The organism is Flavobacterium sp. LS1P28 (genome assembly GCF_003970335.1).
Taxonomy (GTDB): domain Bacteria; phylum Bacteroidota; class Bacteroidia; order Flavobacteriales; family Flavobacteriaceae; genus Flavobacterium.
This window is the reverse complement of the sequence record NZ_RYDI01000017.1, coordinates 1-57,671: the sequence shown is the minus strand read 5'-3', so window position 1 is coordinate 57,671 and position 57,671 is coordinate 1. Positions and strand designations below refer to the sequence as shown.

Sequence of the window (57,671 nt, the reverse complement as noted above, 5' to 3'; positions counted from 1 at the left end):
TGCCTTTCTTGTTTGAAGGGAAAGTGCGTCAGGAACAAGCCTTAATTGGTATCGAAAAATTACGCAAACAAGTCGATTCTTTAATTGTTATCAATAATAATAAATTAAGAGAAGTATATGGAAATCTTGGTTTCAAAGCAGGGTTTTCAAAAGCAGATGAAGTTTTGGCGACAGCCTCAAGAGGTATTGCCGAAGTAATTACGCATCACTACACCCAGAATATCGATTTAAGAGATGCGAAAACAGTATTGTTTAATAGCGGAACGGCTATTATGGGATCTTCTGTTTCTTCAGGTGAAAACAGAGCTAAGGAAGCGATTATCGCCGCTTTAGATTCTCCTTTGTTGAATGACAATAAAATTACAGGTGCCAAAAACGTATTGTTGCTTATCGTTTCTGGAACTAATGAAATTACCATTGACGAAATAGGAGAGATTAATGATCACATACAAGTGGAAGCAGGCCATAACGCTAACATTATCATGGGAGTTGGTGAAGATGAATCTCTGGGAGACGCTATTGCTGTGACCATTATTGCCACAGGATTTGATATCGAACAACAAAACGAAATTGTAAATACAGAACCAAAAAAAATAATACATACACTAGGGGACGAACAGCGAAGTGTTCATAATCTAACCAACAAGACAGTTGCTGCATTTGATTTGAATATGGAATCACCATCGACTAATTCAAATGAGAGAGTTATTTTTGATTTATTAGAAGATACAGTAGCTGCTCCTGAGCCAGTGGTAACGGTGCCAGTCATTAATAACGAAGAACTAATCGTTATGTCTGAATTTATCAAAAATTTAGATGTGACTTTTGAAATTGTTTCTCCAATAACAGATATTGATTTTACAATCACATCACCTGTGGCCGAGGTTAAAGAGCTAAAGACTATTCAGCCAAAAGCAGTAGAAAGACAGGAACAAACTACATTCTCCTTTGATCTGCCACTTTTTAAAACAGCGCCTGTAGTTCCGGTAGAGGCCAGTAAAATTTTATTTGAATTGACTCCAGAAACGAGTGATATAAGAGTAAATGAAGCCGTTCAATTTGTTCCGGTAACGGAATTGACAGATAACGGAATCATTAAATATTCTCTTGAAGAATATATGGAGCCAGAAAATGATTTCATGGCAAAACCAGTAGCGAAAACTCCAGAGGTTGTAATTCCGGAGGAATTAAATATTACCATGAAACAAGTTGACAGCGCAGCGCTGGTTCCAGTTGACTTTCAAGCAATTTCGCCTACTGAAATGACTATCGAAGAATCATTGCGAATGAGAGCGGATGAAAGAAGGAAAAAATTAAAAGAATTCAATTATAAGTTTCATAACAATGTCTCTAAAATTGAAGAATATGAAAAAGAACCGGCCTACAAAAGATTAGGAATAGACATTTCAAACCATCAAGCTAATAATACGAATTCTAGAATTTCTGTAGGAACGGATAGTAATAATGATTTGCAGCTGCGTTCAAATAATTCATACTTACACGATAACGTGGATTAATGAACTCAAAATAAACTAAGTAACCCGAAAATTTAATTTGATTTTCGGGTTACTTTTTTTGTGTAATCTGAACAAGGCAATTTGTTGTTAATTCCAGTAAATTTTTTTAAATTTGTCGGGCATTAAAAAAGCGGTTGTTTCAAGTCCCGCAAAAAAAAGCAGGAGCCTTTACTACCCTTTTGAACATTCAGAAAAGTAGTGGTTTTATAATGAGCATTTCAATAATCGATTTGATAAATAATCGATTAATAAATAAACACTAAATATTATGAGTTTATCAATACACATCATGGACGAAATTAAAACCGCCATGAGAGCCAAAGACACAGTTGCTCTAGAAGCCTTAAGAGCTATTAAATCTGAAATTTTACTAGCGCAAACCGCTACAGGATCAAAAGAAGAAATCTCAGAGGATGATGAAATAAAATTGCTTCAAAAATTAGTAAAAACCCGTAAGGATAGCGCTAAAATTTTTACAGAACAAAATCGTTTGGATTTGGCTGAACCAGAATTAGCACAAATAGCAGTAATAGAAAAATTCTTGCCAGCACAATTAAGCGAAGCAGAAGTAGAAGCTGTAGTAGCAAAAATCATTGCCGAAACTGGTGCCGCAGGCATTGCAGCAATGGGAAAAGTAATGGGATTGGCCGCAGCACAATTAGGTGGAACTGCTGAGGGGAAAACGATCTCTACTATAGTTAAAAAATTATTGACATAGATTTATGATTTAAGAGCAACAGTTTTATATATAGGATATAAAACTGTTGCTGAATAATCTGAAATAATATTGACTGCGTAGTTCAACTGGATAGAATATCAGATTTCGACTCTGAGGGTTGCAGGTTCGAACCCTGCCGTGGTCACTTTAATACCCTGTTTATAAGGCTTAGCAAAGGTTTTACTTAACATTTACTTAACCATTTTCAAAACACTCATTTTTTGGGTGTTTTTTAAGTTTATATAAGTAACTGAAATAAATTAAAATTCCCCTCTAATATTAAAAAAAATCTGATTAATCAACTATTAATAGAATTTAATTAAATAATGTTTACACGCACGTAACAGATAATGCAATATTCAATATAATTCAATTGATTGATTTTATACACGCGTAACAGATAGGTGCAAACCTTTATTTTTACGCTTGTTTAATTTGAATTTAATTAGGTAATGCAAAAAAATCGCTCATCTCTGAACGGTTGTTTTTACATCATAAGTAAATTTTCAATTATGCCCAACGGGTAACGATATCAAATAATTTCATTTTGTCCGATTTAAGTATTTGAAAGTTCGAATGAAATTAATGAAAATTGGAACAAATCAAGGCGAATATTTCTTTGTATATTTGCAACCTCAAAAATAATTTAAATAATGATCGAAGATAAAAACCCACAACGCACAAGTATTGCTCAGTTAGGCGAATTTGGATTGATTGCCCATTTGACAAAAAACTTCAAAATCAATCAGCCTTCAACTTTAAAAGGAATTGGCGATGACGCCGCTGTTTTGGATTTCAAAGATAAAAGAGTAGTAGTTTCGACGGATTTATTGATAGAAGGTGTGCATTTTGATTTGGCATACATGCCCTTAAAACATTTGGGCTACAAAGCGGTAGTGGTCAATGTTTCTGATATTTGCGCCATGAATGCTAAACCCACGCAAATCACGGTTTCAGTAGCAGTCTCTAATCGTTTTCCTTTAGAAGCTTTGGATGAATTGTTTGCAGGAATTACGCATGCTGCAAATGAATACAATGTAGATGTTATCGGTGGGGATACGACTTCCTCCCAGAAAGGGTTAATCATCAGTATAACTGCCATTGGCGAAGCAGATGAAAATGAAATCGTGTATAGAAATGGTGCCAAACAAACAGATTTATTAGTCGTAACTGGCGATATTGGGGCTGCTTATATGGGGTTGCAAGTTTTGGAACGCGAAAAGCAAGTGTTTCAGGTGAATCCAAATTCACAACCGGATTTAGATGCGTACACATATTTAATTGAACGACAATTGAAACCGGAAGCACGCAAAGATGTTCGTACTCTATTGCACGCTTTAGAAATAAGACCAACTTCAATGATTGATATTTCAGATGGATTATCGTCTGAGATTATGCATTTGTGCAAACAATCTAAGGTAGGGTGTAATTTATACGAAGACAAACTACCAATTGATCCAACATTTATTAATGTTTGTGAAGAATTCGATATCGACAGTACCACTGTTGCCATAAACGGAGGCGAAGATTATGAATTGCTTTTCACTATTGCCATGGACGATTTTGAAAAAATCAAAGGGAATCCAAACTTTACAATCATTGGGCACATGACACAAGAAAGCGAAGGCATTCATTTAGTGACTCGTGCCAACACGAAAATAGCATTGAAAGCTCGTGGTTGGGATGCTTTGAGTGAATAGAAATCTCTTTAAAACAAATAAAAAACGACACCTATTAAGTGTCGTTTTTTATTTGATAAAATTAAAATAGCAATCCTTTGTTTTTAGCTTCCTGGACTAAATCAATATCGCTTCCATGTTCTATTTTTAATAATTCTTTTAAATTCAGTTTGCGTTGCTCAATTGCGCCAAGTGAAATTGGAATATATTGTGGAATGTCATTCAGCTTGGTTCCTTTTGATATATGAAACAAAATATCTTTATCAAATTGATCAATTTCTATTGTATTTTCCTCTGCCTGATTCAACATTTTTAAAACGGACTGGCTGTAATATTTTTCGTTTTTTATAACTTTATCGAAAGCAAAAATTAATTCATCAAAAGTTAAATCGTTTTTTATAACCAGTCCACTTGGATTTATTGTTTTGATAATGGTTTTTATCTTCAACAATTCGGTATACATGGTTAGTAATATAATTTTGCAGTTTGGCATGTATTCTAATATTAATTTTGCCAAATCCTCGCCGGAATAAATATTTTTTTCTTCATAAGGCGGCATACTAATATCTAAAAAAGCAATGTCAAATGGCACAACAGCTGGATTGGTAATAATATGGTAGGCTGATTCGCAATCTTTTGCTTTAGTTATAAAAAACTCGAATTCCTCCGGATTATACCTCGTAATTGCATTTTTATATCCTTCTATTATAAAAGGATGGTCGTCAACTATTAATATTTCATTCTTTGTTTTTACTGTATCAACGGAATCATTAGCCATTTTGTATAAGTTGTAAGATTGTTTTTATTCTATTGGGGTGGTAACCGTTATAATTGTTCCTCCTTTTTTTGAGGATTGTATGTCAAAGATACCATCGCATTCTTTGGTCCGAAAAAGTATGTTTTGCAGACCAATGCCTTTTTTAGCTGTTTTTATATTAAAACCAACACCATTGTCACTAATTTTTAAAATCAAATGATCTTCTTCTTTTCTTAGTTCTATTTTAATGGTATTAGCATTAGCATATTTATTACTGTTTTGGAGTGCTTCCTGCAGAATACGGTATAAATTGATTTTTAGCGAGTTACTTACTAGTTCCCATTTTATAGCTGGATCAATACTTGAAATTAATTTTGATTTATGAGTCTTTTTTTGGTCTTCAAATAAATTATCAACTATGGCGACGAAGTTATTAATTAATTCTGATTTTTCTCTATTCAAGTCATGTGAAATTTCTCGAATATCCTGCTCAATATTTTTTAATTCTATTAAATAATTATTTCTCTTCTCCACAGCAGTCCCGTCAACAATCTTATTCAAGCTGTCCAAGTTAATTCGCACTCCAAATAGTCTGCCTAAAACGCCGTCGTGTAATTCGCGTGCTACTCTTTTCTTTTCCTTAATTCTATTTATTTCAATCGTGTTTTGTTGTGTGATCATTAAATTATAGATCTCTTCATTGGCCATTTGCTGTTGTTGCTTGAATAACAATTCTCTGTTTTTTGCTTTTTGGGTTCTTATGACAAAGGAAAATAAACCAAGCATTGCTAAACCACTAAAAATATAAACTAAATTCCTGTTTTGTTGTACTAAGTCCTTATTCTCGTTTTTTATTTCCTCTGTTTCGTATTCGATACGGGTAAATTTATTACCCATTTTACGTTCTGATTTTTGTAATTTCTCGCTGACTTGAATGTATTCGTTTCCATAAACTGCAGCGTTTTGTGGCTCTATAATTGATAATTGCTTCAGCGAATTTAAAACATTACGATAATTGTTTGTTTTTTTGGATAATTCAAGGGCTTGTTTGGCAAACTGACTTGCTCGTAAAGTTTCATTCTTTGAAATGAAATATTCGGATAAATTTATTTTACTGGCTATGACACCCGTAGTAAGTTGTAAACTATCTCTGGTTTTTAATGACCGAAAGAATAAATCTGGCAACCCTTCCTTTTCATTAAGCTTGAATTTAGAATACGCTAAATTATTCAATAACATGGCGTGCAATGAGGGTTTATCTTTAAACACATTTTTTTGATCTAGTCCTTTTTGAAAATATCTTTTCGCCTGCTTGTAGTCTTGTTTCTTAAGGTGGAGGTAACCAATGTTATTGTAGGAAGTCGCTTGTGGCTGATAAAAAGAGGCCATTAACTCGTCATCAATACTGGCTAAAGCTTTATTGTGATACCGCATTGCAGTATTATAATCTTCCAGTTCATTATAAATCAATCCTAACAAATTATAAGCGTCATATAATACATCGCTTTTATTACTATTCTTTATAATTTTTAAAACTTTAGAGGTAGCTTTTTCAGCACCTAACAAGTCACTCTGATTGAATTGCAGGTTTGCTTTTTTTATAATAGTTTTTGCTAGATTATAGTTATCATTTAACTCAAAATAGATTTTTTCTGCTTTGTCATAGTACAAAAAAGAACTATCCGGGATGCCCTGAGAATCATAATAATCTCCTAAATAATTGTTCCCTTTTGCCATACTAAAAGCATCCTGCTGCATTGCAGATTTTTCAAGTACCAATCGTACCGTTCTTTTATACTCCTTCCAATTTTCTAAGTTATAATAGCGATTAGCAATTTTGAACAGGTTTACGCGATATAAAGAATCATTTTCTTGGGGAGTTATGACTTGAAGTGCTTTTTTCACGTATTTTTCTCGTTGCTCAGACGGTAAATCAAAATCGTTGGACAATAAAAAATATGTAGAAAGGCTGTCTTTAGAATCTAAAGTAATTTTATTTGGAGTATTTTTTTGAGTACATCCACAAAATAAAAAAATAAAAAAAAGTGTTGTATATATAGGATGTTTCAATAGTAAAAAGTTTTACCATCAAAAATAAGAAAATAAACGTATTAGCATAAAAAAAGCTGTCAAAAATTTGACAGCTTTCTTAAATCAATATATATTTACTAATATTTTGTTAGTCCATTTTCTTATTCCCCTGACTTGTTGATCCATTTCCAACAAGATTTAGTTGTACGTTTTCAATTTTGAAAACTTCTGCTTTGTTATCATTTTTTGTTGTTGAAGTAATTTCTTCATTTGAAGTAAATGAAGTTAATACCATTACTAAAGAAAATAATCCGATTGTTAAAATTGCTTTTTTCATAATTTGGGAATTTTATATTGTTGTTTGATTTTACTTTTCTAGAACCACATTAGCGTGGAATTCTTTTGTAAATCTACACAGACAACTTAATTTTTTCCTACAAAAAAAAGGGTATATGGTAGAACCTGCCCGAATGATAGTGAATGGGTATTAAATCTGGGTGAACGGACAATTTTAGATTTCTAAATAATTTCCGTTAGCAAATTCAGAGATAATAAGGTCGATGTTTGTTTTGTAAGACTTAGAAAAAGGAAGTTTTACGGTACTGTTTTTTATGTAACACACAGAATTTCCGCTGTGAATTCTGGAAATATAGTTCCTATTTACAATATAACTGTTGTGAATCCTAATAAAGGGATATGACAATACCCCTTCAAAATGTTTCAATGTTTTAAAAGCCGTAATCATTTCCCCGTTATTTAAATGAATGTCCGTTGAATTATTATCGGCTCTAAGGTAACAGATGTCTTTTGCATCAATATAGCGATAATCCCCATATGATTTAATGCACAAAGTGAGTGACTGGCCCTGATGTACTGTTTCTGGTTGTGGCAGGAACGTTGGCTTTTCTTCAAGGATGATCGATTCATTTAAAGCAACCTCGCTTTCTACTTCCGATTTATTTAATTTTAAAATCAATTTTATTACATCGATTGGTACCAGTGGCTTTAATAAATAATCCATCACTTCATATTGTATTGCTTCAAAAGCCAACTCTTTTTTACGGGTGGTAATAATAATTTTAGGGATTATTTTTAGGTAACGGTGCAATTCATTGATCAATGCCAAAGACAAATTGCTAGTTGTATCAACAGGATCGATTTCAAGAAAAACTAATTGTGGCGTATGTTCTAAAATTAGATGTAGTCCATCAGTATAATTATTTGCGGAGGCCACAAAAGTTAGTTCTGAAAAACCATCAGCAATGCCTTTTGTTTTCAAAACACTTTCTTGATTGTCGTCAATAATAATGTACGAATAATTCATCAATTGCTTTTCCTGGGATTGTTAAGCATTACATCCGATTTCCAAAGCAAAATATACTTTGGTTTATTAAATTAGGTGGGGTGTTTTAGCAATTTAATGAAACAATAACATCAAAAAATGACTAAAATACTTGTGTTTAACATTCTAAAAATAAGCATTTAACTATTTTTTTATAGGTCTTGTTAATATGTTTTTAACAAATGTTGATACATTAAGATGAAATGCAGATTTATCCGATTAAGAACATGATTACTGTTTTAATAGACGTTTGAATTTAAATTCATTTCGTAAACACCTCTAGTTGTCAGCATAAAAACTTTCCTAAAGTGAAGCTGTTACTTGTTGTGCTGATGATTCAAAGAGTATGAATGTCGATTGATAATAACTTTGTCCGAATTAACCACCAAAAAGTAACTGTTAAAAATATTTTTTTTAAAAATTTATCTTACTTTTATTCCAAAAAACAAAAACTATGAAAAAATTATTTGTCTTAATTTGCTTAACTTCTTCTTTATTTGGTTTTAGCCAAGAAAAAGAAACAATTGATTTTCGAAGAAATGAATTAAAAGGGAATGCGCTATTTTTAGTTCTAGGAGCGGTAGAATTAACTTATGAACGACTAATTAATGAGGATACTGGATTAGGAATTTCACTCTTTTTTGTGGCTGAAGATGAATTTGACACTAACTTTAGTCTTACTCCATACTACCGCGCTTATTTTGGAAAAAAACCAGCTGCTGGATTTTTTGTAGAAGGTTTTGCAATGTTAAATTCATATATAGATCACGGCTACACAACATACTATTACGATAATGGAACGACAATAACTAATTTTGTAGCAGATGAAGTAGGAGCTGATTTCGCACTTGGTTTTGGTCTAGGATCCAAATGGATTCATAGAAAAGGATTCGTCTTTGAATTTAATGCTGGAATAGGACGCAATTTATTTAGTGATAATAGTCCAGAGATAGTAGGACGTGGCGGAATAACGTTAGGATACCGATTTTAAACAAAAAAGCTTCTCAATCGAGAAGCTTTTTTTGAATATAGACTATAAATAATTATATTTTCATCAGCCAGTTTTTCATTGAAACTTCATTTTCAATAATTGATTTCAAATCTGCAATAGCCACACGGTCTTGTTTCATCGTGTCTCTGTGACGAATAGTAACCGTTTGATCTTCGATAGTTTGATGATCTACTGTGATACAAAACGGCGTTCCAAGCGCATCTTGTCTTCTGTAGCGTCTTCCTACGGCATCTTTTTCATCATACGTCACATTAAAATCCCAACGCAAATCGTCAATGATTTTATGTGCGATTTCTGGCAATCCGTCTTTTTTTACCAATGGCAAAATTGCTGCTTTAGTTGGAGCCAGAACCGAAGGTAATTTCAAAACAGTTCTTGTGGAGCCATCTTCTAATGTTTCTTCTTTTAATGAAGTGGCAAAAACAGCCAAAAACATTCTGTCTAATCCAACTGAAGTTTCCACTACATAAGGAACGTAATTCTGATTTAATTCAGCATCAAAATATTGTAATTTTCTGCCGGAAAACTGCTCGTGTGCTTTCAAATCAAAATCAGTTCTGGAGTGAATTCCTTCTAACTCTTTGAATCCAAACGGGAAATTAAATTCAATATCAGCCGCTGCATTGGCATAATGGGCTAATTTTTCATGATCGTGAAAACGATAATTTTCTCTTCCTAAACCAAGTGATAAATGCCATTTCAAGCGGGCTTCTTTCCAGAATTCATAATGCTTCATTTCATCGCCTGGACGCACAAAAAATTGCATTTCCATTTGTTCAAACTCCCGCATACGAAAAATAAACTGTCGGGCTACGATTTCATTTCTAAACGCTTTTCCAGTTTGTGCAATCCCAAAAGGAATTTTCATTCGTCCTGATTTTTGAACATTTAGGAAATTGACAAAAATACCTTGTGCCGTTTCCGGACGCAAATATAAATCCATTGCTGTATCTGCGGATGCGCCTAATTTGGTGCCAAACATTAAGTTAAACTGACGCACTTCGGTCCAGTTTCTGGAACCCGTTTCCGGACAAGCAATCTCCAGTTCTTCGATTAATGCTTTTACATCTTCCAAATCTTCATTTCCTAAAGAACGTCCCAATCGTTCCAGAATTTCTCTCTCTTTGGATTTATACTCTATAACGCGAGGATTTGTAGTCACAAATTCCTGTTCATTGAAGGTGTCACCAAAACGCACTCTTGCCTTTTCGATTTCCTTGATTGCTTTTATGTTGAGTTTTTCAGCATAATCTTCAATCAAAACATCGGCTCTATATCTTTTTTTTGAATCTTTGTTGTCTATCAATGGATCGTTGAACGCGTCTACGTGACCCGATGCTTTCCAGGTAGTTGGGTGCATCAATATAGAGGCATCAAGACCTACAATGTTATCGTTCATTTGAACCATGGCGCGCCACCAATATTCGCGTATGTTCTTTTTTAATTCTACTCCGTTTTGTGCATAATCATAGACTGCACTTAAACCATCGTAAATTTCGCTTGACGGAAAAATAAATCCGTATTCTTTTGCATGCGAAATTACATTCTTAAATAAATCTTCTTGTTTTGCCATAATACTGCAAAAATATAAAAAGTGAACTTAAAAAAAAGGAAATTGTTAAAGATTGAAGCATTGTTTTGTCTATTTTTATAAATAAATCCCTGATTACATGTTTGAAAGCATTATTAATCTTTTTTTTCCAAAGGTCTGTTCCGGTTGCAACGCCTTTTTAATTGCGAACGAAAATGTGATTTGTACGGTTTGCAGACACGATATTCCGTTGACCAATCATCATTTGAATCCAGAGAATGATGCTTTCAAAAAATTTTACGGACGAATTCCTGTCGTGCATACTTCTGCTTTGTTTTATTTTCATAAAAAGGGAATTGTCCAAGTGCTTATTCATAATTTGAAATACAAAGGACACGAAGAAATAGGAACAATTCTTGGGGAATGGTACGCTGAGGATTTGAAAAACATTGAATTATTAACAACTGTAAATGAAATTATTCCAGTTCCATTGCATCGAAGGAAACTAAAAGAAAGGGGATACAACCAAGTTACTGCTTTTGGAAAAGCACTTTCCACTCGTTTAAATGTAGCTTACAATGACTCACTTTTGATTCGGAATGTGTATTCAAAAACGCAATCCAAGAAAAATTTACTAGGCAGAACGGAAGGAATCGAATCTATTTTTGATGTTTCCTTTACTGAAAAAAATCACAACAAACATTTCCTTTTAATTGATGATGTTATTACAACCGGAGCCACCTTAGAAGCTTGTTCCCGGGCTATACTTAAAATACCGGGTGCAAAAATCAGTATTGTTTGTATGGCGATGGCGCAGTCGTAATTTGGATATTTCGGTTCCAAAACATGTATTTAAAACAGAATGATACCTTAAAGCACAGTCGTTTTTTAGCCCTGATTACTTCACCTAACTTTTACTCTTATAGGAGTTCGGTGAACTTTGTTTGAAGTAAAAATCCTTTTTATGCGCCTTTTCGGTGGATAAAAGATTGGAACAGACGAAGTAAATAGCTATTGAAAACAAGTATGTTACAACTCTAAAGAGCGCACTATTAATTAATTTAATGAAATTATAACGAAATAGAATTTCTATTTCCAAAGTTAAATGATTAAATTTGGATAAAATATTTATAAATCATTAAACAATCATATTATGGCTTTTGAATTACCACAATTACCTTATGCGTATGACGCATTAGAACCTTATATTGATGCCCGCACGATGGAAATTCATCACTCGAAACATCACAATGCGTATACTACCAATCTTAATGCTGCTATCGCAGGAACGGATATGGAAGGAAAGACGATCGAAAATATTTTGATTAATCTTGACATGAAAAACATGCCTGCTCGTAATAACGGTGGTGGTTTTTACAATCATAATTTGTTTTGGACGGTAATGACGCCAAATGGTGGCGGACTTCCAACTGGAGATTTATTGGCTGCAATTGAAGCTGCTTTTGGAACTTTTGAAGAATTTAAAGCATCGTTCAGCAAAGCTGGAGCAACTCAATTTGGTTCTGGATGGGCGTGGCTTTGTGTTCATAAAGGAGGTAAAGTTGAGGTTTGCGGAACTCCTAACCAAGACAATCCATTAATGCCAGGCATAGGTTGTGGCGGAACTCCAATTTTAGGAATGGATGTTTGGGAACATGCTTATTATTTGCATTATCAAAACAGAAGACCAGATTATATCGAAGCCTTTTTCAATGTAATTAACTGGACGGAAGTGGCGAGAAGATTTGCTTTAGAGAAATAAGCTCCCTAACACCCGAAGGGGGGAATTAACAAAAGAGGCTAGAAAAAAATTTTTTTTCTAGCCTCTTTTGTTTCCTGCGAAAATATTTTTTATCTCTGCTTTGATTTCCCCTTAGGGGTTAGAGGCTTTGACTTCATTCCAATAAAAAAGGTGGAATCTCTTCCACCTTTTTTGCCCCAAATTTACCATAACCTTAACCTACTAATGTTATGGTGATTCAAATTTATACTAGTTGTTACTACCCTTACAAATAAATTAGATGAATAACATGGAAAACCGATTAAAACCTTATCAGCACCAATTATTAGTATGCTCTAGCATCTTTCCCCTCATAAAAATTCATAAAAGCCCTATTAACGACTCTATTTCCTCCTGGCGTTGGATAATCACCCGTAAAATACCAATCCCCTAAATTTTTAGGACAGGCAATATGCAAATCTTCTACCGTTTGGAAAATGATTTTTACCTCGGCCTTTATCTCCGGTGAGCTTAACATTTGTGCAATTTTATCCGAAACCTCTTGCGGTTGAAAAGGCGCATATATTGCTGTTACATAATTGATAACTTCGGTGTCATTGAAGTTTTCCTGTGCTTTACATTTCACATATACCTCATCAACAATATGATACATGTTTCTTTCTTTTAGCAATTCTAAAGCGGCTTTAAAAGCTACTAATCCTTCTAGTTTTGCCATATCAATACCGTAACAATCCGGATACCGTATTTGCGGTGCAGAGGATACGATTACAATTCTTTTTGGATTCAAACGATCCATCATTTTGATGATACTCATTTTCAGGGTTGTACCTCGAACAATACTATCATCGATTATTACTAAATTATCCGTTGGTTTGATAACTCCATATGTAACATCATATACATGGGCAACCAAATCATCACGGCTGCTGTCCTCTGTAATAAACGTTCTAAGTTTTGCATCTTTAATCGCTACTTTCTCCGTACGAATTTTGACAGAAAGGAGTTTTTGTAATGATTCCTTAGTTAAGGTATTTCTATTTTGAAGAATATAATTGTTCTTTCTTTGATTTAGAAAATCTTGAGCTGCTTCCACCAATCCGTAGAAAGACGTCTCGGCAGTATTTGGAATATAAGAGAAAACCGTATTGTCTGTGTCCTGATCAATTGATTTTAACACCGCCGGAAGTATCAGTCTTCCTAATGTTTTTCTTTCCTGATATATTTCAGCATCACTTCCTCTTGAGAAATAAATTCGTTCAAAAGAACAGGCTTTTTTTACTGTTGGAGGAAGAATCTCTTCCATGGAAACCGTACCGTTTTTCTTAATTATTAATGCAGTTCCAGGTTCTATTTCTTGAACTTTTTCGAAAGGCACATTGAAAACGGTTTGTATAACCGGTCTTTCAGAAGCAACAACAACTACTTCGTCATCTTGATAAAAATAAGCTGGACGTATCCCGGCAGGATCTCTAAAGACAAATGAATCACCGTGACCTAAAAGTCCAGCCATAGCATATCCTCCATCTAAATTTTTAGAAGAACGTCTCAAAATTTTAGCAATATCCAAGCGTTCGGCAATTACAGGAGAAGCTTCTCTTTTAGACAAACCTTCTTCTTTACAATCCTGATACAACTGCATCACTTCTTTGTCCAGAAAATGTCCGATTTTTTCCATAACCGTAACCGTATCTGCCATTTCTTTTGGATGCTGACCCAATTCTACCAAATTTTGAAAAAGTTCTTTCACATTGGTCATATTGAAATTCCCGGCCAATATCAGATTTCGATGCATCCAATTGCTTTGACGCAGAAATGGATGAACGCTTTCGATACTATTTTTCCCAAAAGTTCCATAACGCACATGACCCAAAAACAATTCGCCTAGGTAAGGAATATTCTCTTTTTGAAGCGCTACATCATCCGCATATTCAGGATGAGCTGCCATCTCTTCATTTATTCTTTCATTTATTTGTTTAAATACATCTTGAATAGGCTGCGAATGGTTTGATCGCACGCGACTTATGTATCGCTCACCAGGTTCAACATCCATTTTAATACTTGCAAAACCTGCTCCGTCTTGCCCGCGATTGTGCTGCTTTTCCATAAGGAGATACATTTTTTGTATTCCGTAAAAAGCCGTTCCGTATTTCTCTTTGTAAAATTCAAGCGGTTTGAGTAGTCTAACTAGTGCTATTCCACATTCGTGTTGTAAAGCGTCGCTCATTGTGTTGTTGTTTGTTGTTGTGTTATTCTAAAAAATGAATTGGACTGATTTATATGTGGGCAATAATCAAACCAGTTTGGTATCTCTTATATTTTTTTAACAAAAAAACCCCGTTTCCGAGGTTTCCATGTATTATAATTCTATGTCAAACTGTGTCAATGATTTAAATTGTTTTAATCTGGACACAACTTCCTCTTTATCTAAATTAACCATCCGTTCCGTTCCAAATTTCTCCACACTAAATGAGGCTAAATTAGAACCGTATATAACCGCATTTTTCATATTCTCAAAAGAGATGTTTTCACTCTGTGTTAAATATCCTGCAAAACCTCCTGCAAAAGTATCTCCTGCTCCTGTTGGATCAAAAACTTCTTCTAATGGCAGTGCTGGCGCAAAGAAAACTTCTTTATTGTGAAACAAAAGTGCTCCGTGTTCACCTTTTTTAATTACTACATATTTAGGCCCCATATTATGGATCTTAGCGGCCGCTTTCACTAAAGAATATTCTCCCGAAAGTTGTCTTGCTTCTTCGTCATTGATTGTAATCACATCAACACGTTTCATCACATCCAATAATTCAGGCAAAGCACAATCCATCCAAAAATTCATAGTGTCGAGCACCACTAATTTTGGTTTAGTTTCCATTTGGTCAATTACGCTACTTTGTACTAATGGATGTAAATTTCCTAACATTACTATATCGGCATTTTTAAAATTCTGAGGGACTTTCGGTTGAAAATCACCCAAAACATTAAGTTCCGTTGCTAATGTATCTCTTGAATTCAAATCGTTATGGTAAAGACCGCTCCAAAAAAACGTTTTTCCACCTTTTACTACTTCAAGTCCAGAAATATCAATGTTTCTTGCTGTCAATAAATCTAAATATTCTTGTGGAAAATCATCGCCAACGACAGAAACTATGGCAGATTGTAAATTAAAAAAAGAAGCCGAAAGTCCTATATAAGGTGCAGCTCCACCTAAAATTTTATCCGTTTTGCCAAAAGGCGTTTCTATAGCATCAAAAGCAACGCTTCCAACAATCAATAATTTATTCATTTATGTAGTTTCAAATTAAGGCGCAAAGATAGGGTATAACTTGTGAAGTTGCAAAGAGTCTGAGGTGTAAAATTTTGCCAAATTAAGAGGTAGTTTTAGACTAATTTACGCCATAATTATTAGAGTTGTTATCCTTATTTGAATTTATGATTTAACCAAAATATTTTTATTTAATAAGTCAATAATAGCCTCATTTTCTTGGTTCACCGCATAATCCAAAGCTGTTTTTCCAAAAATGTCTGTTTGATGCGTATTAATTTTATAGTTCAACAAAATTTCCACACATTTTTCCTGACCAAAAGTGGCAGCAAAAAATAACGCATTTGCCTTATTGTAATTTATTATGTCTGGACTTGCTTTGTGTGCCAATAACAATTCTGCTAAGGAAGAATACCCTTTAAAGCACGCACCCATCAAAGCGGAATTGCCGGAGGAATCCTGAATATCTAAATTTGCTTTTTGCGAAATCAAATACGTTGCAACCTCATAATTATTATTGTAAACCGACAGAATAAGCAAACTATAACCAGAGGAATTTAATAAATTTATATCATTCCCTTCCTGTACAAATTTTTCAATCGTTTTTAGATCATTGGTCCTTGCCGCCTCAAAAACATCTCTGTTTTGCGCATTCAAAAAACCAGAAATTAAAATCAATAAGGTGAAAATTATTTTTTTCATTTTTTTAAAATTTAAATAGTAAAGGAGCGCTAAAAACGCTCCTTTATTAAGTTTCCTTACAATTATTGCATCATTAAAGATTCTAATTCTTTACGATCCATTTTAAGCTCTTTTGCTAAACGCATTCCGTATTCTCTATCCGCTTGATAAAAATGAGCAATCATCTTAGCAACAATTACTTTGTTTTTTACTTGTTTTAAAGCACCTGATAAATTAAAAATTAATGCATCTTGATCTTTCTTAGAAAAAGAACGGTACAAATCTCCCGCTTGTGTAAAATCATTTGGTTTCGAAATTTTTGACTGTGCAGTAGTTACGTTTGCAAATTCTGATTTTGAATACTTGAATTTTGCATCATCCTTTACCTCCGGTTTATTTGTTGAAGGCTGATAATTTACATCACCAGTTTGAGGGCGCAACGACATATACCCATTTTCATTGTAGGTGTTCACTCCGTTTTTAGGCATGTTTACTGGAATTTGTTGAAAATTCCCTCCTAAACGATGGCGTTGTGTATCAGTATATGAGAACAATCTCCCTTGTAATAATTTATCTTCTGAAGGCTCAATACCTGGAACTAAAATTGCTGGCGAAAAAGCGGCTTGCTCTATTTGTTGAAAATAATTTGATGGATTTTGATTCAAAGTCATCGTTCCTACTTTTATCAGTTTAGCAATTTTTTCAGGCCAAATTTTAGTAGGATCAACAGCATTAAAATCCAAAGCCAAAAAATCTTCTTTCTTCAACATTTGAACATACAAATCCCATTTTGGAAAATTTCCTTTTTCAATTTCATTGCGCAAATCCAAAGTAGCATGCTCAATTTGTGTGGATTGAATTGCATTAGCTTCGGCTTGCGATAAATTACGTACTTCTTGTTGCGGAACCCATTTGTATTTTACGTAGGTTACTTCGCCTTTCGCATTTACCCATTTGTAAGCATGTACTCCATTTCCTTCCATTTGGCGAAAATTAGCAGGGATTCCATAATCAGAAAATACCCAAGTAAACATGTGCGTTGATTCTGGTACATTGGAAAAGAAATCGAATGCTCTGTTCGGATCTGATGCGCCATTTGTTATTGGGGACGGTTTAAAGGCATGAACCATGTCTGGAAACTTCATTGCGTCACGGATAAAGAAAACGGGCAAATTGTTTCCTACTAAATCATAATTTCCTTGTTCAGTATAAAATTTAACTGCAAAACCTCGAGGATCACGGTACGTTTCCGGAGAACCTGCCTGATGTATTACCATTGAGAACCGAACCAACAATGGTGTTTTTTTACCCGCTTTATTTAAGAAATCTGCCATCGTAACATCCGAAAAATCAGAGGCAGCAACAAATTCTCCAAATGCACCAGTTCCTCGAGCATGAACCACTCTTTCCGGGATACGTTCGCGGTCAAATGTAGCTAGTTTTTCAATCAAATGAATGTCTTCAAGCAGGACTTGTCCATCTTGTCCAATTGTTTTTGAATTTTGATTGTCTCCTACTGGAGCTCCGGAATTTGTTGTCAACGTTTGACCTAATGTTAGCTGAGTTATCAATATCGCTATTGATAAGACTAATGCTTTTTGTTTCATAAGATTATTTTTTTATTTAATTCATGCAAAAATATCGACAAAAATCATATTGACATAACTGAAATTTTATATCTTTGTTATAGACAATATCTATATATGAATATCCAACAATTAGAATATATAATTGCAGTAGATCGCTTAAAAAATTTCACTAAGGCCGCAGAGTATTGCAATGTAACTCAAGCAACATTGAGCGCAATGGTCAAGAAATTAGAGCAAGAGCTTGGAATAGTGATTTTTGACCGAAAGAAAAATCCAACTGAAACAACCGAAATTGGAATAGAAACTATTGAAAATGCAAAAAAAGTAGTTCTTCATAGCCAGCTTTTAAAAGACAACGCCAAAAAGAGTATTGGAAAAATTGAAGGAAAAATTAGAATTGGAATCATCCCGACAATAGCAAACTCTTTACTTCCAAAAATTTTAAAACCTATTTTAGAAAACTTTCCTGACTTAAAACTAGAAATTTCAGAACAAACAACCAACTCCATTACAAAACAGCTGAAAGAAGGGCAACTTGACATGGGAATTGTTGCGACACCTTTACATGACACTGAAATTGAAGATATCGTGTTATTTTATGAAACTTTAATGGTGTATGGCGACATTGACCCGGTACAGAACTATATTTTACCCGATGAAATTAGAAATCATAAAATCTGGCTTTTGGAAGAAGGTCATTGCCTTAGAGAACAATTTATTAAATTATGTTCTTTAAAGAAAAAAGAAAAAATGGTTGAAAATTTAAAACTTGAAGCAAGTTCTTTTGATACTTTATTGAATATGATTGACGAATTTGGCGGATTAACTTTGATTCCCGAATTATATTACAACACCCTTTCTGCCGAAAGAAAAAAACAAGTCAGTTTTTTTAACGCTCCTATTCCGGTTCGTGAAATGAGTATTATTTACCACCGTCCTTATGCAAAAATCAGAACCATTGAAGCGCTAGCCAAAATCATTCACAGCACAATAAACAAAGATTTGATTTCAAATAAATATAAAAAAAGCGAATTAGCAATTACTCAAATATAATAATCACTCACAAGTACTTTCGTAAAAAGCATCTATAGAAAGTTGTTTTTGCATTGAAGCCATAACAGCTAAGGCATCACATCTTTCGTTTTGGACATGATTGTTGTGGCCTTTGATCCACTTAAAATCTACTTTGTGTTTTCTATATACAATTAAAAATCGTTTCCACAAATCAGCATTTTTCCGGTCTGCAAAACCTTTTTTTTCCCAACCCAAAACCCATTTTTTTACTACTGAATCCACCACATATTTAGAATCCGAAATCACCAAAACGGTAGTATTAGGATTTTTTAGCTTTTCGAGACCTACAATTACTGCCAACAACTCCATTCTGTTATTAGTGGTTCGACGAAAACCTTCATAGAATTCCTTTTTATAAGGTTTTCCTACCCATTCCATAACAACGCCATAGCCACCGTTACCTGGATTGCCTTTAGCAGCACCGTCTGTGTATATGTGTACGTCGTGAGAATTCAAAATTATAAATTATGAGTTAATAATCTTTCAATCACTTCCGGAAAATACTTTTGTTCCAATTCATGAATTTTCTGGGCAACTTCTTCTGGAGTTTCGTGCCCTGATAAAATTATTTTTTTTTGAAAAAGAATATTTCCTTCGTCATAATTTTCATTAACATAATGAATGGTAATTCCGGTTTCTTTTTCATTATTTTCTACAATGGCTCGGTGAATATTCATCCCGTACATTCCTTTACCACCATATTTTGGCAACAAGGCAGGATGTATGTTTATGATCTTATCCGGATAGGATGTGATGATATTTTCAGGGAATTTCAATAAAAAACCAGCCAAAACAATCAGATCAGGCTGAATTGTATTTATTTTATGTAATACTTCCCCTTCAATAAATTGTTCTTTAGTAAAAATATTCGTTGCAACACCATGGTTTTTTGCTTTGTCAAGCACCTTGGCGATGGAGCTGTTTGCAAAGACTGCTTGAACCGTTGCAAGTTTAGATTTTGCAAAATACTTTATGATGTTTTCAGCATTAGTACCCGATCCAGAAGCAAAAACGACAATTTTTTTCATAACCTAGCTTGTTTTAATGATGCAAAAAAAGGGATAAAAAATGAAAATAAATAACATTGTGGCAGCTTTGTTAAAATAAATTTCATAATTTAGTTGTCACATTTATTAACTAAATAGTTGTTTTCAAATAAAGTTTTTTATTTTTGCCAACAAATTAAATTCTAAAATTAAAGATTATGTCAGACATTGCATCAAGAGTAAAAGCGATTATCGTAGACAAATTAGGTGTTGACGAAAACGAAGTTGTAACAGAAGCAAGCTTCACTAATGATTTAGGAGCTGACTCATTAGACACTGTTGAGCTTATTATGGAATTCGAAAAAGAATTTGACATTCAAATTCCAGATGATCAAGCAGAAAACATCGCTACTGTAGGTCAAGCAATCTCTTACATCGAGGAAGCAAAAAAATAATAAATACGCACCCGTTTACAATCTTGTAAGCGGGTGTTATTATTATTTTGAAATTAAATTCGAGATTGGATTTCAATCAAAAAGATATTTATTGTAATACCCATGGCTCTTTTTGTAAAAATACAGTAAAGAAAGCATGGGTTTTATTTGTTTAAAGATAACAAAAAATAAAGAATTTATGGTATTAAGACGAGTTGTTGTAACAGGTTTAGGTGCTCTTACTCCTATTGGAAATAACATTCAAGAATATTGGAATGGACTTATTAATGGCGTTAGTGGAGCAGCACCAATAACTTATTTTGATGCTTCAAAATTTAAAACTCAATTTGCGTGTGAATTGAAAAATTTTAATGCTGAAGATTTCTTAGACAGAAAAGAAGCTAGAAAAATGGATCGCTATGCGCAGTATGCTATGGTTGCCTCTGATGAAGCGGTTGTAGATGCCGGTTTCAATTTTGAAAAATTAGACAAAGACAGAGTAGGTGTTATCTGGGGCTCTGGAATTGGAGGATTAGAAACTTTTCAAATTGAAATGTTGAATTTTGCTGCAGGTGATGGTACTCCTAAATTTAATCCTTTCTTTATTCCAAAAATGATTTCGGATATCGCAGGAGGACATATCTCTATAAAATACGGATTCAGAGGTCCAAATTTTACCACTGTTTCTGCTTGTGCTTCTTCTACAAATGCTATTATTGATGCTTTCAACTATATAAGATTAGGTCATGCTGATGCTATGATAACCGGAGGCTCTGAAGCTGCGGTGACCATAGCCGGAATGGGTGGCTTTAATGCCATGCATGCTTTATCTACCAGAAATGACGATCCTAAAACCGCTTCAAGACCAATGGATAAAGATCGAGATGGTTTTATCTTAGGCGAAGGAGCTGGCGCATTAGTCCTAGAAGAATACGAACACGCTATTGCTCGTGGAGCAAATATTTACTGCGAAATTGGCGGTGGCGGAATGTCAGCTGATGCTTACCATATTACGGCACCGCATCCTGATGGATTAGGCGCTAAAAATGTAATGTTAAACTGTTTGAGAGATGCCGGTTTACAAGCAACTGATGTAGATGGTGTGAATATGCACGGAACCTCTACGCCACTTGGTGACATGGCAGAATCTAAAGCAATACTTCATGTTTTTGGGGAACATGCTTACACGATGAATTTAAATTCGACTAAATCTATGACGGGCCATTTACTTGGCGCAGCCGGAGCAGTAGAAACAATTTCTTCGATACTTTCCTTAAAACATGGACTAGTGCCACCAACAATAAATCATTTCACAGATGATGAAAATATCGACGCTAAACTAAATTTTACGTTCAACAAAGCTCAGAAAAGAGAAATGAATGTAGTGATGAGTAATACTTTCGGTTTTGGAGGTCACAATGCTTGTGTACTAGTAAAAAAATTAGAAATCTAATTATAAATGCGTATAATTAGAAAAATATTTTCAAAATCCCGTTCTCCAGAAGACGGGATTTTTTTTGATTCTATTCAGAAAATTTTAGGATTTGCCCCTTTAAATCTTGATTTTTATAAAAAAGCATTCACCCATCGTTCCTCTAATCGCCTTGATATTTTAGGAAATCCAATCAATTACGAACGGTTAGAATTCTTGGGAGACGCAATGTTAAGCTCCGTTATTGCGGCTCATCTATTCAATAAAGCACCCGCTGGGGACGAAGGATATTTGACTAAAATGCGTTCTAAAATTGTGAGTAGGGAGCATTTGAACGAATTAGGGAAAGACTTAAATTTAGTGCAATACATAGAAAGCAAAGTGCCACTTCAGCATTTTGGCGAGAACATCCATGGTAATATTTTTGAGTCATTGGTGGGAGCGATTTACTTAGACCGAGGTTATGTATATTGCGAAAAATTCATTCAAAAAAGAGTAGTAGTGCCTTATGTAGATATTGCAAGACTCGAAGGAAAAGTAATCAGCTACAAAAGTCTGGTGATAGAATGGTGTCAAAAAGAAAAAAAAATATTTCATTATGATATTTTTGAGGACAATGCCATTGACGGGCAACGTCTGTTTGGTGTAAAACTTAGCATTGACAATAAAGTGATTGCTAAAGCAAGAGCCACATCAAAAAAGAAAGCAGAAGAAAAAGCATCCCAACGCGCTTATTTTGCATTTCAAGAAAAAATGGACAGAAAATAATTTAATATACATAAAACTATATCGTTTTCGTTTATAAATTAACAAAAACATCACCTTTTGAACGGTCAATACTTCGATAGAAATACTATATTTACATCTTATTTTTTCATGAAATGGCTATTCTTAAACTTGATCTGGGCGAATTTGACGAAATAGATTACTATCTTATTGCGATTCATACTTCATTAGAGGACTATCGATTGGCATTTTTTATTAATCAAATGCTGCCTGTGAATCTAAGTAAAAGTAAAAGTGAAATTCAAATTAATATTGAAGAAGGAGAAACAGGTTTTTCCAGATTTTATTATGAAGACATCGAAAGCGGTATTTCTTGGAATTTGATTCAAAATAAAAATGAAGTCATCCAGTATAATAAAGGAAATAACCAAAATCTATTTTCTAACGTGTCCATGGAAGTTTCAACAAAAGTCTTTTTACTTCCTGAATTCAAAAAAGTAGATTATTTTTTAAAAATAGAACATCACGAAGATGCCATAAACGTGTCCCAAACGCAGCTCCTATTAAATACCATAAACAGCATATCTACTGTTTATATAGTAGATACAAATAAAATAAAATCTAAAAACAATTTAATTTTTTAATACAAATGCTTACAAACAAAAAAACTAAAATTGTAGCCACACTTGGGCCTGCATGCAGTACAAGAGAGATCATAAAAGACATGATCGAAGCTGGTGTAAATGTGTTCCGAGTAAACTTCTCGCATGCGGACTACAATGATGTAAAAGAAAAAATAAGCCTTATACGAGGTTTAAATGAAGAGTTTGGTTATACAACTGCTATTCTTGGCGATTTACAAGGGCCAAAACTTCGAGTAGGAGTTATGGAGGAAGGTGTCGTCGTACACGATGGGGATCTAATTACATTTACTACTGCCGAAGACATTCTTGGAACTGCTAAGAAAGTATTCATGAAATATCAAAACTTTCCAAATGATGTAAATCCTGGAGAAAGAATTTTGCTTGATGATGGTAAACTCATTTTCGAAATCGTGGAGACGGATAAAAAATCAGAAGTTATAGCAAGAGTAATTCAAGGTGGCGAATTGAAATCAAAAAAAGGAGTAAATTTACCTAATACAAAAATATCCCTACCGGCAATGACCGAAAAAGATATTGCAGATGCCATTTTTGCCATTGGCCAAAATGTAGATTGGATTGCCTTATCTTTCGTGAAAACACCACAAGATTTACAAGAATTACAAGAATTAATCGCCAAACATTCAGAACATAAAATTCCAATTATTGCCAAAATCGAAATGCCGGAAGCACTAGAAAACATTGACAAAATTGTTGCTTATTGTGATGGTCTGATGGTTGCCAGAGGAGATTTAGGAGTAGAACTTCCTGCTCATGAAGTACCGTTAGTTCAAAAAGAACTTATTCGCAGAGCCAAAACGGCTAGAATTCCAGTTATTGTTGCCACGCAAATGATGGAAACAATGATTACGTCTCTTACACCAACTCGTGCCGAAGTAAATGATGTTGCTAACTCCGTTATGGATGGTGCTGATGCCGTAATGCTTTCGGGAGAAACAGCAACTGGAAATTATCCGGTTCAGGTAATTCAAAAAATGACTCAAATCATTGAAGCTGTAGAAGATTCACCGCTAATCCAAGTGCCACAAAATACGCCACAGATAAAAACAAAACGATTTATCACTAAAACAATTTGTCACCACGCTGCCTCCATGGCTAATATAATCAAAGCAAAAGCAATTTGTACTTTGACAAATAGTGGGTATACCGCATTTCAAATTTCTGCATGGAGACCAAATGCACATATTTTAGTGTTTACCTCAAATAAGAGAATCCTTACTCAGCTTAATTTATTATGGGGTGTAAAATCTTTCATGTACACTAAAGATGTAAGCACAGATGATACCGTAACGGACATAAATGAAATTGTAAAACAAAAAGGCTTTGTACAAAAAGGAGATTTCCTTATCAATTTAGCAGCAATGCCTATTAAGGAAAAGGGGATGGTAAACACCCTGAGAGTTTCTGAAATAGAATAATAAAACATTCTCATTATGTATTAAAAATCCGTCTGGTTCAATCAACAGACGGATTTTTTGTTGAAAACACGGTAAAGAATTGATTTTCAATACATAAATTACAATTGCACTTTACTTATTGGGTTATGACAGATTTGTCTCAATCTAAAATTGCTATTTTGCTTTTTATAGTTAGTTCTAAATAGTACACTGATTATGTATCTTTGTTCGCGGATTACGGGGCTCCTTATTTTTAAGTTTTGTCAGGCGGAAATAAATAACATTTGTTGCATTTGAACGAAAGGGCGGAAATGTCTTTTTTATAAAGTTACATTAATTAGCTGAATCTAGTACTTTAAACAAAAAACCTTGAAACAAATTCTCTTTAAAAATACCAACATCTCCTATTCCGATACCGGGAAGGGAACCGCTATTGTCTTACTTCACGGTTTCTTGGAAAATAAAGGCATGTGGGATTTTTATATTCCGGAGTTTGCTAAAAAAAACCGCATCATCACCATTGATTTATTGGGACATGGCGAAACGGAATGTTTGAGTTACGTGCAAACGATGGAGGATAATGCTGATGCTGTGCACGCTGTTTTATCGGAACTACGCATCCGTAAAGCCATTTTTGTAGGGCATTCTATGGGCGGTTATGTAGCTTTGGCTTTCGCCGAATTGTATCCGGACACGATAAAAGGATTGGTTTTATTAAACTCGACCGCAAGAGCCGACAGCGAGGAACGAAAAACAAATAGAGATCGGGCTGTAAAAGCAGTAAAACAATCTTTTGTCAATTTCATCTCACTTTCTATTGCAAATTTATTCAATGAAAACAACAGAGAGCGCCTTTTATCAGTAATTGAAAGCGTAAAGAAGGAAGCTTTAAAAACACCCCTTCAGGGAATCGTTGCCTCACTGGAAGGAATGAAAATACGACAAGACAGAGAAGTGTTGTTGCATTTAGCACCTTTTCCTAAACTTTTGATTCTGGGCGAAAAAGACCCGGTTCTAAATTACGAAGAAACCAAAGAACAGATAGAAGGCACAGCCATGAAACTGGTGACTTTTCCGGACGGACACATGAGTCACATTGAAAACCAAGACGAATTGTTGAACGTATTATTAGCTTTTTTCAAAAGCATCTAAATCATTCCAGGTTTCAAATACCCTTTTTCCACCAATTCGCTTTTGTCTTTTAAATGGTACATTTTTCCTTCTTTCATCAACGCCAGTTTTGTGGAGACTTTTATCACATTTTCATAATTATGATCCGTGATAATAATGCCTTTTGTGCTGGACATTGCAGTGATTAATTCATTAATTTTTTCAATCATTATGGGTGATAAGCCATTGTATGGTTCGTCTAGTAAAGCAAATTTCGATGCATTATTCAGGATTAATTTAATTTCTAAATACCGTAATTCTCCGCCAGATAAATGTTTTATTTTTTTCTCTATCATCGATTGAATCATATCGTCAGCATAAAAATCCTGTAATTTATCTTTGGCAATAGCCAATTGAATAGTCTTTTTTATCGAAAATGAATTTGGAATAAAATTATCTTGAGACAAATAACTGATTTCGTTTAGCAAATCACTAGTTTTTGATTTCACGACGCCATCTACCCGGACAAATTTAAAATCAGCAGTTACAATTCCGAAAATGATTTTTAACAAGGTCGATTTCCCGGAACCATTTCTTCCTAAAACCCCAATAATATCAGCAGTTTCACATCTCAAATACACATCAGAAACTATACTTTTCCCCTCATATTGTTTTTGGATACTATCTATTTCTAAAATATTTTTAGTCATACGAATTTCAATACTACATTAATGACTAAAATCAGCATTAGCGAAAAAACAAAATTCATCAGAAAACCATAAATGAATAGATGCAATTTAGAGATTCCGTTGTTGTAATAAAACAGATATTCGTTTTTAGTATTCACTTCTTTTATCAAAAGGCTAATGAAGAAACCAAAAATAATAAGGGCGTATTTGAAGGTTTCAAATCCGCCAAAAACCCATGCTAAAGTGCTTATTGACATGTTAATTGTCAAGGTGCTTTTGTAAAATTCGAAGATATTGGCTAGTTTTCTGATTGGGAATTTTGTTTAAATTAGTTTTTCTTCAAAAGGAATGTTTTCATCTAAAATTTCGCTTAATAAAAGAACCATTTGCTCTAAATAATTACCTAATATTTCTTCATTTATAATTGCATTTATTTCGTTGATTTCTTTAAAATTAAACGCAAGAAAACCTGCTTTTAAATTCTTAAAAGAAATTATTCCTGCTTCAATTGGTTTTCCTTTAGCGTCATGCTCATACACATAAGCATACGCCAGCACCTGAATGATTTTGTCGCTTTTAATATCTTCAGTAAGTCCTTTCCATGATTTCAGTGTAACGCTTGCTTTTTCTACTTTTCCGGTTTTATAATCGATAATTCGAATGATTCCGTTGCGCTCTTCAATCCGGTCTACATTTCCTTTTATCAATACCGGAAAAGGCAAATTAGGATGATTTATAATTCGCTCGAATGTTTGTTCCAAAGCTATAATTTTTATTGCATCACCATTCTTGATACTTTCCAGTTCCACTTTCAGGAAATTGGAAACATTGCGCTTGGCGACTTCAAATGCCAGCAAATTTCTACCCTTTTTGATTTCACCTTCTTTGTACACCAATTTGAATTGTTTCAAAACCTCTGTATCTATTTGTTTGAAACAATTTAGAATATCACTTTCTGATATAAATTTATCAATGAAAGGCTCGTATAAAACTTTCAAAGTTTCGTGGATAATAGTTCCCAAGGTATTCAAGGCAATATTTTCCTCTACTTCTTCTACTTCGCTGATGCGTAAAATCTTCTGGAAATAAAACTGAATTGGATTCCGGATATAACTCGTTATCGCCGATGGAGAAAACCCTTTTTCGGCTATTTCTTTCAATCGCAGCATAACACGTTCTGATTTTGGAATCACCATAGGCTGATACGCTGTTTCGGGTAGCACGGCATTATAAATTTCGTGAGTCAGCGTATGATTTTTTTGTTTTTCGACTTCCAGTTGCGTGATGAATCTGCTTTTTTCTCCGGCATCCAATCCTTCACTCTCGGTATTATAAATTAAATAAATGTTCTTTGCTCTTTGTAATAAATGATAGAAATGATAGGTGTAAATTGCATCTTTTTCTTTGAATGTGGGCAAGCCCAATTCGCGTTTTACATCATAGGGGATAAACGAATTTTGCGATTTTCCGGCCGGGAATTTCCCTTCATTCATCGAAGTGACAATAACGGTGTCAAAATCTAATACACGGCTTTCTAAAACGCCCATAATTTGCAAACCATTGAGCGGTTCTCCTTCAAATGAAACCTCGGCCAAATCAATAACTTGTTTGTAAATGGCATAAAGAGTTTCGATTTTATCGATATGTTCGTGCTTTGAATAATAATTAATTAGTTTGTTAATGACTTTAAAAATAGCAAAAACAAAAGCTTTGGTGATTTTTTCTTCTTCGTTGTCGTTGCTTAAATTTCCTTTGATGGTTTGCAATAATTTTGAAATGGTCTCTAAAACTGGAATCGAACCCTTTTCCCATTTTTGGAATAATAAAAGAAATATTTCACTTGGAATTCCATTCAATTCCATCAATTTATGATGCGTAATAAAAGTATAATTATTTTGGTTAATGGTTTGGACTAGCGCGCTGGTTTTTGCGTATGGTTCCACCAAAGGGTGGGTTAAAATATCTAAGATATCTTTGTAGTATAAGACATAGCTTTTAGCATTTCTGGACAATGCATTTGTGTGCATTTTGAATAATTTAGCAGTCAAAATCTGCGCTGGATTGTTCTTGCTGGAATATCCCATCGTAATATTCAAAGCGCCAACACTTGAGGGTAATGAATATAAAAGCGGTACCAAAAGATTTTCTTCGCCCAGAACCACAGCAACTTTATCTAGCGTTCCATCAGTTCCTAGGCTTTGTGATTCATTGATGATATTCTCGATAATACTCCCGGCTATTTTGGCTTGACCAATTGTTTTGGGTGTGCCAATGACCTGAATGTTTTTAGTTTGAGAAAAATCATTTACAATCCATTCAAACGGATGTAATTTATAATGTTTCCAATTTTCTTTAAAACGTCTTACAAATAAACCAGCATCATGATAGGGATCATTGAGAAAGGTTTGGTCTGCGTCCCAATATATTTTGGCTTGATCAGAAGCGATGAGGTGTTGGATTATTTTTTCTTCGGCTGCATTCAATGCATTAAAACCCGCAAAGACGAATTTTTTGTCATGTAGGGAATTCGAAAAATGATTTATGTTATGCACTGCTTCACGATAGATTAATCCTTGATAGCCGATTCCCTTGTTCAGTAAATGAGCGTACAATGATTGATAATAGTTGGGCAGTAGTTTCCAAAAATCAATATATTTTTCTAATAATGCCGTTTTGTTTTCTACTTCAATTCCCCATTTTTTGATGTCTTCAATGTCTTTCAGATAGGAAAGAACATGGGATGGATCTAGTAAATAGCGGTCAATTTCATTGAAGTCCTGCAGGAGTGTTTTGGCCCAATTGGCAAATAATTCAAAGGATTGTTGATTTGCTGTCGCGGTAATAGATAAATACACTTCATAGAATTCGAATAATAATTCGATAGGATCTATAGTGCGGATACCAGCTATGTTTTGAACAAAATCCTCAACGCTTATAATTTCGGGTGAAATTATGTTGGTTGCGACTTGTTTCTTTAAGGCTTCAATCAGGAATATTTTAGCTCGTTTGTTTGGTAAAACAACAATCGTATTGGAAAGAGTGTCAGCGTATTTTGCGATTAAAACCGAAGCTATTTTATCTAGAAAAGAAGTATTTGTCATTTTATAAAAATAAAAAAAACGCCTCGATAAATCGAGGCGTTTTCTAAAAATTTTTGAACAATATTATTTTTGCAATAACAATTCAGTTCTTCTGTTTTTAGCTTTACCTGCAGCAGTTTTATTTGTTTCAACTGGAGTGCTTTCGCCAAAACCAACAGTATTTAAGTTTTCAGCTTTTATTCCTCTTTCGATCATAGCTTCTTTAACGATACTAGCTCTATCTTCAGAAAGTTTTTGGTTGTATTCATCTGAACCATCGCTATCTGTATGTCCTTCAATGCTAAATTTAGCATTTGGATAATTTTTTAGGATTTCTGCCATTGCATCTAATCTAGCTGGAACATCTCCAGTTTTGAAAGTTGCTTTACCAGAATTAAAGTAAACTGCTCTAGCTTGAATTTTAAGATTGTCTAAAGCTTCAGTAGTTACTTCAGGACATCCTTTGTTGCTAGCTGGGCCAGCAATAGTAGGGCACTCATCATCTTTGTCTAGAACACCATCTCCATCAGTATCTGGCCATGGGCATCCACCGTTTTCTTTAGGACCTGCAACTGTAGGACATTTGTCATCTTTATCAGCAACACCGTCTCCATCTGTATCAGGACATCCTTTTAATTCTTTAGGACCAGCTTCATTTGGACACTCATCTTCACTGTCTTGAATTCCGTCTCCATCTGTATCAGGACATCCGTTGAATTCTTTTAAACCAGCAACTTCTGGACAAGCATCATCTTTGTCATATATTCCATCACCATCTGTATCTTTTCCACCAAATTTGAAGATAATACCAGCAGAGTGTTGAAAATGAGATGGAGCATCAGGAGTTCTAGAAACATCTACTCTATCACCAAAAGATTTTTTGTATCTAGTTGCAAGTTCGAAACCAACATTTTCGGAAAACCATAAAGTTAAACCAGCACCTGGGTTTAAAGTTCCAAAACTACTGTCTCCAAAGAATGTATATCCACCACCAATAGAAAGAGATGGGTCTATAACTTTAGATTTAATTAAATTCATGAAGCTGTATCTTATCGTAGCATCAACACCATAATACATTAAATCACCAGGATTAGTGACAAGATATCCTCTGGAGTCATGACCTACAGCACCTGGAGCAAAAGTTACAAACTTATCAATTTTGTTTACAGATCCAGTAAGACCAAAAGAGAAATTATCTCCTACGTATTTTGAGACACTTAAATACGATACAGAAGGTAGGACGTTCCAGTTTGTTTTCGCGTCAAAAGGTTGCGAAAAATGACGGTCTAGCCAATTATTTCCTCCACCAGCACTAGTTCTAGTGTCTACGGCATTTGCTCCAAAAGAGATTGCCCATGGGTTGTTACTGTCTTGTGCGTGAGAACTTAAACCCATCACCATCATCGCAGCAACTAAAATTTTGTTAAGATGTTTCATACTTAATTTTTTTAATTACAATTTAGTTAATTACAAGCAAAAATAGGACGTAATTTTTAAACTACAAAATATTATGTTAAAAAAAACCTACAAACAAGGCTAAAAGTGCGAATTATATAACATTTAACTCTTTTCCTACCGCTACAAAGGCATTTATTGCCTGATCTAAATGCGCTTTTGTATGTGCCGCAGAAAGTTGTACTCTAATTCTTGCTTTATCTTTAGGAACTACTGGAAAAAAGAAGCCTATTACATAAATTCCTCTTTTTAATAATTCATTTGCCATAGTTTGAGACAATTTTGCATCATATAACATCACCGGTACTATTGCAGAATCCCCATCAATGATATCAAAACCTGCTTTTTTAATCCCATCTCTAAAATAATTAGTATTCCATTCTAGTTTGTCTCTAAGTGTTGTATCTTTTTCTAAGAGTTCAAAAACCTTAATGGAAGCTCCAACGATTGCTGGTGCTAAGGAATTTGAAAATAAATACGGTCTGGAACGTTGACGTAATATTTCGATAATTTCTTTTTTAGCGGTCGTATACCCGCCCATGGCGCCACCAAGTGCTTTTCCTAAGGTTCCTGTAATAATATCTACTCTTCCCATGACTCCTTTTAACTCAAGTGTCCCTTTTCCGGTAGCACCAATAAATCCAGCAGCATGGCATTCATCAACCATAACCATTGCGTCATATTTATCGGCCAAATCACAAATTTTATCCAACGGAGCTACAACGCCATCCATGGAGAAAACACCATCCGTAACAATTAATTTGAAACGGGTACCGGCTTCTGTAGCCTTAATCAGCTGCTTTTCCAGGTCTCCCATATTGCTATTTTCATAGCGATATCGCGTCGCTTTACACAAACGAACACCATCTATAATAGAGGCATGATTTAAACTATCCGAAATAATACAATCCTGATCTCCTAATAAGGGTTCAAAAACACCTCCGTTTGCATCAAAAGCGGCCGCATAAAGAATGGTATCTTCTGTGCCATAAAACTCAGAAATCTTTTTTTCCAAAGTTTTATGAATGTCTTGTGTCCCACAAATAAAACGCACCGATGACATTCCAAAACCATGCGTATCAAGAGCGTCTTTTGCAGCCTGAACAACTTCTGGATGGGATGACAAGCCAAGATAATTATTGGCACAAAAATTTAAAACCGTTTCTCCTGTCGAAATGGTTATTTCTGCATCTTGTGGTGAGGTGATAATGCGCTCTGATTTGAAGATTCCATTGTCTTCTATTGTTTGTAATTCTGATTGTAAATAGTCTTTAATTTTTCCGTACATTTTTTATGTTTTTAAAATTCAATTTTGCGAATAATTCATTTTTTAGGCTACAAATTTACTACATCGATTTCTTTTCCTATATAAATTAGTGCTTTTTTTACCACTTTATACCCCATTAATTCAATTGCATTTTGATATTTTTCTAATTGTAAGTGGTATTTAGGATTATGTGTTCCTGTTTTATAATCCAACAGCAACACTTCTTTATTTTTTGTCAAAACCATTCGGTCCGGTTTTATAGTCTTTCCTTCCTTTTGAATAATTGTTTGTTCATTCAGTACCTCATTCCCTTCCGAAAAATAATCGGTTAGTTCTGTATGAGTGACAATTTCCTGTATGGTACTGTAAACGGCTTCCTTTTGTTTAAAAACGATGAGTCCGTTTTCAATCGCTTTTGTTATAGCTAAATCTATATCGTTTTTCGTTTTCACAAAAGATAAAATCTCATGAATGACGTTTCCATAGGCAATGGCTTCCTGTTGTTGTGTTCCCCACATCAATGCTTCTCTTTGTGCAATTTTGATGTTTTTTGGATTCAAAATTTCCAAAACTAACGGAATTGTTTTGGAGGTATCAATGTGTTTTTTTTCTTTTGATAATTTAGCGATATCCCCAAAATCATATTCCAATTTATCGGTATCGAATTCCCCTTTGCTCTCTAAATAATTAATAAAAAAAGCACACATATTATTTTTTGGAACTTCCCCTTTACTGGATAAATTCATATTTGAAATCACATACAACTGTTCCTCCGCTCTGGTCAAAGCCACATAAAGAACATTGATATTGTCTAATAATTCTTCCTGTTTCTTTTGATTGTAAATCTCAGCCGCTTCCTCTCCAAATCCTTCTACGGCGCTATTGTTATCAATTAATACTTTTGACAGGCCAAAAATTCCTCCTTCAGCATTGAGCCACAATTTATCTTTTGGTTTCCTGTAGTAATCTTCCTCTGCAAATGGCATAATGACTACCGGGAACTCCAATCCTTTTGATTTATGAATTGTCATAATCCGAACGGCATTATTTCCTTCTGGTGAGGGAATACTAAATTTTTGTGCGTTTTTATCCCAGAAATTTAAAAAGTCAGAAATTCCTGCTTGGTTGCGAATGTCACGTTCCAGAACTATGTCTAAAAAATATTGGACGTAGGCATTCCCCTCCCTAACCTTCCCCGAAGGGGCAGGAGCCGACACCGATAAGTTGGAGTCTTGAATTTCTTCTCGTTGAATTAATTCTTCTTTTATTCGTTTTAAAACTTCCGAAATATTCTTTACAACCTGTTCATTGGTAAATCGAATGACTTTATACCCTAATTTATTCAGGGTAATTGTTCTATTATTATCTAACTGAACCTGCTCTTCGGTAAAATGATAATCCTCATCCACTTCAACAACCAGTTTTTTCGATAAACAAACAAAATGAACAATAAAATCAGCTATCAAATGGTGTTGCCTGAATTTATAATCTTCAAATGATCTAGATTTAAACTCCATCCAAAGAATTTTCTCAGCATGTATTGATTCAATAAGATGGAATTTATCCTTACGATTAACCACTTCGTCATCCTTTTCTTTGGAGAGGGCCGGGGAGAGGAACTTTGCAATAATAACCTCCACCGCTTCATACAATGATTTTTTTCTAATGTCTTGAAACGACAATGAAATATTAAAACTCACCAGCCAATTTTCGAAATCCGTTTCCTGAAACAATGCCATTCCTTTGGCAATGAAATCAGCAACAGGTAATCTGTCCTGAATATGCGTTCCTATATAGTAAAGGAAATTCGCCTTAGCTTCTAAATCAGCGTTGTTTTTCAGGTATTTTAATAAATGAATAATCAATCGTACTTCAGTAGCATTTTGAATCATTAACGTTTCCGAGGATAAAAGCGGTATTCTTTGCTCTGTCAAATAGTTCGCAATCGCAATTCCCTGACTTCGTTTCCGGGTAAGAATGACAATATCTTTGTATTCAAATCCTTTTTGAATTACTTTTTGAATCGTATTCAGCGTGGCCAAAACATATAAATCAGTTTTATCTAAAGCTTCTTCGTCTCCAGAAGCTTCCGGATTATCATTTGTTTTCTCTACTTTTGGGATAAAAGAAATATTCACATAACCTCCTGTTTTGTCATTGGTTTTTTGGTGGCTGTGATTTTCATACAACTCTTTGTAATCTAAATGAGCAAATTCACCGGACAACAATTTAAAAAATTCATTATTAAATTCGATTACCTGCGAATAACTTCGGTAATTTTTATCAAGATGTTCAAGTTTTTTATCAGGATTATTGAACGGGTTTTGATCTTTACTCAATTCAATAAACTGTTCGGCTTTTCCGCCGCGCCACCTGTAAATAGACTGTTTGGGATCGCCCACAATCATCAAGGTTCCTTTTTCTCCATAATCATCCTGTCCGGAAAGGGCATTATCAATAAGCGGAATCAGGTTTTGCCATTGCATCTCCGAAGTATCCTGAAATTCATCGATAAAAAAATGGCGGTAGCGTTCCCCCAATCGTTCGTATATAAAAGGCGCCGGCTGGTTTTGAATTTCCCTATGGATTATGGCATTAAATTCTGAAATGGAAAGTACATTTTGTTCACTTTGTATTTTGGCTAATTCATTACTTACCGTATTTAATAAGGAAAGTGGTGTAATGTTTTTCAGGAAGGCTTTATAGAAATGGATCTTTTCGAAGGTCTTATACACCTGATCCAAAAATCGCAATAAATCAGGAATGATATTTTCAATAATTGCACGATCTTTTGCTGTTTTATTGATTTTGACATCCTCAAATTCATGAAAGGTTTTGTTTTTTGGATTGAATTTTCCTTCTTGAATGCTCAATATATGTTTGGGAAAATGTCCTGCCGAGAACGATTTTATGTCAATTCCATTGGTGTCAATTAATAACAAGGCCGCTGTTGCAAAAACAACAGTCTGTTTTTCTAAATCTTTACTGGCTTCTACTAATTTCTTTTTTATTGCAACGAACTCAGCGATGGATTTATCCTGAAACTGCGTGATTTCGTTTCTGTTATTTTCATTGAGGATCAAACGGCCTGTCTCTAGAATTTCACGGGAAATATCCCAAGATTTATCATCGTCAGTTTTTTCCATCGTGAAATCGATGAGCAGTTTTGTCAACGTTTCATCTTCACCGGCCTGAGCAATTATAGCATCTACAGCCTCAATTAATAAATTTTCAGTGTCCAGGGTGACTTCAAAAGTCATGGGCAAATTCAAATCATGCGCAAAGGCCCGAATTACCTTGTGGGTGAATTTATCAATCGTAGAAATATCAAATGCAGCGTAGTTATGAATAATATGCTTGATAATTTGCTGTGATTTAGTTTTGATTTCGAGGATCGAAAGTTCTGTATCTATTGCTAAATCCTGCATCAAGTCCTGGGCTTTGTGGCTGGGCTCGTCTTTTGCAAATTCAGAAAGACTACCCACAATTCGGCTTTTCATTTCGTGCACCGCTTTGTTGGTAAACGTAATGGCCAGTATAGTGCGATAGGCATCATTTTTTTTTGCAACAAGAATAATCTTGAGGTACTCTTTGACAAGCGCATAGGTTTTTCCGGATCCAGCTGATGCATCGTATATGGAAAATGAAGGTCTTTGCATGTTGCTATTATTATACGCTGTGAGTTATATAAATTACTACTTTTTTTATAAAAAAGAACCCTTTTTATGGTATTCAAGTACAAAAAACCAAACTGCTTGTGCTTCCTTTTCAGGGTTGTGTTTTAATGAAAAACAAAGCAAGTAACAGGGGATTTTTCTTTTGCCAAAAGTGATTAAATAAATTTTCTAATGCTCATCATAATCCCAATGTGAAGCCCTTCATGAAAATCATTGAAAGCCATTGCATCCTGAGCACTTTTTAGCGTATACCCTGTTGATGTAGGATATTCAGTGAAGTTTTTGAAGTTTTTATTTTCAAAATCAAGTTTAGTTTGATTGATAGTTTCAAATAACAAATCCTTCATTTCGGCTAATTCTTCTTGTGTTGCAATATGTTCTGGCTTAGTTCCTTTTTTATATTTTTCTACCATTTCCTCAGAAACCATCATCGGTAAACCCGATAATTTATACACTAATACTTGCTGTGTCACTATTATATGACCGATGTTCCAAATCAGGTTATTGTTGAATCCTTCCGGAATCGTGTTAAGTTGCGCTAAAGTATATCCTTTTAAAAACTGTGAAACTATTTTTCGGCTGGTTAAAGTAATGTCTAATATTTGATTCATTTTTTTATTTTTTGATAAAAATAATCATTTTCCGTGTCAAATGAATTTTCTTTGCACAAAGAAATTGCTATTTATATGGACATAATATATTATCTCGCTTCTTGCGACACCTGTAGAAAAATCATAAAATCACTTCCTAAAGAGCATGATTTTAAGTTTCACGACATCAAACAAGATCCAATTACTGTTGCCGAATTAGAACGAATGCGCGAACTTTCCGGAAGTTATGAAGCGCTTTTTAGCAAAAAAGCACAACTGTACAAATCGATGGATTTAAAAAATAAATCCTTGACCGAAGACGATTATAAAAAATACATTCTGGAACATTACACGTTTTTGAGTCGCCCTGTATTTATCATCAAAGACAAGATTTATATCGGGAATACCCAACAAAATATGTTGCAGGTAATGAAAGCCTTGGCATAATGTCCAAAAGAAATCTTGCACTAATTGGTGCTACTTTTGTCTCTATTATTTACGGAGTCACGTTTACTATTGCCAAAGATGTCATGCCGTTGTATATTGATGCCTATGGTTTTATACTGTTGCGCGTAGGTGGTTCAATGATTTTGTTTTGGATCTTTTGGCTTTTTATGCCGAAGGAAAAAATTGCCTTCAATGACTTTCCCCGAATTATTGCCGCAGCTTTCTTTGGCGTAGCATTTAATATGCTTACATTTTTCAAAGGATTAAGCCTTACTTCGCCTATTAGTGCTGCAGTTATCATGGTTTCGACACCAATGATTGTGTTGACGCTTTCGGCTATTATCATGAAGGAACGCATGCAAAAACGAATGGTTTTTGGGATCATACTTGGTCTGATAGGGACTGCTTTTCTTATTCTGTACGGAAAATCCATTGGCAGCGCCACAAATGCCGGATTGGGGAATTTTCTGGTATTGGTCAATGCTATTTCCTATGGATTTTACCTGATTATCGTCAAGAAATTAATGGATAAATACAATGCGTTTACGTTTGTAAAATGGATTTATTTATTTGGATTTATTATGGTTTTGCCTTTTGGCTGGAGCCAATTTCAAACGGTGGACTGGGCTTTGGTTCCCATGGATATTTGCTGGAAAATTGGATTTGTTGTCGTCATTTCTACATTTCTGACCTATTTGCTTAATTTGCTTTCGATGAAAGAATTAAAACCAACGACGGTTGCCGCTTTTATTTATTTGCAACCGCTATTTGCCACTATTTTTGCGATAAGATTGGGCAAAGACGAATTGAGTTTGGTAAAAATTGGTTCGGCAGTTTTGATATTTATCGGCGTTTATTTAGTGACACAGAAAAAGAGTGTGCAGTAATCAGCTGTTAGTGTTCAGCACCTAAATTGCAGGTTATTGTCTTTTATAACGTTCGTTGGGCTATTTATATCAACTCAAAAATTAAAATTTGATTACTAAATATGTACTTATGCCGAGTCACTGTTTACTAAAAACGGACCACTGACCACTTTTTTAGTATCTTTGACCTCTTTTAGAAAATTATATGATACAATCAATGACGGGTTTTGGTAAAGCTACTTTGCAATTACCAACCAAAAAAATCACGGTAGAAGTGAAATCTTTAAACAGTAAAGGTTTGGATTTGAATGTGAGAATGCCTTCGCTGTACCGCGAAATGGAATTGGGTTTACGCAACCAAATCGCACTTAAGCTGGAAAGAGGCAAAGTAGATTTTTCTATTTTTATCGAAACTACCGCCGAACAAACTTCTACGAAAGTAAATGTGCCCATTGTAAAAGGGTACATCAATCAGTTACGCGAAGTGTATGCTGACGCAGATGAAACGGAACTGATGAAAATGGCGATCCGTATGCCGGACACCATGAAAATAGAACGTGATGAAATCGATGAAAACGACTGGGTACAAATTCAAACCGTTATCGAAGAAGCCTTGCAAAACATCTTGACCTTTAGAAGAGATGAAGGAATGTCTCTTGAAAAAGAATTTCAATTGCGAATTGGCAACATTAGGCAGTATATGACCGAAGCTTTGGCGCTTGATCCAGAACGTGTTCAGGCAATAAAAGACCGTTTGCAAACTGCAATTGCTGAACTTAAAGTGAATGTAGACGAAAACCGTTTTGAGCAGGAATTGATTTATTATTTGGAGAAATTAGACATTACCGAAGAAAAAGTACGTTTGACGAATCACCTGGATTATTTCTTGGAAACCATCAACGGAACGGAGGCCAACGGTAGAAAATTAGGTTTCATTACCCAAGAAATGGGACGTGAAATCAACACGATGGGTTCTAAATCCAATCACGCACAAATGCAGAAATTAGTCGTTCAGATGAAAGACGAATTGGAAAAAATAAAGGAGCAGGTATTGAACGTTCTATAATATAGATACTGAAATAAATTCAGCATAAAATGAGCACAGGAGGAAAATTAATCGTTTTTTCGGCACCATCAGGATCTGGGAAAACCACCATAGTTAGGCATTTATTAAGCAAAGAAGATTTGAATCTGGAGTTTTCTATTTCGGCAGCTTCCCGCGAACCAAGAGGCGAAGAAGTAAACGGAAAAGACTATTATTTCATGTCTACCGAAGACTTTAAAAAACACATCAAGAACGAAGACTTCTTGGAATGGGAAGAAGTGTACCGCGATAATTTCTACGGAACTTTAAAAAGTGAAGTGGAGCGCATTTGGGCCAAAGGAAAAAATGTGATTTTTGATATTGATGTCTCTGGTGGATTGCGCATCAAGCATAAATTCCCGGAAGAAACGTTAGCCGTTTTCGTGAAACCACCAAGCGTAGATGAACTAAAAAGAAGATTAAAGGAACGTTCTACCGAAAGTGATGACAAAATCAATATGCGCATCGCTAAAGCTTCTGTTGAATTGGCTACAGCGCCACAATTTGATGTGATTATAAAAAACTACGATTTAAATATTGCTTTGGAAGAAGCTTATCAATTGGTAAAGAATTTTGTAAAGGATTAAAATATAACACAAAGAGGCACAAAGGAAATAATAGGCTCATACGAAAATTTTATAAACACTTTGTGAATCTTCGTGAAACAAAATATTATGAAAATAGGACTTTATTTCGGAACGTTTAACCCCATTCATATTGGACATCTCATCATTGCCAATCACATGGCCGAGCATGCTAATATAGACCAAGTATGGATGGTGGTTACGCCACACAATCCTTTGAAGAAAAAAAATACTTTGCTTGATGATTACCATCGGTTGCAAATGGTATATCTTGCTACTGAAGATTTTCCAAAAATCAAACCTTCGGATATTGAGTTTAAATTGTCACAGCCCAATTATACAATAAATACCTTAGTTCACTTGCAGGAAAAACATCCCAATTACGAATTCTCGTTAATCATGGGCGAAGACAATCTAAGGTCGTTGTACAAATGGAAAAACTACGAAGCTATTCTGGCGCATCACGAGATTTATGTGTATCCTAGACTCGAAACCAAGGGCCAAACCGGTGAAGCAATTTCTTTGGAAATAGAAAATCGAACTTTCAAGAATCACCCAAAAATCCACATGATTGACGCTCCGGTTGTTGAAATATCATCTACATTTATTCGGGATAATATCAAAAAAGGGAAAAATGTACAGCCTTTATTGCCCGCTAAAGTTTGGGAATGTATTGATCACAATAACTTTTATAAGAAGTAATTACGCCAGAATTCTTTTTAATTCCAATTGAATATTCTCAAAAACAGGACTCAAATTATCGTTTTTACCGGATAACACATATACTTCTGTACTTGGCATTTGCTTGCTGTTCCACATCAATTGGATTTTATTTTCTGCTATTAAACTTTTTACGTTTATATCCCAAACAACGGCTATTCCGGTATTTTTCGAAATTATTTCAAGCATTTCATACTCGGACGGAATGATATAATTGGGAATCATCGAGGGCCTTTTTTTACTAAAAACATGCAGCCAAAACAACTTTATATGCGGAATCTGTGCATTGTGGCTGAACCACTTTTGGTCGTTTAACCACTGTTCAGTTGCAGCGAAATTCTTTATTTTGATATTAGATTTTAACTCAGAAGCATCAATGTTATTGGAACCAACAATCACTTGTTTGATTTCGCCAACCTTTTTCTGAATGGTGTCAAACGTGTCATATTGTTTGGTAACAATAGCAAAATCGAGTTTTTTAGAATCGACCAATTCAAAAAGTGTGTCGTTCTCATGGAAACTAAAATCTATAAAATCAAATTTTGAAATTAAGGCATTTCCCAAACTGATCATCAAGTGTTTCGAGATGCCAATGGATATTAATCGATTCGCATCAAACGCTTTGGCACGAAAACCATTCTCCACATTTTCCAATCGGTCCAACGCCTCGATGATTAGATTATTGAGTAACTTAGCATATTCTGTTGGCTCCACACCTTTTGACTTTCGATTAAAAAGTTTATATCCGACATGTGCTTCCAACATTGATATTTGTTGACTTACAGCGGGTTGACTGATAAATAATTCCTTGGCAGCCAACGAAAAATTACCGTTTTTATAAACGGATTTAAACGTTCTGTACCATTCGAGATTAACCATGATATAAATATATTTATCACAAACATAATTTAAATTATTTTTACTAATAGCATATTCGCACTAAATTTGTAGAAACAAAATAAGAAATGAAGAAAATTGCATTCTTTGCCATTATAGCATTAACAGTAAGTTGCATTACAGCAACTGCACAAAATAAAAAAAGTATGAAAAAAGTATTATTTGTTGTTACGAGTCACGATAAACTAGGTAACACGGGAGAAAAAACAGGATTTTGGACAGAAGAACTTGCCGCGCCATATTATGAATTAGTAGATAAAGGAGTTGTTATTGATATTGCTACCCCGTTAGGAGGACAACCACCTATAGATCCAAAAAGTGAAGATCCATCTGCAGCAACTGAAGATACTAAACGATTTGATGCTGATACTGAATTATTGGCAAAACTGAAAAATACGCACAAATTAGCCGATGTAAAAGAATCGGATTATGATGCCGTTTTTTATCCAGGAGGTCATGGACCGTTATGGGATTTAGCCACGGATGAAAATTCAAGCGCTTTGATTGAAGCTTTTTATACGAATAATAAACCTGTCGCTTTTGTATGTCATTCACCAGCAGTGTTGAAAAACGTAAAAGTAAATGGGGATTTTTTGGTAAAAGGAAAAAAAGTAACCGGATTTTCTAATACGGAAGAGGAAGCTGTAGGCTTAACTGATGTCGTACCATTTTTATTAGAGGATGCGTTGCAAGCTAACGGGGCCAAATATTCAAAAATAGGGGATTGGCAACCGTATGCAGTAGAAGATGGCTTATTGATTACAGGTCAGAACCCGGCTTCATCTAAACTCGTTGCAGAAAAATTATTAAATCAATTGAATTTAAAAAAATAAAAACATGTTAAACTTCGAATTATACAATCCTACTAATTTAATTTTTGGAAAAGGACAAATTGAAAAACTTTCTACTTTAGTTCCGCAGGGCGCAAAAATTCTTTTGGCTTATGGAGGCGGAAGTATTTTCAAAAATGGAATCCATGAACAGGTAATTAATGCTTTAAAAGGTTTTGAAATCGTCGAATTTTCGGGAATTGAGCCAAATCCACATTTTGAAACTTTGATGAAAGCAGTAGCAGTTATCAAAGAACAAAATATCGATTTTATCCTTGCTGTGGGTGGAGGTTCTGTAATTGACGGGGTAAAATTCATTTCGGCTGCTGTAAATTTTGACGGAAACCCAATTGATATTCTTCAAAAACGAGTGTTGACTAAAGATGTATCTAAAATTATTCCTTTTGGAACCGTTTTAACTTTACCGGCAACGGGAAGTGAAATGAATTCTGGCGGAGTTGTTACTATTGAATCCACACAGGAAAAATTATCATTTGGTGGTAGCGCCTTGTTTCCAAAATTTTCTATTTGCGATCCAACCGTCATTGAATCTTTACCCAAAAGACAATTGGAAAACGGAGTTGTTGATGCCTATACCCATGTTTTGGAACAATATCTAACCTATCCACATGAAGGATATCTTCAAGATAGAATTGCCGAAAGTATTTTACAGACCTTGATTCAAGTTGGTCCTGATGTTGTTGAGAATCCTAAAGATTATGCTTTGGCTTCTAACTTTATGTGGAGTTGTACGATGGCTCTAAATGGATTAATCCAGAAAGGAGTTCCTTCGGATTGGGCTACACACATGATTGGCCATGAATTAACCGCTTTGTACGGAATTGATCATGCTAGAACATTGGCGGTTGTAGGTCCAAATTTATACCGAGTGATGTTTGAAACCAAAAAAGGAAAACTGGCACAATACGGAAAGCGTATTTTCAATTTGACTGGAACCGAAGATGAAATAGCAAACGAAGCGATCAATAAAACAGTTGAGTTTTTCCATACAATGGGAATGGAGACTAAATTATCGGATTACACCAAAGACTATGATAAAACGGCTGATTTTATAGTAAACCGCTTCAAAGAAAGAGGTTGGCTGGGATTAGGAGAAAAAGAAAATATCACTTTAGAAAAAGTGAAATCAATTGTAGAAATGAGTTATTAATTCAAATAATCAGATTACCGATTGAAGTATTTTTAAATAAAAAGGCGTTCTCATTTTGTATGGGAACGCCTTTTAAAATTCAAATTATAACTAACTAATTCAATTCTGTTTTTTTTGTTAAAACAGTAACTATAATAAAAGAATAACGGTATTAATGTGTTTATATTGTGTTTGAAAATCAAATGTTTTAAATTTAATTTAATATATTGTGATATTATTATTGAAAACCCCTGTGAGTCCCAGATTTAAGGCGGTGCTTTTTTGGCTTGATTCATAGTTTTTAAGTACTTTTGATTAAATTCAATAAAAAATGACTGAAAACATAAAATTTGCAGTAATTGGTGGTGGGAGCTGGGCAACAGCCATAGCTAAAATGTTATGCGTAAATCTTACCGAAATTTCATGGTACATGCGCAATGATGCTGCTATAGAACACATCAAGACCTACAAACACAATCCAAATTACCTAAGCTCTGTTGAATTTGATACCCAAAAATTGAAGCTAACCAATGATATCAATGAAGCAGTAGCCTATGCGGACTACATTATCTTTGCTATTCCTTCCGCTTTTTTAGAGGGTGAATTAGAAAAATTGACTGTTTCGTTGAAAGATAAAATTATTTTTTCGGCTATAAAAGGGATTGTTCCTGAGACCAGTTTGATTGTAGGGGAACATTTCCATGTAAAATATGATATTCCTTATTATAACATTGGTGTAATCTCTGGTCCTTGTCACGCAGAAGAAGTGGCTATGGAGCGGTTATCATATCTGACAATCGCATGTGGCGATTCTGATAAAGCAAAAATTGTTGCCGATACTCTTGCTGGAAATTACATTAAGACTAAAATTACAGATGATATTATAGGAACTGAATATGCTGCGATGCTAAAGAATATTTATGCCATTGCTGCAGGAATGGCCCATGGACTGGGTTATGGAGATAATTTCCAATCCGTATTGATGAGTAATGGGATCAGGGAAATGAAAAAATTTATCAAGAAAGTTCATAAAATGAAGCGCAACATCAATGATTCTGCTTATTTAGGCGATTTACTGGTTACAGGCTATTCCGTTTTTTCGAGAAACAGAATGTTTGGTAATATGATAGGTAAAGGCTACACGGTGAAATCAGCAATGATGGAAATGAGCATGGTTGCTGAAGGATATTACGCTACTAAAAGTGCTTATAAGCTAAATCAGGCTTATGGTGCCAAAACACCTATTATTGATGCCGTTTATGAGGTTTTATACGAAGGAAAAGATGCGAAAACCATATTTAAGAAACTGACCGACAAACTGGATTAATTCTGCTATATATTTAATAATCAAAATACAATCATGTCATGAGCGAAAGATGGAAATATCAAATTAAAACTGGCGGAATTTGGGGTGTATTTATGACAGTTTTCAATGTGTTATTCGACATAAAAGAAATCCCTTTTTCAGTACAAGTCGCTACGCCTAATTTTTATATTCGAGCAGCTGCTTATATCGGTGTAGGGATTTTTGTTTTAGGTTATTTTACATGGAAATCCAAAGTTAAACAACAAAATCGCTAAATCATTTTTATGAGTAAAAGGTGGCGATTTCAGATTAAAAACGGGATGCGTTGGGGAATTATTCTTTCCCTAAGCTTGCTCGTTTTTGACTTATTCGAACGCTCTTTTGAAGATGCTTTTTTCTCCAAAAGAAACCTGTTCCGAACGCTTTATTTCGTCTTATTCGGAATATTTGTAATAGGATATTTAAATTGGAAGAAAAAAAATAAACGCGACAATAGTGCTGATTTATCTCACGATAATACCATCAATAAATAAAATAGGCACTTCTTCGACTGCTGATTCGCAGATGGATTGTGCTTTGAAAATGTATTTTTTATCGTATAGTTTGTCTCCGATAAAGAAAGTCAGCATGAATTCATTGTTGAGTGCTAAAACGCTTTTTTCAATCATTTCGATTTTCATTACTGAAACTGGCGGAACTGCTACAAAAGCGTGGCGCAAGAGGGATGTTTTTTTCATTTCACCGTTGATGGTTCCAAATGCCTTAGAAACAACCATGACGCTTTCGATTAAAAAGTCACTGTCATTTATTAAATAGGCGTACCATACTTTTTCCATGAAATCGTCGCTCCATTCTTGGACTGCAGCTAGGAATACGTTTTCTACTTCGGGGGTGATGATGTCGGATTTCATTTGATAGTTGAGTGATGATTACCGATTTTTGATTTCAGATTTAAACTTCTAAAATCAAAAATCAGTGCTCTTAAATTTTTATATACTTGATTTGAATTGTTCTAAGAAACGTACGTCATTTTCGTAGAACATACGGATGTCGCCTATTTGATACAACAACATGGCAATTCTTTCGATTCCCATTCCAAAGGCAAATCCGTTGTATTCCTCAGGATTGATGCCGCAATTTTTTAAAACGTTTGGATCCACCATTCCACAGCCCATGATCTCTAACCATCCGGTTCCTTTGGTTATTCTATAATCAGTTTCTGTTTTAAGTCCCCAATAAATATCAACCTCAGCGCTTGGCTCCGTAAAAGGAAAGTAGGAGGGACGCAGACGGATTTTTGATTTTCCGAACATCTCTTTGGTAAAATACAAAAGGGTTTGTTTTAAGTCGGCAAAAGAAACATCTTTGTCTATATACAGCCCTTCCACTTGGTGAAAAATGCAGTGAGAACGAGAGGACACGGCTTCATTACGAAAAACTCTTCCCGGAGAAATGGTCCGAATTGGCGGTTTATTTTCTTCCATGTAACGTACCTGTACCGAAGAGGTGTGTGTGCGCAACAAAATATCAGGGTTGGTTTGTATAAAAAATGTGTCTTGCATGTCGCGAGCCGGATGGTATTCCGGGAGGTTCAATGCGGTAAAATTATGCCAGTCGTCTTCGATTTCAGGACCTTCGGAAACATTGAAACCAATATTTGAAAAGATATCAATAATTTGGTTCTTCACCAATGAAATAGGATGGCGGGAACCGATAGTTATTGGTTCAGCCGAACGCGTGAGATCCCCGTAAAAGCCTTTGGTTTCTTCTTTGTTTTCTAAAGCTTCCTGAAGGGTTTTTACTTTGTCTTCGGCAGATGTTTTGAGCAGGTTGATTACTTGTCCGAATTCCTTTTTTTGATCGTTAGGCACATTTTTGAATTCCGCAAAAAGGTCTTTTAAAAGTCCTTTGCTTCCTAAGAATTTGATTCGGAACGTTTCTAGTTCTGCTGGGTTTTGCGTTGAAAAAGCATTTGCTTCGCCAATATATTCTTTTATCTTATCTATCATTTTCATTCCAATAATTAATTATGCAAATTTAGTGATTTTTGTTGATAGGGACAAGTCACGACTGGCCCGTACAATAAATAATATCAATCAATAAGTTCCTTCTCCAGGAAATAATTCACAATGGCTTCTTTCATTAAAACGGATTGTTCTCCAGCTTTTAGCGGTGGTAATTCCTCTTTTACTTTGTAATGTGGCCAACCTTCCTCGTCAAAAAATTCAAATTCATAGAATCCATAAGGCTCTAATAACCTGCAAATCGCGATATGCATTAGGTTTAGTTTTTCGTCTTTCTTGTATTCGTTATGTACTTTCCCGAGTTCTTGTACGCCAATTAGATAAATAATAGCGTCTAAATCTAAATCTTCCCCTTGAGAAAATTGATTGGAAAGTATATTTACAAGCTGTTCCCAGCGTTCTTTAAGTTGTGTGTCTCTTGACATTTTTGTTGAATTATGAATTATGAGTCATGAGTTATTAATTCATTTGTCATAAAATTATTTTTCGCAAAGATAAGAACTTGAAAATTGACTATGGTAAAGAATAATTCTTTTATATTTGCTGTTTGATCGTTGCAAATTAATTAAGTATGGGATTTTTTGATATCATTTTGGGTGTATTGCTTGCTTTTGCTTTTTACAAAGGCCTTCAAAACGGTCTTTTTGTGGAGTTAGCATCACTAATTTCACTACTGGCCGGTATTTATATTGCAGTACAATTTTCCTCCTATATGCGGGATATTTTAGTGGGATTTGTCAAATGGAATCCTAATACCATTCAAGTAGTAGCTTTTGTTCTTACGTTCATTATTGTAGTTGTTGTGGTTTCAGGTTTAGGTAAATTCCTGACAGGAGTAGCTGATTTTGCTTTTTTGGGCTGGTTGAATGCTTTGGGAGGTGGTTTTTTCAGGGTGCTGAAAACTGTTTTGATTCTGGGTATTGTTTTCGCGATTTTCGAGAAGATTAACTACAACCATCTGTTGGCCAAAAAAGAGACGCTGGATAATTCTCTTTTTTATAATCCAATCCAAAAAACAGCTGGATTCATTTATCCTTCGCTACAGGAATGGTATGGTAGTTTGAAGAAAAAGTAAGTAGTAATGCGTTTTTAGTCGCAGTTTCAACCTTAAACCACAGGGACAAAATTTAGATGATTGGTCTTTTAAATCCGTAATTGTTTTTTTAAGCTTTTTCTATTTTGTCTTTAAAGCGCTCAATGAGTTTTTCAGAGCGTTCCTTTATAAAAGTTGCATTGACCGTGACAGCCTCTAGTTGGTTTTTGTAATTGCTATTTTCATTTTAAACCCGTCCCGATCTTATAACTATTGAATCGGGACTTTTAGTATTATAGGTTTGTCAATTTCTTCAGATCAGCAATTGTAGCTGTTGGATTTTCTGCTTTAAAAACATAACTTCCGGCTACCAGTACATCAGCTCCGGCTTCTACAAGTTGTTTTGCGTTTTTGTTGGTAACACCACCATCAACTTCTATAAGTGTAGTCGCCCCTTTTTTATGGATTAAATCTTTTAATTTTTTAACTTTTACGTACGTATTTTCGATAAATGATTGTCCGCCAAAACCTGGATTTACACTCATGATGCAAACCAAATCAATGTCGTTGATTACATCTTCTAATAGGTCGATATTTGTGTGTGGATTAATGGCGACTCCAGCTTTCATTCCTTCGGCTTTGATGGCTTGCAGGGTTCTGTGAAGATGGGTACAAGCTTCGTAGTGTACGCTTAGAATATTGGCGCCCAATTCAGCAAAAGTTTTGATGTAGCGATCTGGATCTACAATCATCAAGTGAACGTCGATTATTTTTTTTGCATGGCGGTTTATGGCTTCCAAAACGGGCATTCCGTACGAAATGTTAGGTACAAAAACACCATCCATGATGTCAATATGAAACCAATCGGCTTCACTGTCATTGATCATTTCGATATCGCGTTGCAGGTTTCCAAAATCGGCAGCAAGCACTGATGGTGCAATAAGAGTATTTTTCATTGTGTAGTTGTTTTATAGAGATGCACTGTAGTGCATCTTTACAGTTTGTGTTGTTTGTGCAAAAGTAGTTTTTTTGCAGCAATTGGTGAAAGTTTTTTTAGAAGGGACAACTCGCGAGTTGTCCGTACATTGCGCGTAAGGGATAGAGGCGGCATCCTCGTAGCGTAGCGGAGAGATACAGCCGATAGCCCGACCCGAAGTTTTTACGGAGGGTTATGCCATAGTAGTGAGAAATGAATGGTGAGAAGAAATTAGATTTTAAAAATATAACTCCTGATATCCGAGCCAAGCCAAGCGAACTGAATGGAGTTTTGCTTAAAAAAATAAAACTCCGGTAATCAGCCGGAGTTTCAATCATCAATCAAAAAACGAACAGTTAATCAGACCGTCGTTAGCTATTAGTCACAAGTTTAAAATCAAAAGTCATAATGTTGTAGAACGTTATGACTTTTGATTTTTAAAAAATTGACTGTTTTATCCTAAATAGGTTTTTAGTATTTTGCTTCTTGAAGTGTGTTTTAATCTTCGGATTGCTTTTTCCTTGATTTGACGAACACGTTCTCGAGTCAGGTCGAAAGTTTCGCCAATTTCCTCTAAGGTCATTGGGTGTTGATCACCAAGACCAAAGTACAAACGAACTACATCAGCCTCTCTTGGAGTCAATGTTTCTAGGGAACGCTCGATTTCGGTACGCAATGATTCGTGGATTAATTCTCTGTCTGGATTTGGTGATTCGCCGGAACGTAAAACGTCATAAAGGTTAGAATCTTCTCCTTCTACAAGAGGCGCATCCATGGATAAGTGACGGCCAGAGTTTTTCATACTCTCTTTTACGTCATTTACGGTCATATCAAGTTCTTTTGCAATTTCCTCAGCAGAAGGTGGACGCTCGTTAGATTGCTCTAATAAAGCGTACATTTTGTTGATTTTATTGATAGAACCAATTTTGTTCAAAGGCAAACGAACGATACGAGATTGTTCTGCCAGAGCTTGTAGAATCGATTGACGAATCCACCAAACGGCATACGAGATGAATTTAAAACCACGTGTTTCATCAAAACGTTGTGCTGCTTTTATAAGTCCAAGGTTTCCTTCGTTGATCAAATCGGGAAGGGTTAATCCTTGATTTTGGTATTGTTTGGCTACAGATACTACGAAACGTAAATTGGCTTTCGTCAATTTTTCTAATGCTTTCTGGTCGCCGGCTTTAATTTTTTGTGCTAATTCTACCTCTTCGTCTGCGGTAATAAGGTCAACTTTACCAATTTCTTGTAAATACTTGTCTAATGAAGCGGTTTCACGATTGGTTACCTGCTTGGTGATTTTTAGTTGTCTCATGTTTTTTTGTCTCCTAAATTTTAAGTGTACAAATGATTATACGTATGAAGTTGCCTAAAAGTTACAATTGTTTTAAAATAAATTTATATTAAACAAAAATCCCGTTTCAAATTCATGAAACGGGATTCCCTATAAATAAACCTTTAGTAAACTAAGATCTGATTACTCTTTTCTTTCCTCACGAGGAGGTCTTGGTAAAAGTGCTTTTCTGGACACTTTTTCTTTTCTGGTTTTTGGATCCAGTCCAAGGTATTTCACCATAAAGACATCGCCCATATTGACCACATCCGAAACGTTTTCAGTGCGTTCCCAAGCTAACTCGGATACGTGTAATAAAACTTCGTTTCCTGGAACAGCTGTGTATTCTACAACGGCACCAAAATCTAGCATTTTGATTACTTTCACTTCGTAAGCTTCGTTCATTTGTGGTTTGAAAGTGATGGACTCAATTTTAGCCAATACCGCTTCAATTCCGGCAGGATCTGTTCCTAGAATTTCAATAACTCCTTGCTCATTTACTTCATTGATAACGATAGTAGTTCCTGTAGATTTTTGTAATTCTTGAATCACTTTTCCACCAGGTCCAATCAATGCACCAATAAAGTTGCCAGGAATTGTTCTTGTGATGATTTTTGGAGCATACGCTTTTACATCTGCTTTTGGAGCAGCTAAAACTTCTATAATTTTTCCAAGAATATGCAAACGACCTTCACGAGCTTGAGCTAAAGCTTCTTCCATGATGTTGTACGCCAATCCTTCGATTTTGATGTCCATTTGACAAGCGGTAATTCCATCTGCGGTTCCGGTTACTTTAAAATCCATGTCTCCTAAGTGATCTTCATCACCAAGAATATCAGACAATACAGCGAATCGGCCTGTTTTTTCATCAGAAATTAATCCCATTGCAATCCCGGAAACGGGTTTGGTCATTTGAATCCCGGCATCCATAAGAGCTAATGTTCCGGCACAAACGGTTGCCATTGAAGATGAACCATTTGATTCTAATACTTCAGATACAATACGAATGGTATAAGGACAATCAGCAGGAATCATGTTTTTCAAAGCACGTTGTGCTAAGTTTCCGTGACCCACTTCTCTTCTTGAAGTTCCTCTTAATGGTTTTGCTTCACCAGTAGAAAAAGGAGGGAAGTTATAATGCAAGTAGAATTTTTCTTCGCCTTGTTGTGATGGAGAGTCAATTTGGTTTGCTTCTCTGGAAGTTCCTAAAGTAGCTGTTGCCAATGCTTGAGTTTCTCCTCTTGTAAATAAAGCAGATCCGTGAACTGAAGGTAAATAATCAACTTCAGCCCAAATTGGACGAATTTGATTTGTTTTTCTACCGTCCAGACGTGTGCCTAAATCAAGGGTTACATTACGAACGGCTTCTTTACTGGATTTAGCAAAATATTTTGAAACTAAATCACCGTTTTCAGCTAATTCTTCCTCAGTAAACAATGCTTTTACAGCTTCTTTTGCTTCCGCAAATTGAGCTGTTCTTTCGTGTTTTGCTGTTCCTTGTTTTGCAATTGCATAACATTTGTCATAAGCTGCAGCATTTACTTTTTCATAAATAGCCACATCTTCTCTTTCTTGATCGTAAGTTCGTACTTCTTTTTTACCAAAAGCAGCAACTAATCGTTCTTGAGCAGCAATTTGAATTTTGATTGCCTCGTGCGCAAATTTAATCGCTTCAACCATTTCGGCTTCTGAAATTTCTTTCATTTCTCCTTCTACCATTGCGATAGATTCTTTTGAAGCGCCAATCATCATGTCAATATCAGACAATTCTAATTGAGTACGACTTGGGTTGATGATGAAATGACCGTCAACTCTGGCTACACGAACTTCAGAAATTAAAGTTGAAAAAGGAATGTCAGATAAAGATAAAGCTGCCGAAGCGGCTAAACCGGCTAATGCATCTGGCATTACGTTTTCATCATGCGACATCAATTGAATCATCACTTGCGTTTCTGCATGATAATCTTTTGGGAAAAGAGGACGCAATACACGATCCACTAAACGCATAGTTAATATTTCATTATCGCTTGGTCTTGCTTCTCTTTTAAAGAAACCACCTGGAAAACGCCCGGCGGCAGCAAATTTTTCACGATAATCTAATGTTAAGGGCAAGAAGTCAATTCCTGGGCTTGCTTTTCTGGCAGATACAACTGTTGCCAGCAACACTGCATTTCCCATTCGTACTTCTACGGCACCGTCAGCTTGTTTGGCTAATTTTCCGGTCTCGATTGAGATGCTTCTCCCATCTCCTAAATCGATAATTTCTCTTGAAACTTTTGGAATCATAATTGTATTTTCTTGATTAAACAATGGATTTTAGTTGTGTTGTAGTTATTTTGCGTAGTTAATGCTTAAAACCCAATGAAAAACGAAACTTTTTTATTTGTAAATACAAATTGGTATTTACCTTATAATGCGGTCTTAATTCTAATCCCTTTTGTGTCAGGATTATAAAATGAACTTTGGACGCGGAAATATAAAAACAAAAAGAGGCACTCTCGCGCCTCTTTACATATTGATTATTTTCTGATATTCAATACTTTGATAATTTCACGGTATCTGTTGATTTCTGTTTTCTTCAAATAATCCAACAAAGATCGTCTTTTACCTACTAGCAAGACTAATGAACGCTCTGTATTATAATCGTGACGATTTTTTTTCAAGTGCTCCGTTAAGTGGCTAATTCTGAAAGTGAACAAAGCAATTTGAGCTTCTGATTTTCCAGTGTTTGTTTTTTCTCCGTGTTTAGCGAAGATTTCTTCTTTAATCTCTTTAGTTAAATACATTCCAATATTTGTTTAATGATTTTTATGTATGCCTTACAGCTATTGTAAGACGGGTGCAAAAGTAAAAAATAATTATGAATTATGAATTATGAATTATGAATTATTTTAAATCTTAATACAATTTTGCAATTTCCTCATTCACAAAGGCTAAGAACTTTTCGTCTTCTTTTGTAAATGGATCTATGACATGGCTGTCAATATCAATTTGTCCTATGTTTTCTCCGTTTACAAAAAGGGGTACAACGATTTCTGATTTCACGGTAAAACTACAAGCAATATAATTATCTTGCGCTGCAACGTCAGGAACTACAAAGTTTTCGTTTGAAACAGCCACTTGTCCGCAAATTCCTTTTCCAAAAGGGATTACCGTATGGTCTGTTGCTGCTCCCACATAGGGTCCTAAGTGTAATGTTTTAGACTCGTGATTTGCAAAATAAAATCCTACCCAATTATAATAGGCAACAGAGTTACTAAGCAGCTCACAAATAGACAATAGTTTTTCGTCTCTTGACAACGTTGTATTTAATGTGATTTCGGTTACTTTTGGTTGTAGTTCTTGAAATGTCATGTTTTTTTATTTTTATTTGTACAAAAGTATTTAAAGCCAGTTTTAAAAATTACATAAATTTGTTAAAAAAATAGATTTTGAAAAAATATTTTATTCTCTACAAGCCTTTTTTGATTTTTCTAGGTACTTTTTTTTTAACTTATATAGTGCTGACTTTTTTGTATCAGCGTTTTCTTAATGGTTTTGAAGAAAATCAAATAGATTCTGTTACCAGAATGGTAAGTGAAAATACAGAGCAAGTGCTGCAGTTATTTAATGATGAATCTTCAATTGAAGAGAGCACTGCATCTCCTTATATGAAGTTGTTTTATAACCAGAAATATGTAGCCCGAATTGTAGAAGGATGTAATGCAATTAGCGTAATTATTTTGTTTATTTCATTTGTCGTGGCTTTTTCTGGAAAACTACTAACGACGCTGCTTTTTATCTTTGGAGGAAGTCTGTTTATTTATGTATTGAATGTTTTGAGAATAGCTGTTTTAAGCGCACTTATTTTTTATTTTCCAAAACAGGAACCCTTCTTGCACGGAGTTCTTTTTCCTTTGTACATTTATAGTTTAGTTTTTGTATTGTGGTTAATTTGGGTTCGTAAATTTTCAAGATATGCTTCAAAAGATTCTTAATAACAAAGTTCGCGTACTGCAATTTCTTTTTTTTGTTGTATTGCTGGTGCTTGTTCGTGCTTTTGAAAATCAGTTGTTTTATGATCCTTTTCTGGATTTCTTCAAGAAAGATTTTGCGAAGTTACCGTTGCCAAGTTTCAATGCAGTCCAATTATTTTATGGGCTATTGTTTCGTTATACATTAAATACCGCTATTTCATTGGGGATTATTTATGTGCTTTTTAAAGAAATAATGATGGTGAAATTCGCCTTTGTGCTGTATTATTTTCTTTTTATGATTTTAATGGTTGCTTTTTTCTACATCATCTATTTTATTTGGGGAAACCACAATTGGATATTGTTTTATATCCGTCGGTTTCTAATTCAGCCTATTTTTTTATTATTGTTTGTTCCTGGATTTTATTATCAGAAACAAAATAAGTAGTCTTTTTTGTTTGTCTTCAATGTCGATTTAAGTATCTGTAAATCAAATTTCTATTGCTATTAAAATAGTGAAACATTCTGACTATATAGCCTAATTTAATTCGGATAAACTTAAAAAATCACTGATCAAATCTGGTGCTAGCATTATGGCGGTTGACGCAATTTTACAGGCTATAAAAAAGCAGATGTATGAGGGTATTTCTACAAAATAAATCTACAAAATGGCTTTTTCATTATTGAAGAAAAAGCTGATTTTCATGTCACACGTTATAATTTAAGAGAAACAATTGGACTCTTAAGTACTGCAGTTTTTTTTTGAAAAATATATAGGACGAATTTTTTCGCGTAGCATTATAAATCAATAAATAATTTGACCTTACAAGGTAAATGTGTCTCGCATGAAATAGATGTGCTGGTCAAAAAAACGAAACGATCGCTATGGTCGAATGTAAGTATCATACGGGTCGAGAGGTTGCTACGGATGTGAAAGTTCCGAGGTATATTCGGTCTCGTTTTAAATCCTTTTGGATAGCGTTAAAATTCAGGAAGAAGACAGAATCTCCAAGATCCCATATATTATTGATACTTCAATGGGAATCACTGCACTGAATATTTTTTCTACTAATAAAAAATGGCACAAGTTACCGCCGGGAGAATGTGCTGAAATGAGTAAAATGTTTTCATTAGTTCCGGATTATAAGGAAGCCATGGAGGGGATTTGTAATAATTACAGTGGGGTATCACGCCGAAGGAACACGAGAAAGAAAATTGATGCAAGGGGCAAAAGGAATTAATATTCGCGGGTAATATTATCCGGTAAAAGCAAAAATTCAGGAAATAAAAGGGTTGTCAGCGCATGGAGAAAATCAGCCACTGGATGAACTCTGTATCAAAGTCCAGGAAAAATATGGTTTTGACTGTAAAGTTCCTTTGATGGGACACGAACTTGAATTGTAGATTTTAACTTGAATTTAGCTTTTGGAGTTTGATTAAATCACTACTTTTGCATGATGAAATTCAAAGGACTTGTTAGTGTTCTTCTTGCTTTTTTTCTATTGGTTTCCAATGTAGGAGTAGCATTTAATCTGCGTTATTGCGGAAATGAAATTTCGTCTATTACTCTTAAAACTCCTGTTGAAGATCAAAAATTAGAAAAAAAATGTTGTAATGTTGTTGAAAAAAAATCAAATTGTTGCGAAGACAAAGAGGTTAATTTTCAAAAGAAGACTGATAAATTAGTCCAAAAAACAGTTTCTGCCGATACAGATTTTACATTTTCGATAAAAGAATGGAATCCTTATGTCTTTTCATTTATTTCAAATTTTCAAAACAGCCAATTTACGTCGTATTGTTTCGATACAAATGCGCCGCTTTTATTTAAATTATACCACCAATATATTTTCTACGCGTAGCTTTTAATGTTTTAGTAGAACTTGAATCACACTTTAGTGGTTTTACATTATTCTAACATTAAAAATCAATCATGCAAAAACAAATTTCAATATTTTTATTGTTTCTTTTATGTGCTTTTAATTCTTATTCGCAAGATACTTTGCAAGAGATAAAAATACAAGGCAGCAGCAAAAGTTTAAAAAAATCGTACAAACTAACAACTAATACTACAACACTGACAAGCAAAGAATTACTGAAAGCCGCTTGTTGCAATCTGGCAGAAAGTTTCGAAACAAATCCTTCAATTGATGTTAATTTTTCGGATGCTTTGACGGGAACGAAACAAATAAAAATGCTAGGATTGACGAGTCCTTACTTGATGATTACCGAGGAAAATATTCCTTCGGTACGTGGTGCTTCTCAAGCCTACGGGTTGTCATTTACACCAGGAACTTGGGTAGAAAGTATCCAAATTACCAAAGGTGCAGGAAGTGTTGTCAATGGCTTCGAAAGTATTTCGGGACAAATTAATACCGAATTAATAAAACCAATCAGCGATATTCCATTTTTTCTAAATGTCTATGGTTCGACAGATTCTCGATTTGAATTAAATACACATTTCAATACTAAAATTTCTGATAAATGGAGCAGTAGTTTATTTGTACACGGAAATACCAGAGTTGCAAAAAACGATATGAATGACGATGGCTTTCTTGATAATCCATTAGCAAAACAAATCAATGTTTTAAATCGTTGGCAATATACCAATGCCAAAAAAGGGTGGGTGAGTTTCATCAATTTCCGATATATGAATGATCAAAAACAAACAGGAGAATTAAATTTTGATCCGGATAGAGACAGGGGAACGACAAATTATTGGGGTTCCGAAATCAATACGGAACGTTTTGATGTTTCCGCTAAATTAGGCTATGTTTTTCCTGACATGCCATATCAAAGTATTGGTTTTCAGAATGCCTTTAACAGTCACGATCAAAACTCTTATTTTGGACTAAATCAATATAATATTGAACAAAAAAGTTATTATTCGAACCTGATTTTCAATTCGATTATTAATAATACAATGCATAAATTTTCTACAGGTCTAAACTTTACCTATGATAAATACGGTGAGTTTGTCAATGTGAATGATTACAGCAGAATTGATAACTCAGTAGGTGCTTTTTTTGAATATACGTATGATAATACGGAGAATTTTAGCGTAGTTCTAGGCGGCAGAATAGATAATCACAATCGTTTAGGGACTTTTTCTACGCCAAGATTACATGTGCGATACAATCCTTGGGAGAAAGGTGTTTTGCGATTTTCAGCAGGTAGAGGGAAACGAAGTGCTAATGTTTTTGCTGAAAACCAACAGCTTTTAGCTAGTTCAAGAACTTTTGAATTTTTAGATACCAAAGGAAAAATATACGGTTTAAATCCTGAAATTGCATGGAATTATGGATTGAGTTTTATGCAGGGTTTTTTGTTTTTTGGCAAAAGTGCTGATGTTGGTTTTGATTTCTACAGAACTGATTTTCAGAACCAAGCAATTGTTGATATAATGCAAAGTCCGCAACAGGTTTTGTTTTATAACTTGAACGGAAAATCGTATGCGAATAGTTTGCAAGTAGAATTTAATTATGAACCAATAAAGCGTTTTAATTTGAGAACAGCCTACAAATACTATGATGTTCAAACGGATTATTTATCAGGAACCTATCAAAGACCACTACAGGCAAAACATCGTTTCTTTGGAAATTTAGGATTTGAAACGCAAATATTAGAAGAAGGAAAACAATGGAAGTTTGATTATACGCTTAACTGGCTCGGAAAACAACAATTACCCAATACGTCAATCAATCCTGAAGTTGACAGGCTGCCTGAATTTTCACCTTCATTTTCTGTGATGAATATACAGGTTACACGATCTTTTTCTCCAACTTTCGAAATCTATATTGGCGGAGAAAACATTGGTAATTACAAGCAGGACAATGTTATCTTGGGTAATGAAAATCCATTTGGACCTACTTTTGACGCGTCAATAGTTTATGGTCCAGTTTTTGGACAAATGTATTATGCGGGTTTACGTTTTAAAATTAAATAGGTTAAAAAAAATTATTGAGGTGTTCCGATAAATACTTATGATTTTTATGTATATTTAAAGTATGGAAAAATTTACAGGAGAAAGTA

The 57,671-nt window shown here is 34.7% G+C and carries 55 protein-coding genes and 1 tRNA gene (1 of these 56 running past the window's edge); 29 read left to right on the top strand and 27 right to left on the bottom strand.

Going from position 1 to position 57,671, the window contains the following annotated elements:
- The 4 genes from ftsZ to thiL all read left to right on the top strand — a co-directional run.
- Window positions 1-1,517: the 3' portion of a cell division protein FtsZ gene (ftsZ, locus tag EKL97_RS12650; RefSeq protein WP_126461740.1), read on the top strand. The gene continues 427 nt to the left of window position 1, outside the view; only the last 1,517 of its 1,944 coding nucleotides appear in the window; its start codon lies off the left edge, out of view; it ends in the stop codon at window positions 1,515-1,517.
- Between the two features lie 268 nt (window positions 1,518-1,785).
- On the top strand, window positions 1,786-2,235 hold the full coding sequence (locus EKL97_RS12645; protein ID WP_126461743.1) for a GatB/YqeY domain-containing protein: 450 nt from the start codon (window positions 1,786-1,788) through the stop codon (window positions 2,233-2,235).
- Between the two features lie 71 nt (window positions 2,236-2,306).
- Window positions 2,307-2,380 (top strand) — tRNA-Arg (locus EKL97_RS12640).
- A gap of 508 nt (window positions 2,381-2,888) precedes the next feature.
- A complete protein-coding gene (thiL, locus tag EKL97_RS12635; RefSeq protein ID WP_126461746.1) occupies window positions 2,889-3,935 on the top strand; it encodes a thiamine-phosphate kinase in 1,047 nt (348 codons plus the stop codon).
- 61 nt (window positions 3,936-3,996) lie between these two features.
- Here thiL and EKL97_RS12630 read toward each other — a convergent pair whose 3' ends face one another.
- From EKL97_RS12630 to EKL97_RS12615, 4 genes are all read right to left on the bottom strand, one after another.
- Window positions 3,997-4,692: a response regulator gene (locus EKL97_RS12630; RefSeq protein WP_126563795.1), complete on the bottom strand. Its 696-nt coding sequence runs from the start codon at window positions 4,690-4,692 to the stop codon at window positions 3,997-3,999.
- Between the two features lie 24 nt (window positions 4,693-4,716).
- Entirely contained in the window at window positions 4,717-6,621 is a 1,905-nt protein-coding gene (locus EKL97_RS12625) for a tetratricopeptide repeat protein (RefSeq protein ID WP_233588585.1), read from the bottom strand.
- A 229-nt stretch (window positions 6,622-6,850) separates the two neighbouring features.
- Complete coding sequence (locus tag EKL97_RS12620; protein ID WP_126569001.1) at window positions 6,851-7,039, bottom strand: hypothetical protein; 189 nt, start codon at window positions 7,037-7,039, stop codon at window positions 6,851-6,853.
- A gap of 174 nt (window positions 7,040-7,213) precedes the next feature.
- Window positions 7,214-8,026: a LytR/AlgR family response regulator transcription factor gene (locus EKL97_RS12615; protein WP_126461756.1), complete on the bottom strand. Its 813-nt coding sequence runs from the start codon at window positions 8,024-8,026 to the stop codon at window positions 7,214-7,216.
- Between the two features lie 472 nt (window positions 8,027-8,498).
- Here EKL97_RS12615 and EKL97_RS12610 point away from each other — a divergent pair, with 472 nt between their 5' ends.
- A complete protein-coding gene (locus EKL97_RS12610) occupies window positions 8,499-9,035 on the top strand; it encodes a DUF3575 domain-containing protein (protein ID WP_126569000.1) in 537 nt (178 codons plus the stop codon).
- Window positions 9,036-9,087: 52 nt separating this feature from the next.
- Here EKL97_RS12610 and EKL97_RS12605 read toward each other — a convergent pair whose 3' ends face one another.
- Window positions 9,088-10,629, bottom strand: coding sequence for a glycine--tRNA ligase (locus tag EKL97_RS12605; RefSeq protein WP_126461762.1), 1,542 nt, complete (start codon window positions 10,627-10,629; stop codon window positions 9,088-9,090).
- A 97-nt stretch (window positions 10,630-10,726) separates the two neighbouring features.
- Here EKL97_RS12605 and EKL97_RS12600 point away from each other — a divergent pair, with 97 nt between their 5' ends.
- Entirely contained in the window at window positions 10,727-11,410 is a 684-nt protein-coding gene (locus EKL97_RS12600; protein WP_126461765.1) for a ComF family protein, read from the top strand.
- 330 nt (window positions 11,411-11,740) lie between these two features.
- Window positions 11,741-12,349, top strand: a complete 609-nt coding sequence (locus EKL97_RS12595; protein WP_126461769.1) for a superoxide dismutase — start codon at window positions 11,741-11,743, stop codon at window positions 12,347-12,349.
- A 304-nt stretch (window positions 12,350-12,653) separates the two neighbouring features.
- On the opposite strand, the gene EKL97_RS12590 is transcribed toward EKL97_RS12595, so the two are convergent.
- From EKL97_RS12590 to EKL97_RS12575, 4 genes are all read right to left on the bottom strand, one after another.
- Window positions 12,654-14,552 (bottom strand): amidophosphoribosyltransferase, encoded by a 1,899-nt coding sequence (locus EKL97_RS12590; RefSeq protein WP_126568999.1) that lies wholly within the window; start codon window positions 14,550-14,552, stop codon window positions 12,654-12,656.
- A 132-nt stretch (window positions 14,553-14,684) separates the two neighbouring features.
- A complete protein-coding gene (locus tag EKL97_RS12585) occupies window positions 14,685-15,608 on the bottom strand; it encodes a PfkB family carbohydrate kinase (protein WP_126461778.1) in 924 nt (307 codons plus the stop codon).
- Between the two features lie 144 nt (window positions 15,609-15,752).
- Complete coding sequence (locus tag EKL97_RS12580; RefSeq protein ID WP_126461781.1) at window positions 15,753-16,289, bottom strand: ankyrin repeat domain-containing protein; 537 nt, start codon at window positions 16,287-16,289, stop codon at window positions 15,753-15,755.
- A gap of 62 nt (window positions 16,290-16,351) precedes the next feature.
- Entirely contained in the window at window positions 16,352-17,875 is a 1,524-nt protein-coding gene (locus tag EKL97_RS12575; RefSeq protein WP_126563799.1) for a catalase, read from the bottom strand.
- 96 nt (window positions 17,876-17,971) lie between these two features.
- Here EKL97_RS12575 and EKL97_RS12570 point away from each other — a divergent pair, with 96 nt between their 5' ends.
- Entirely contained in the window at window positions 17,972-18,910 is a 939-nt protein-coding gene (locus tag EKL97_RS12570) for a hydrogen peroxide-inducible genes activator (RefSeq protein ID WP_126568998.1), read from the top strand.
- 3 nt (window positions 18,911-18,913) lie between these two features.
- On the opposite strand, the gene rnhA is transcribed toward EKL97_RS12570, so the two are convergent.
- Together rnhA and EKL97_RS12560 are read right to left on the bottom strand one after the other, a co-directional pair.
- Entirely contained in the window at window positions 18,914-19,387 is a 474-nt protein-coding gene (rnhA, locus tag EKL97_RS12565) for a ribonuclease HI (protein WP_126461787.1), read from the bottom strand.
- Window positions 19,388-19,389: 2 nt separating this feature from the next.
- A complete protein-coding gene (locus EKL97_RS12560) occupies window positions 19,390-19,959 on the bottom strand; it encodes a phosphoribosylglycinamide formyltransferase (protein WP_126568997.1) in 570 nt (189 codons plus the stop codon).
- A gap of 176 nt (window positions 19,960-20,135) precedes the next feature.
- Here EKL97_RS12560 and EKL97_RS12555 point away from each other — a divergent pair, with 176 nt between their 5' ends.
- The 6 genes from EKL97_RS12555 (at window position 20,136) to EKL97_RS12530 (ending at window position 25,720) form a co-directional block, all read left to right on the top strand.
- Window positions 20,136-20,372: an acyl carrier protein gene (locus EKL97_RS12555; RefSeq protein WP_007137004.1), complete on the top strand. Its 237-nt coding sequence runs from the start codon at window positions 20,136-20,138 to the stop codon at window positions 20,370-20,372.
- Between the two features lie 178 nt (window positions 20,373-20,550).
- Complete coding sequence (fabF, locus tag EKL97_RS12550) at window positions 20,551-21,804, top strand: beta-ketoacyl-ACP synthase II (protein WP_126562655.1); 1,254 nt, start codon at window positions 20,551-20,553, stop codon at window positions 21,802-21,804.
- A gap of 6 nt (window positions 21,805-21,810) precedes the next feature.
- The gene (locus EKL97_RS12545; RefSeq protein ID WP_126461796.1) at window positions 21,811-22,551 is read left to right on the top strand and encodes a ribonuclease III family protein; all 741 of its coding nucleotides are present in this window, start codon (window positions 21,811-21,813) and stop codon (window positions 22,549-22,551) included.
- Between the two features lie 113 nt (window positions 22,552-22,664).
- Window positions 22,665-23,153 (top strand): IPExxxVDY family protein, encoded by a 489-nt coding sequence (locus EKL97_RS12540; protein ID WP_126568996.1) that lies wholly within the window; start codon window positions 22,665-22,667, stop codon window positions 23,151-23,153.
- A 5-nt stretch (window positions 23,154-23,158) separates the two neighbouring features.
- Window positions 23,159-24,589 (top strand): pyruvate kinase, encoded by a 1,431-nt coding sequence (pyk, locus tag EKL97_RS12535; protein WP_126562657.1) that lies wholly within the window; start codon window positions 23,159-23,161, stop codon window positions 24,587-24,589.
- A gap of 348 nt (window positions 24,590-24,937) precedes the next feature.
- On the top strand, window positions 24,938-25,720 hold the full coding sequence (locus tag EKL97_RS12530) for an alpha/beta fold hydrolase (RefSeq protein WP_126568995.1): 783 nt from the start codon (window positions 24,938-24,940) through the stop codon (window positions 25,718-25,720).
- Here the strand turns inward: EKL97_RS12530 and EKL97_RS12525 are convergent.
- The 7 genes from EKL97_RS12525 to EKL97_RS12495 form a co-directional block, all read right to left on the bottom strand.
- Window positions 25,717-26,388 (bottom strand): ATP-binding cassette domain-containing protein, encoded by a 672-nt coding sequence (locus EKL97_RS12525; RefSeq protein ID WP_126554682.1) that lies wholly within the window; start codon window positions 26,386-26,388, stop codon window positions 25,717-25,719. The two genes, EKL97_RS12530 and EKL97_RS12525, sit on opposite strands and share 4 nt — an antisense overlap.
- Window positions 26,385-26,624: a hypothetical protein gene (locus EKL97_RS12520; protein ID WP_126554684.1), complete on the bottom strand. Its 240-nt coding sequence runs from the start codon at window positions 26,622-26,624 to the stop codon at window positions 26,385-26,387. The genes EKL97_RS12525 and EKL97_RS12520 overlap by 4 nt, the downstream gene beginning before the upstream one ends.
- A gap of 66 nt (window positions 26,625-26,690) precedes the next feature.
- Window positions 26,691-29,468, bottom strand: coding sequence for a PD-(D/E)XK nuclease family protein (locus EKL97_RS12515; RefSeq protein WP_126568994.1), 2,778 nt, complete (start codon window positions 29,466-29,468; stop codon window positions 26,691-26,693).
- Between the two features lie 63 nt (window positions 29,469-29,531).
- Window positions 29,532-30,884, bottom strand: a complete 1,353-nt coding sequence (locus EKL97_RS12510; protein WP_126562663.1) for an OmpA family protein — start codon at window positions 30,882-30,884, stop codon at window positions 29,532-29,534.
- A gap of 112 nt (window positions 30,885-30,996) precedes the next feature.
- Window positions 30,997-32,190 carry a glycine C-acetyltransferase gene (kbl, locus tag EKL97_RS12505; RefSeq protein WP_126554690.1) on the bottom strand — a complete coding sequence of 398 codons (1,194 nt, stop codon included), beginning with the start codon at window positions 32,188-32,190 and terminating at the stop codon, window positions 30,997-30,999.
- A gap of 47 nt (window positions 32,191-32,237) precedes the next feature.
- Window positions 32,238-35,828: a UvrD-helicase domain-containing protein gene (locus tag EKL97_RS12500; RefSeq protein ID WP_126568993.1), complete on the bottom strand. Its 3,591-nt coding sequence runs from the start codon at window positions 35,826-35,828 to the stop codon at window positions 32,238-32,240.
- A 173-nt stretch (window positions 35,829-36,001) separates the two neighbouring features.
- Window positions 36,002-36,457 carry a DinB family protein gene (locus tag EKL97_RS12495; protein WP_126554694.1) on the bottom strand — a complete coding sequence of 152 codons (456 nt, stop codon included), beginning with the start codon at window positions 36,455-36,457 and terminating at the stop codon, window positions 36,002-36,004.
- 75 nt (window positions 36,458-36,532) lie between these two features.
- Between EKL97_RS12495 and EKL97_RS12490 the strand changes: the two genes are divergently transcribed.
- The 5 genes from EKL97_RS12490 (at window position 36,533) to nadD (ending at window position 40,119) form a co-directional block, all read left to right on the top strand.
- Window positions 36,533-36,883: an arsenate reductase family protein gene (locus EKL97_RS12490; protein ID WP_126452753.1), complete on the top strand. Its 351-nt coding sequence runs from the start codon at window positions 36,533-36,535 to the stop codon at window positions 36,881-36,883.
- On the top strand, window positions 36,883-37,770 hold the full coding sequence (locus tag EKL97_RS12485; protein WP_126568992.1) for a DMT family transporter: 888 nt from the start codon (window positions 36,883-36,885) through the stop codon (window positions 37,768-37,770). Before EKL97_RS12490 ends, EKL97_RS12485 begins: the two co-directional genes overlap by 1 nt.
- Before the next feature lie 184 nt (window positions 37,771-37,954).
- Window positions 37,955-38,815, top strand: a complete 861-nt coding sequence (locus tag EKL97_RS12480; protein WP_126554698.1) for a YicC/YloC family endoribonuclease — start codon at window positions 37,955-37,957, stop codon at window positions 38,813-38,815.
- A gap of 29 nt (window positions 38,816-38,844) precedes the next feature.
- The gene (gene gmk / locus EKL97_RS12475) at window positions 38,845-39,420 is read left to right on the top strand and encodes a guanylate kinase (protein WP_126461828.1); all 576 of its coding nucleotides are present in this window, start codon (window positions 38,845-38,847) and stop codon (window positions 39,418-39,420) included.
- Window positions 39,421-39,507: 87 nt separating this feature from the next.
- The gene (nadD, locus tag EKL97_RS12470) at window positions 39,508-40,119 is read left to right on the top strand and encodes a nicotinate (nicotinamide) nucleotide adenylyltransferase (protein WP_126568991.1); all 612 of its coding nucleotides are present in this window, start codon (window positions 39,508-39,510) and stop codon (window positions 40,117-40,119) included.
- Here nadD and EKL97_RS12465 read toward each other — a convergent pair whose 3' ends face one another.
- A complete protein-coding gene (locus EKL97_RS12465) occupies window positions 40,120-41,016 on the bottom strand; it encodes a LysR family transcriptional regulator (RefSeq protein WP_126568990.1) in 897 nt (298 codons plus the stop codon). It abuts the gene before it with no gap.
- 86 nt (window positions 41,017-41,102) lie between these two features.
- Between EKL97_RS12465 and EKL97_RS12460 the strand changes: the two genes are divergently transcribed.
- The 4 genes from EKL97_RS12460 (at window position 41,103) to EKL97_RS12445 (ending at window position 44,595) form a co-directional block, all read left to right on the top strand.
- Window positions 41,103-41,867, top strand: coding sequence for a type 1 glutamine amidotransferase domain-containing protein (locus tag EKL97_RS12460; RefSeq protein ID WP_197037211.1), 765 nt, complete (start codon window positions 41,103-41,105; stop codon window positions 41,865-41,867).
- A 4-nt stretch (window positions 41,868-41,871) separates the two neighbouring features.
- On the top strand, window positions 41,872-43,035 hold the full coding sequence (locus EKL97_RS12455) for an iron-containing alcohol dehydrogenase (RefSeq protein ID WP_126554709.1): 1,164 nt from the start codon (window positions 41,872-41,874) through the stop codon (window positions 43,033-43,035).
- A 310-nt stretch (window positions 43,036-43,345) separates the two neighbouring features.
- On the top strand, window positions 43,346-44,341 hold the full coding sequence (locus tag EKL97_RS12450) for an NAD(P)H-dependent glycerol-3-phosphate dehydrogenase (RefSeq protein ID WP_126461840.1): 996 nt from the start codon (window positions 43,346-43,348) through the stop codon (window positions 44,339-44,341).
- Window positions 44,342-44,379: 38 nt separating this feature from the next.
- A complete protein-coding gene (locus EKL97_RS12445; protein WP_126461843.1) occupies window positions 44,380-44,595 on the top strand; it encodes a hypothetical protein in 216 nt (71 codons plus the stop codon).
- A gap of 228 nt (window positions 44,596-44,823) precedes the next feature.
- Here the strand turns inward: EKL97_RS12445 and EKL97_RS12435 are convergent, their stop codons facing one another.
- The 3 genes from EKL97_RS12435 to EKL97_RS12425 form a co-directional block, all read right to left on the bottom strand.
- Window positions 44,824-45,231, bottom strand: a complete 408-nt coding sequence (locus EKL97_RS12435; RefSeq protein ID WP_126461849.1) for a hypothetical protein — start codon at window positions 45,229-45,231, stop codon at window positions 44,824-44,826.
- Window positions 45,232-45,309: 78 nt separating this feature from the next.
- Window positions 45,310-46,329: a phenylalanine--tRNA ligase subunit alpha gene (pheS, locus tag EKL97_RS12430; protein WP_126554712.1), complete on the bottom strand. Its 1,020-nt coding sequence runs from the start codon at window positions 46,327-46,329 to the stop codon at window positions 45,310-45,312.
- 83 nt (window positions 46,330-46,412) lie between these two features.
- Window positions 46,413-46,769 carry a hypothetical protein gene (locus EKL97_RS12425; RefSeq protein WP_126461854.1) on the bottom strand — a complete coding sequence of 119 codons (357 nt, stop codon included), beginning with the start codon at window positions 46,767-46,769 and terminating at the stop codon, window positions 46,413-46,415.
- A 146-nt stretch (window positions 46,770-46,915) separates the two neighbouring features.
- Here EKL97_RS12425 and EKL97_RS12420 point away from each other — a divergent pair, with 146 nt between their 5' ends.
- On the top strand, window positions 46,916-47,419 hold the full coding sequence (locus tag EKL97_RS12420; protein ID WP_126554714.1) for a CvpA family protein: 504 nt from the start codon (window positions 46,916-46,918) through the stop codon (window positions 47,417-47,419).
- Between the two features lie 251 nt (window positions 47,420-47,670).
- On the opposite strand, the gene rpe is transcribed toward EKL97_RS12420, so the two are convergent.
- From rpe to EKL97_RS12395, 5 genes are all read right to left on the bottom strand, one after another.
- On the bottom strand, window positions 47,671-48,333 hold the full coding sequence (gene rpe / locus EKL97_RS12415) for a ribulose-phosphate 3-epimerase (protein WP_126568989.1): 663 nt from the start codon (window positions 48,331-48,333) through the stop codon (window positions 47,671-47,673).
- A 474-nt stretch (window positions 48,334-48,807) separates the two neighbouring features.
- Window positions 48,808-49,671, bottom strand: coding sequence for an RNA polymerase sigma factor RpoD/SigA (locus EKL97_RS12410; RefSeq protein ID WP_007137700.1), 864 nt, complete (start codon window positions 49,669-49,671; stop codon window positions 48,808-48,810).
- Window positions 49,672-49,833: 162 nt separating this feature from the next.
- Entirely contained in the window at window positions 49,834-51,975 is a 2,142-nt protein-coding gene (locus tag EKL97_RS12405; protein ID WP_126452801.1) for a polyribonucleotide nucleotidyltransferase, read from the bottom strand.
- A 233-nt stretch (window positions 51,976-52,208) separates the two neighbouring features.
- Entirely contained in the window at window positions 52,209-52,475 is a 267-nt protein-coding gene (gene rpsO / locus EKL97_RS12400) for a 30S ribosomal protein S15 (protein WP_066079886.1), read from the bottom strand.
- Between the two features lie 112 nt (window positions 52,476-52,587).
- Window positions 52,588-53,043 (bottom strand): GAF domain-containing protein, encoded by a 456-nt coding sequence (locus EKL97_RS12395; RefSeq protein ID WP_126461863.1) that lies wholly within the window; start codon window positions 53,041-53,043, stop codon window positions 52,588-52,590.
- 77 nt (window positions 53,044-53,120) lie between these two features.
- Here EKL97_RS12395 and xrtF point away from each other — a divergent pair, with 77 nt between their 5' ends.
- From xrtF to EKL97_RS12370, 5 genes are all read left to right on the top strand, one after another.
- Window positions 53,121-53,666, top strand: coding sequence for an exosortase family protein XrtF (gene xrtF, locus EKL97_RS12390; RefSeq protein WP_126461866.1), 546 nt, complete (start codon window positions 53,121-53,123; stop codon window positions 53,664-53,666).
- Window positions 53,647-54,090, top strand: coding sequence for an exosortase F system-associated membrane protein (locus EKL97_RS12385; RefSeq protein WP_126461877.1), 444 nt, complete (start codon window positions 53,647-53,649; stop codon window positions 54,088-54,090). The genes xrtF and EKL97_RS12385 overlap by 20 nt, the downstream gene beginning before the upstream one ends.
- Before the next feature lie 523 nt (window positions 54,091-54,613).
- On the top strand, window positions 54,614-54,883 hold the full coding sequence (locus EKL97_RS12380; RefSeq protein ID WP_126562684.1) for a hypothetical protein: 270 nt from the start codon (window positions 54,614-54,616) through the stop codon (window positions 54,881-54,883).
- Window positions 54,884-55,096: 213 nt separating this feature from the next.
- Window positions 55,097-55,501, top strand: coding sequence for an HYC_CC_PP family protein (locus tag EKL97_RS12375; RefSeq protein ID WP_126568988.1), 405 nt, complete (start codon window positions 55,097-55,099; stop codon window positions 55,499-55,501).
- 71 nt (window positions 55,502-55,572) lie between these two features.
- Complete coding sequence (locus EKL97_RS12370; RefSeq protein WP_126568987.1) at window positions 55,573-57,585, top strand: TonB-dependent receptor plug domain-containing protein; 2,013 nt, start codon at window positions 55,573-55,575, stop codon at window positions 57,583-57,585.
- Window positions 57,586-57,671: the final 86 nt, after the last annotated feature.

Excerpts from the sequence above, each read along its gene's own strand:
- EKL97_RS12645 (WP_126461743.1), top strand. The coding sequence starts at position 1,786 with ATGAGTTTATCAATACACATCATGGACGAAATTAAAACCGCCATGAGA.
- thiL (WP_126461746.1), top strand. The coding sequence starts at position 2,889 with ATGATCGAAGATAAAAACCCACAACGCACAAGTATTGCTCAGTTAGGC.
- EKL97_RS12630 (WP_126563795.1), bottom strand. The coding sequence starts at position 4,692 with ATGGCTAATGATTCCGTTGATACAGTAAAAACAAAGAATGAAATATTA.
- EKL97_RS12620 (WP_126569001.1), bottom strand. The coding sequence starts at position 7,039 with ATGAAAAAAGCAATTTTAACAATCGGATTATTTTCTTTAGTAATGGTA.
- EKL97_RS12615 (WP_126461756.1), bottom strand. The coding sequence starts at position 8,026 with ATGAATTATTCGTACATTATTATTGACGACAATCAAGAAAGTGTTTTG.
- EKL97_RS12610 (WP_126569000.1), top strand. The coding sequence starts at position 8,499 with ATGAAAAAATTATTTGTCTTAATTTGCTTAACTTCTTCTTTATTTGGT.
- EKL97_RS12605 (WP_126461762.1), bottom strand. The coding sequence starts at position 10,629 with ATGGCAAAACAAGAAGATTTATTTAAGAATGTAATTTCGCATGCAAAA.
- EKL97_RS12600 (WP_126461765.1), top strand. The coding sequence starts at position 10,727 with ATGTTTGAAAGCATTATTAATCTTTTTTTTCCAAAGGTCTGTTCCGGT.
- EKL97_RS12595 (WP_126461769.1), top strand. The coding sequence starts at position 11,741 with ATGGCTTTTGAATTACCACAATTACCTTATGCGTATGACGCATTAGAA.
- EKL97_RS12590 (WP_126568999.1), bottom strand. The coding sequence starts at position 14,552 with ATGAGCGACGCTTTACAACACGAATGTGGAATAGCACTAGTTAGACTA.
- EKL97_RS12585 (WP_126461778.1), bottom strand. The coding sequence starts at position 15,608 with ATGAATAAATTATTGATTGTTGGAAGCGTTGCTTTTGATGCTATAGAA.
- EKL97_RS12580 (WP_126461781.1), bottom strand. The coding sequence starts at position 16,289 with ATGAAAAAAATAATTTTCACCTTATTGATTTTAATTTCTGGTTTTTTG.
- EKL97_RS12575 (WP_126563799.1), bottom strand. The coding sequence starts at position 17,875 with ATGAAACAAAAAGCATTAGTCTTATCAATAGCGATATTGATAACTCAG.
- EKL97_RS12570 (WP_126568998.1), top strand. The coding sequence starts at position 17,972 with ATGAATATCCAACAATTAGAATATATAATTGCAGTAGATCGCTTAAAA.
- EKL97_RS12560 (WP_126568997.1), bottom strand. The coding sequence starts at position 19,959 with ATGAAAAAAATTGTCGTTTTTGCTTCTGGATCGGGTACTAATGCTGAA.
- EKL97_RS12555 (WP_007137004.1), top strand. The coding sequence starts at position 20,136 with ATGTCAGACATTGCATCAAGAGTAAAAGCGATTATCGTAGACAAATTA.
- fabF (WP_126562655.1), top strand. The coding sequence starts at position 20,551 with ATGGTATTAAGACGAGTTGTTGTAACAGGTTTAGGTGCTCTTACTCCT.
- EKL97_RS12545 (WP_126461796.1), top strand. The coding sequence starts at position 21,811 with ATGCGTATAATTAGAAAAATATTTTCAAAATCCCGTTCTCCAGAAGAC.
- EKL97_RS12540 (WP_126568996.1), top strand. The coding sequence starts at position 22,665 with ATGGCTATTCTTAAACTTGATCTGGGCGAATTTGACGAAATAGATTAC.
- pyk (WP_126562657.1), top strand. The coding sequence starts at position 23,159 with ATGCTTACAAACAAAAAAACTAAAATTGTAGCCACACTTGGGCCTGCA.
- EKL97_RS12525 (WP_126554682.1), bottom strand. The coding sequence starts at position 26,388 with ATGACTAAAAATATTTTAGAAATAGATAGTATCCAAAAACAATATGAG.
- EKL97_RS12520 (WP_126554684.1), bottom strand. The coding sequence starts at position 26,624 with ATGTCAATAAGCACTTTAGCATGGGTTTTTGGCGGATTTGAAACCTTC.
- EKL97_RS12515 (WP_126568994.1), bottom strand. The coding sequence starts at position 29,468 with ATGACAAATACTTCTTTTCTAGATAAAATAGCTTCGGTTTTAATCGCA.
- EKL97_RS12510 (WP_126562663.1), bottom strand. The coding sequence starts at position 30,884 with ATGAAACATCTTAACAAAATTTTAGTTGCTGCGATGATGGTGATGGGT.
- kbl (WP_126554690.1), bottom strand. The coding sequence starts at position 32,190 with ATGTACGGAAAAATTAAAGACTATTTACAATCAGAATTACAAACAATA.
- EKL97_RS12500 (WP_126568993.1), bottom strand. The coding sequence starts at position 35,828 with ATGCAAAGACCTTCATTTTCCATATACGATGCATCAGCTGGATCCGGA.
- EKL97_RS12495 (WP_126554694.1), bottom strand. The coding sequence starts at position 36,457 with ATGAATCAAATATTAGACATTACTTTAACCAGCCGAAAAATAGTTTCA.
- EKL97_RS12490 (WP_126452753.1), top strand. The coding sequence starts at position 36,533 with ATGGACATAATATATTATCTCGCTTCTTGCGACACCTGTAGAAAAATC.
- EKL97_RS12485 (WP_126568992.1), top strand. The coding sequence starts at position 36,883 with ATGTCCAAAAGAAATCTTGCACTAATTGGTGCTACTTTTGTCTCTATT.
- EKL97_RS12480 (WP_126554698.1), top strand. The coding sequence starts at position 37,955 with ATGATACAATCAATGACGGGTTTTGGTAAAGCTACTTTGCAATTACCA.
- gmk (WP_126461828.1), top strand. The coding sequence starts at position 38,845 with ATGAGCACAGGAGGAAAATTAATCGTTTTTTCGGCACCATCAGGATCT.
- nadD (WP_126568991.1), top strand. The coding sequence starts at position 39,508 with ATGAAAATAGGACTTTATTTCGGAACGTTTAACCCCATTCATATTGGA.
- EKL97_RS12465 (WP_126568990.1), bottom strand. The coding sequence starts at position 41,016 with ATGGTTAATCTCGAATGGTACAGAACGTTTAAATCCGTTTATAAAAAC.
- EKL97_RS12460 (WP_197037211.1), top strand. The coding sequence starts at position 41,103 with ATGAAGAAAATTGCATTCTTTGCCATTATAGCATTAACAGTAAGTTGC.
- EKL97_RS12455 (WP_126554709.1), top strand. The coding sequence starts at position 41,872 with ATGTTAAACTTCGAATTATACAATCCTACTAATTTAATTTTTGGAAAA.
- EKL97_RS12450 (WP_126461840.1), top strand. The coding sequence starts at position 43,346 with ATGACTGAAAACATAAAATTTGCAGTAATTGGTGGTGGGAGCTGGGCA.
- EKL97_RS12445 (WP_126461843.1), top strand. The coding sequence starts at position 44,380 with ATGAGCGAAAGATGGAAATATCAAATTAAAACTGGCGGAATTTGGGGT.
- EKL97_RS12435 (WP_126461849.1), bottom strand. The coding sequence starts at position 45,231 with ATGAAATCCGACATCATCACCCCCGAAGTAGAAAACGTATTCCTAGCT.
- pheS (WP_126554712.1), bottom strand. The coding sequence starts at position 46,329 with ATGATAGATAAGATAAAAGAATATATTGGCGAAGCAAATGCTTTTTCA.
- EKL97_RS12425 (WP_126461854.1), bottom strand. The coding sequence starts at position 46,769 with ATGTCAAGAGACACACAACTTAAAGAACGCTGGGAACAGCTTGTAAAT.
- EKL97_RS12420 (WP_126554714.1), top strand. The coding sequence starts at position 46,916 with ATGGGATTTTTTGATATCATTTTGGGTGTATTGCTTGCTTTTGCTTTT.
- rpe (WP_126568989.1), bottom strand. The coding sequence starts at position 48,333 with ATGAAAAATACTCTTATTGCACCATCAGTGCTTGCTGCCGATTTTGGA.
- EKL97_RS12410 (WP_007137700.1), bottom strand. The coding sequence starts at position 49,671 with ATGAGACAACTAAAAATCACCAAGCAGGTAACCAATCGTGAAACCGCT.
- EKL97_RS12405 (WP_126452801.1), bottom strand. The coding sequence starts at position 51,975 with ATGATTCCAAAAGTTTCAAGAGAAATTATCGATTTAGGAGATGGGAGA.
- rpsO (WP_066079886.1), bottom strand. The coding sequence starts at position 52,475 with ATGTATTTAACTAAAGAGATTAAAGAAGAAATCTTCGCTAAACACGGA.
- EKL97_RS12395 (WP_126461863.1), bottom strand. The coding sequence starts at position 53,043 with ATGACATTTCAAGAACTACAACCAAAAGTAACCGAAATCACATTAAAT.
- EKL97_RS12385 (WP_126461877.1), top strand. The coding sequence starts at position 53,647 with ATGCTTCAAAAGATTCTTAATAACAAAGTTCGCGTACTGCAATTTCTT.
- EKL97_RS12375 (WP_126568988.1), top strand. The coding sequence starts at position 55,097 with ATGATGAAATTCAAAGGACTTGTTAGTGTTCTTCTTGCTTTTTTTCTA.
- EKL97_RS12370 (WP_126568987.1), top strand. The coding sequence starts at position 55,573 with ATGCAAAAACAAATTTCAATATTTTTATTGTTTCTTTTATGTGCTTTT.